The organism is Proteus sp. G2674 (genome assembly GCF_009915195.1).
Lineage (GTDB): Bacteria > Pseudomonadota > Gammaproteobacteria > Enterobacterales > Enterobacteriaceae > Proteus > Proteus mirabilis.
The window spans coordinates 1-57,671 of record NZ_JAABLS010000040.1 but is presented as its reverse complement, the minus strand read 5'-3'; the positions used below and the strand labels follow the sequence as shown (position 1 = coordinate 57,671).

Here is a 57,671-nt window from a genome sequence, read left to right as displayed (position 1 = left end):
TTTTAAAGTTCATATAGTCCACATGAACACCTGCTTTGACTTCTTGTTGCTCATCTTTGTAGAAGTTTGCATAAGAGCCAAGCCAAACTTTTACCTCTTCATTACTTTCAACACTTTTCCCTTGGTAGTTATAGTATCCCCCACCAATATAAGCACCGACTTTGCCATCATCCCATGCATATTGCGCTTTAGCACCATTACGCGTGACCTGTCCCCAGGTTTCTCCCGTTATAGGATCGGTACGTCCCATATAGGAAAGTAAGCTATCTTTAATCGCTCTACGCTCTGCGGTTAATGTTAACTGTCCATTTTGGCCAATTTTTGGTGAGTAAGTCAGTCCACCAACAATAGTGGAACTATCTTTATTCAAAGGTGTTGTTCCAACATCAAAACGTGTATTGTGATCAGATAAAACCAATCCTAATTCAACACCTGAAGCCCGCTGGCTTCCCGCATCATCTGCGTTTATTTTGTTCTTTTCATCATGATTATCACTGTTTTTCGCAAAACGTTCAGCATGCTGCAATTGCCCCGAGCCAAAGCGATTAGCGCGCTCTCCAGAAGCCGTACCGCTGGTGATTGAAACGGGATTAATATTAAATTGCCAGCGCCAATCTTCACCAGGAACACTTGAGATAGCAATCGGTGCCGATATTTCAGTCAAATTTGATAATCCCTTATCACCATTACGATGACGAGTAGCAATACCACCTTGTACCCAAGGAGATATCTGCTGCTCTAATTGACGAATGGAACGTTGAACAGCAACCATCTGTTTATCTTCATTTATAGAGCCAGTCATCACACTATTTTCACTCTCTAGTGCCATTAATTGCCCTGCTGCGGTATTCACCGTACCTGTTGTGTTATTTGTCGTTTGCCATTGCGCGCTACGCAATAACGCCAATGCCTGACGATTTTCACCGTTTAATTGCGCTACTTGTGCTGCTTGTAATAGATAAGCAGGCTGTGAAGATGTCGGTATTTGTTGTAACAGTGTTTTGGCTTTACGACCGTCTTTTTGCGCCAGAGCAACTTCAATTTGTGCTTGAAGTAATTTGCTATCTCTCCCTTGCTGTTTTTCAAGGTAAGAGAGAATTTTATTTGACTGCTCTGGCATAGATTGCGCTAAATACACACGACTTAATGCCATTAATAAGTCTGGATCATCAGGACTTACCTTTAATGAGGTGACGAGAGTTTGATAAGCGGCTTTGATTTCACCTTTTTCCCGTAAACTATCCGCTTGCGCAACATTTGTCAGTATAGCTAAACGTTGTTTCTCGGCTGCTGGCGTTTGTTGCTGTAATGCGGGATCATTAATCAAGCTCGAGGCTTGTGCATAACGTCCTAACGCATTAAACACATTGATATGCCCTGCATAATTTCCCACAGAGCCTTTAGTCCCTTTAGCCAGATCATTTTCAATCAATTGCAGTGCTTCATCTTGTGCACCACTATTTACCAGTTTTTCAGCTAATTCCCCTACATCATTTGGATAATCAGCCACTTGGTTGATTAAAGGGCGCAGCGTATTGCGCATCGCAACGAGATTGCCCGTTTTATAGTAACGCTCAGCTTGTGTCAGTTGACGATAAAAACGCGCTCTCTCTAATAACGCTTTTTCCGCCTCAGTTTGTTGAGGTTGACTGTTCAGTAGGCTAAAAACTTTATCCCACTGTTTTTGTTCAACATAAAAGAGCGCCGCAATATAATTGGCATCACGTGTTTGACGACGTTCAAGTTGTAAAATGAGCTGATCCGCTTGCGTTTTATCACCTTCGGCTATCATTAAACGGGCTAAATCAAGGTATACCCAATTATTTTGCGGGTTTTTACGTTGTGCCTGAGTTAATAATTGTCTTGCCTGAGTGCGATGACCATTTTCTAACGCCTTTTGCGCATCACGACGTAATCTTTCTGATGGATCAGTATTTGCCGTTAATTTTTGTCGTAAAGATGCGGGTTGTTTTGCTACTAACTGCTCAGCTTGGCTGTTTTTTCCTTGTTGAATAAGCAAGTAGTAATATGCGGAAATAACTTTTTCATTTTGACTATGCTGTTGATATAGTTCAGATAATAGCTGATAAGCAGCAGGTAAATTACCTTGTTTGCGCAATAAATCCGCTTGCAATAAATGTGCTGATAATCCTTTTTCACCCGATGAGTGAGTTAAAGGTAATAATTTATCCAGTGCTTGCTGAGTATTACCTTGCTTAGCTTGTCGTTGCACTTCTCGTAATTGAGAATAAAAACCCGCATCCTCTGCTTGTTGTTTCCATTTTTGCCCTTGTTCCCCCCCTGACTGAGAGGCTTGGTTTAATAACTTTTGTCCGGTTGCCAAATCACCTGAACGTAGAGCCACATAACCTAATCCTGCTAACGCTTGAGCATCTTGACTATCGACCGTTAATGCTTGTTTAAAGTAAGTTGTTGCTTGCTTTAGGTTACCTGTGTTTAACGCTTCATACCCCGCTTGTCGGGCATTACCTTGTATTGCTCCTTGGTAGTGCTGTGCAATGGCTTTATCGTTAGGATTAGTTTGTAGATAAGATTGATACAGCCCTTCATCATCAGGACGTACATTAAGCCATAGTAAGGCTTGTCTTAATCCATTTTTCGCCGTTTCATCACCAGAAATCTTACTTAAAATAGCAATCCCTTCACGGCGAGTTTCTTCGTTATAAGTTAATGTTAATCCTAATGCTTTTTGTGTTTCTTTATTATCTGGCATCCGCTGAGCACGTTGTTTTAACCCAGCAATCGCTTGTGGCAACATTGCCGGTATTCCAGCCATAGTTTGATAATATTCAAGTGATAGCGTATCAGGTGGTTCATGTGTGACAAATAAGCGCTGATAGGCTTTTATTGCCTCTTCATGTTGCCCTTTTTGGGCTAATTCTCTCGCGTAACCCAATTGTTGTTCACTAAATTGAGATGAGCGAATATTTTTTAATCCCGCAATACGCGGATCTTGAGGTGCAATCCGTGCCAGTTTTTCACGCCAATAGCTGGCTTGTTTTTCATTTCCTTGTTGCGCGGTAAAAAAAGCCATTAAATACAGCGCATCTTGATTGTTATTTTCCATGATCAGCACTTTTTGTAGCGCTTCAATAGCACGTTCATCATGCGCTTTTCCATGCCAGTAATTTGCTTGCTCTATTAACGAGCTGACAATATTCGCATCTGTTGCATTAGCAAGCGTGGAATGGGTAACGCCTAATAAGCAACTGGCATAAATCACTTTAACAATCATATTAAGTGTCTGTTTTTTCATTTTATTCCCCCTATTTATCAACATGACGCTTTGATATTTCACTCAGGCGACGCGTTGAGCGGCGTTGTAACCAGCAATAAATCACGCTCCCTGTTAGCGCACAAAAACCGACTGCCAACATGCCAAGCAAATAGACATGTCTGGTGCAATACCAAAGAAATTGCTGTAATAGAGGCAGGTCTCCCTGTGAAAAATGTTCTCCTAAATGGAAGCTCATCACCGTATCTTGACCACTAATTAAAGTCAGATCCCCTTTAATAGCGGCATTGACATTTGCATGGTTCAAATCACCAATGATGTTTTTAATTGAGTCATTACCTTTTGCAGTCACTAAAACAACCACACGATCTTTAGCCCAAGGAGAGATAAAACTCATCATTCCCCGCCAATCATTTAACGGAGCAAGATAATTTGCCGCATCACTACTTGGTGATAATGGATCACCGGCTAACCAACTTTTAGCTTTATCTATCAATGAGGGAGATTGGATCTCAAGTTGGTTATTTATAAAAGAGAAGGTTTTTTGTGAAAAAGCACTTGGCAAAAAGCCGTTACTACCTAACTCTCCAATCGCCAAGATATCTTTTTGTGCTAACTGATTTTTTTCTAAGGCTTGCGCACCAAGAAAAACAGAAATATAAGAAACAGGTGTACCGGTTGAATAGCCCGATCTCGCCATTAAATTAACTAAAGTATATAGCTCTTCAGTTGTGGGGTTTTCTGGCAATAATAATGTGGTTTGAGAAAAATCTGCCCGGCGACTAAATGGGAACGATGCACCTGAAAAATAGGCTAAATTAGGCATTCTGGAATAGTGCCACGTATTTTTAAATTGTAAGGTTGATTGCGGATCAATACGGCTAATCAATCCTTGGCCATCCGTTAAAATACAGGGGGCATCATCATACTCATGTAAATCAAAATAGAATTCTAATTGATTTTGACTGTAGATTTGTCGTGGATCTAAATAAAGCGTACTACTTTGCTGTGCACTCTCCATCCCTAACCACTGTCTTAATATTCCTAATGGCTCTGAACGAGAAGGATATAACGCACCAATAAATTGATGGTTTAAAGAGGCAATTAACGAAGAGCGACGGCTATTTATTTTATCTGAATGAGGAAAAACATATTGCAGATCTAAAGGTAGCGCATCTCCATCCCACCAAAAGAGATCGGGTGAGACACGAAACGAAAATTGATTAGGAGCATGATTTATTCCTTGCCGAGTAAAATCATCACGACCATGAGCTATCTCACCCAATGTTACGGGATGATTGGTATTTAACCAACGTGGGGCATCATAATCCTGACGTATCGGAATATGTTGAGCAGCAACCGTTAATTGGTCATTTGGTGGTAATTTGCCACTATTTAATGCCCATGCAGCTTGACGTAATGTTTTTTCATCATCACCGCTAATCAGTAATAATTTAAATACGGGATCAACAGGGTTATCGACTATCGTGAGCTGCCCATTTTTTCCTGATGGTAAGGTAATACCTGCAATAGTCTGTCCGGCATAACCAATTAAAACACCATCACTATCAGGTAGTTGATTCATTAATACAGGTAAATCTATTTGTTTAATATCATGACTAAAACTACCAAACCAAGAAGCAGCAATAGCGGCAGCTGTTACCTGCCCATTATCTGGTTTATCGGCTAAAACAATAGGTAACGAGGTCGCTGTCATTCTGTCAGGATCAAAGAACGGTAGGGGCAGTCGTTCCAAGCTATACCCGCCATTAATCCAACGACCTCGATAATTTAATGATGAATCGGGCGAAATCACCAAACTTAACTCATCAGCTAAAGGAGGCATACACTGCTTTTCATCTAAAGCATCGCGACTGGCAAGGCGAAAACTCAAGTTGTTTACATTGGTCAACATCATTTCAGGGATCTCTAACATATACTCATGTTCTTGCTCACCTTCTTCTAAAGGCAAAAATCCCATAGGTTGACCATTTAGCATCAAATGTAACGTTTGATCGGCTTGCACTAATCCCGATGAAGCTTTCACTTTCATGGTGAGTGTCGCACTATCGATAAACAGATCATTTGCCATACGAAATGTCACGCCGGATAATAAACGTCGACCGGATAATACTATTGGTGATGGACTCCCCATTTGAGCTAATGTTAACTGCTCTTCAATATTACGCGCCTCGGAGAGTGCAACATTATCAAATAGTTGCGTACTTACTGTGGGTTGTAGTGGCGGATGAGTATAAGATGTTGGCTCTGGTAATACTTCACCATCTAGCTCTAGCATTCCTGTTGTCGCATAGCAAAAATGAATACTCGCCATGGCAATAACCGTCAGACTTAGTATTGATGTCAGTTTCTTTTTCATACCTAGTCATCCCCATTAATAGATTGCACAGAGAGAGAGGTTTTTGTTCTTTTTACCGGTGCTTTTACTTTTTGACGACGACCAAAGAACAACTCAAAAATACAGCCAGTGATAGCACCTAACTCTTTTAATGGTTTGTCTTGATATTGTGTTTGATGAACCCAAGCATCTGCTCGACCAAAGATCACCCGTACTAACTTACGGCGTAGATTTAAATCCATTGGTAAAAAAGCGAGACGTAACTGGCTATTTTCTAAACTGACCATTTCCACAGGAAGCGTAACAACATCACGTTGCACCATTAACGTAATGCTATTAACGGTACGCTGGCGTAATTCAGCTATTTTATTAATCGCAATACGCACTCCCCCCATCGAAATATCTTCGGTGGTAGTTTGTAATTCAGCGCCATCATCAAAATGTAAAGTGATAGGAAGTGATGCCTTAATGCGGTTATTTTTACGAATTTGGCGTGTTTCTTTACCTACTGCGATCGATGCCAACACAATAAATAAACTATAAGTTGCCCAAACCAAATTCAATACAATGACTAAAGGGTCGATGCCTTGAAAATCATTTAATAAATAACGAATGATGACCCATGAAATACCCATAACTAGAAGCAGTGCAGTAATAATCAAAGGGCGTACCGTTAGATAATCCATATAGCTTTTATCAAGCAAATCGCCTTTATCAGTGACATTAAATTTACCTAATTTAGGCGAGACTAAACTGAGCAATGTAGGCAGTACTAAACTAAATGCCATCACTGTTTCATAGATTTCTCCCCAGAAAGAATAGCGATATTTACCAATATTTCGTGAGTTTACATACACCGACATAATTAAATGTGGTAATGCAAAGGCAAAAATCATACTGGCAGAAGAGGCGATAATATTGAGGTTGAATAACATAAACAGTAAAGGTGCGGTTAAAAAGATAATCCGAGGCAACCCATACTGAAAATGCATCATCGCATTGAGATAACATAACCGCTGAGGAAACGTTAAGCCACGGCCTAACATAGGGTTATCAACACGAAAGATTTGTGTCATTCCTCTAGCCCAACGAATACGTTGATTAACATGTAATGCTAAACGCTCTGTTGCTAGACCTGCAGCTAAAGGAATATCAATAAATGCCGAATTCCAACCTAAACGTTGTAATTTTAATGCCGTATGGGCATCTTCTGTGACTGTCTCAACCGCAATACCACCAATTTCTTCTAGGGCACTACGACGCATTACCGCACATGAACCACAGAAGAAGGTTGCATTCCAATTATCATTACCTCGTTGAACAGGTCCATAAAAAAGTGCACCTTCGTGAGGGCCGTTTTTGGCGGCACTTAAATTACGTTCAAAAGGATCGGGTGAATAGAAATAGTGTGGTGTTTGCACCAAAGCTAATTTTGGATCTTCAAGGAAATAACCCACCGTTGCCTGTAAAAATATACGGGTAGAGATATGGTCACAGTCAAAGACGCAAATAAGCTCACCATCAGTTAATGCCATTGCGTGATTTAGATTACCTGCCTTAGCGTGATCGTGCTCTTCACGCTCAATATAAGTCACACCAACATCATTGGCGAATTGCTTAAACTCTTCACGGCTACCATCATCCAAAAGATAAACTTTCATTTTATCTTTTGGATAATCAATACCTTGTGCAGCTAAAACCGTATCACGCACCACATCTAAACTTTCGTTATATGTGGGTACATAAATATCCACTGTTGGCCATAACGAGATATCTTTTGGTAATGGTGCTATTTTTCTATTTAATGGCCAAGCTGTTTGGAAATAACCTAATACTAAAATAATCCAAGAGTAGATCTCAGCCAAAAATAATCCTGTACCCAATATCCCTTCAATAGAGGTATTAAAATTAAGTGTGTGGGTTGCTCGCCAATACAGATAACGTGTAGACATTAACAATGATAAAAAAATCATTGTTAATAATCGTTTTTTGACTTTTTAGAGCCAATAATAAATAACAGCAGAATATTAATTATACCAAATATATATTGTTGTTTAGCACTCATTGGCATAACAATAAGCGAAAACATTGTTATTAATAAAAAAGCTGTTATTAATAGTTTAAATAATTTATTCATAACCCCGTACCTTGCCATTGCTATTATTTTCTTTTTTAAGAAAAAATTCATTCTTGGTACGATAGACCAATAAATTCTTTTAAAAAAAGAAAATACCAATAGCTATAAATTGACATAAGTCAATATTATTTATATATAAGAGCTTGTTTAATTAGCTGATGCAATAAATGAAAATATCTTTTGCAATGAGAGCTTTTCATTTACTTGGCACTTATCTGTGGTTTTTTTTTCAAATAACTGATTATCTAGCAAACACTTACTTCGCTTATTAACTCTATTTTTTTCTTTTACTTCCGAGGCTAAATCTTGTGAATAAGAAAGAGAAGTCGCTATATTAGCTGTTTGTTTTTGCCTATTTTTAACTTTAGATATATTCAAGAACTCTTCATTATCCCCTGATAGGGAGTCTTTATTATCCTGTTGATTTATAACACCATTACCAATATTACAGGCTATATTCCCTGTCGTTTGAGAAGAGAAATCTTGAAAAGTAAATCCCTCTTCCTGGAACTTATTTTTTAAATTATTTATATCATCATACATAATATGAACCCTTAAATAATCGCACCTAACACCTTGTCAAACAATTAAAAACCTCACCAAGATAAGGATACGAAAACAATTAAAATAAGCTTATTTAAAAGCTAACACCTAAGAGGTGAAGGACAACTTTCATTTATTTATACAAATCTAAATCATGCAGAGTAATTTTACTTGTAAAATATTTCATCTAATAAAAAAGACACTGTCTAATTGTAAGTAATGATTATTTAATTTGAATTGTATAATTATTTTAATAGGAAATACAACGTCTCCAAAATAGCTATTTTTTGCTCAGCTTGTATTTTATTTTATCTAACTGTGTATTTTTACTTAATACAATGTTAATGAAAAACACAAAAAGAAAGTCACTTTTTAACGTAAAAAAGCAGGTTAATTCCCCATATAATAACGTGATAAAACTAATAACAAATTGTATAAATTTTATAAAAATAAAATCCTGTAATTATTACCTTGTAATATAATTTATTCTAAGAAGAAAAAACATTGAGAAAAGTAATATGAAAAATTTCAGCTACTGATCTTTTTTAAATGTAAAGAATGGCTCACAAAGCAAAATGCGATGTTGTTTTTTGTGTTGATCATCATCAAAAAAAGACACGTTTTTATAAGTGAAAAGTGTATTTTTTTCATAGAGTAGCTAACACATTGTCATGCTATAAAAAGAAAATAACTTTATTTATTCAGACCTATTAAGACAATCTAAAAAAAATAACTTAAAAGTGATGATTTAATAACAATATTCTTTATTGTTTATTAATAGGAAAAACAACTATCATTAACCATAAAATCAGGATAATTAACCAAGATTATATTTTACGTATTAAATAATATTGTTAATAATACTTAATAAAAAGAATAAATATACTAGATACGAATACATTAATTAACTTTAACACTATAATAACAATAAATTTTTAACCAACTGATTTATAATAAATAATGTATACCTTGTAGATACTATTACTATATACACGTATTAATACGTATATTTTTGTTTTTTTATATCATTAAATAGCACTTAACTACGTTTTTATACTAATAAAAACACATCAAATAACAACCATCTATTTTAGATATAATGTTAACGATAACATTTTTACAGCCACTCTTTTTAAGAGTATTCCTATCATATTAATCCATATTTTCTTTATTAAAATCTAAAAACCAGTCATTTTATGATAGTTTTTTCTATTAAAAATGGGGTTAGAAAAAACGTTTCACCTCCTGACAAGATCACAAAATGCGCTTATCTACGATTGTTTCTATGCTATCTTTAATAAATAGTGATAAATCTTATAATCTGTGGAAGTAATAGACAGAGAAAAAACACATTAACTGAAGTGATGACCATTAAGCACCATAGCTTCTTCTCTATTTAATTAAGCTACGGATTACATTTACAGGATAACTAAGAGACTGATATGTATTATGGTTTTGATATGGGCGGCACAAAAATCGAGCTCGCCGTTTTTGATAAAGATCTGACTCAAGTATGGCAAAAACGTGTACCAACGCCAAAGAATGATTATCAAGCTCTATTAAATGTTTTTAAAACACTCACTTTAGAAGCTGATAATGATTTAGGCTGTAAAGGAAAAATAGGTATCGGTGTTCCTGGCATCGTCAACGCAAAAGAAGGAACTGTATTTACCACCAACGTGCCTGCTGCCAAATATAAACCGATGATCCACGATCTGGCTAATATTCTTGAACGCCCCGTCAAAGTTGAGAATGATGCTAACTGTTTTGCCTTATCAGAAGCATGGGATCCTGAATTTCGTCATTATCCTTCAGTACTGGGTTTAATATTAGGTACAGGTGTTGGCGGTGGTTTTGTCATTGATGGCAAAGTACTCTCTGGTAAAAATGGTATTGCCGGTGAAATAGGTCACATGAATCTGAATATAGATGCTGATAATGTGATTGGTGAAACCATGCCAAAAATATTGTGCGGTTGTGGTAGAAAAGCCTGCTTTGAGACTTATTTATCTGGTCGTGGTTTTGAACGTATGTATAAAGCCTTTAATGGCTCACCACAAAGAGCGGTGGATATCGTTGCACAATATTATCAAGGCGATGAACAGACCCAACAGCATGTTGACCGCTATATGAAAGTATTAGCAATTTACCTTAGTAATATTCTGACTGTACTTGACCCACATTTAATTGTTATTGGTGGCGGTTTATCACAATTTGACGCACTGTATACCTTATTACCGGATTATCTCTCACATTGTGTATACGGTAATACACAAATTCCAACAATAGAAAAAGCACGTTATGGTGATGCGGGTGGAGCAAGAGGAGCTGCCTGCTTAAATTTATTAGACTGAATATAATAGAAGAAGAGCCATCTAACAGAAAGGCTCTTCTCTTTACAGTAGATTCATAAATAAAGGTCATCACCTACAATAAAGGCTTATCGTTATGGATCGTCTCTGGCTAAAAAGAAGATTTTATATTCTCGGTGGTTTAACTATCCTTCTTTTCTTACTACAAATTATAGGGAGCCTCTTCCCTGTCCATCTTCTTCAATATGGTATTATTCCAAGAAGCAGCGAAGGTTTATTCGGTATCTTTATTTCACCTTTTATTCATGGATCATGGTCTCACCTTTTTAGTAATTTATTACCTTTTCTTATCCTTAGCTTTTTATTGATGACACAGTCATTACGAGAATATTGCTATTCAAGTATTTTTATCATTATCATCAGTGGATTATTAGTTTGGTTATTTGGGCGTAACGCTATTCATGTCGGTGCAAGTGGGTGGATCTTTGGATTATGGTCACTGCTAATTGCCCATGCTTTTACTCGCCATAAAATTATCGATATCGTCATCGCCTTATTTGTGCTGTTTTATTACGGCTCTATGGCTTATGGATTAATCCCCGGGCAATTAGGAGTTTCTACAGAATCACATATCGCAGGCGTTATCTCTGGGTTGCTTTATGCTTGGTGTGCAAGAAAAATCATTCGTCGGAAAAGCCGTGTAGTAGAAATAATAAAATGAAATAATTACACCATCATTTATCAATAACAAGTTGATAAAATTGATATATTAATACCAATATTTACTTTAATATGCATTTTTATAGGAAGAATTGAACTAGAATTAATCTATCTCTAAGTGAATGTTTAAACCAATAAGCGAGCCTGTTATGAAAAAAATACTAGTTTTATTAATTGGTAGTACATTGGCTTTTGCATCTCAAGCCAATTCAAACCAACAAAATAGTGGTGGTTTTGTTGCCCCACAAAGCGCTATCACCACCACAGAGCAAGGTGGATTTAAAGGCCCTTCAATTAGCGAAACCACCGTTGCTAAAGCAAAAACACTTTCAGATGATACTTGGGTTATCTTAACAGGCAAAATCAGCAAAAAAATTGGTGATGAGCTTTATGTTTTTGAAGACACAACAGGTGCTATTAATGTTGAAATAGACCAAAAAAGATGGCGTGGTCAAACCGTTACGCCTGAGAATACCGTAAAAATTGAAGGTAAGATCGATAAAGAGTGGACAAGTACTGAAATCGATGTAAAACAACTGAGCATTGTTAAATAACTATACTCTTTAAAAAGACACATAAAGATTAAAACATTATGTGTCTTTTTATTTATTCCCTTCTTTTATCCTTATCCATTGATGCTTCCTCCATCAATTTATCATTGAACTATGAACAATATAGCGCCACCGTTTTATTGTTATCTCCGCCACAAAAGCTTTTTTGATTGTTTTTATTTTAAGTAAGAAAAAATACTTAAATTACGTAATTATTAAATATTTTTTATAAAAAAAACAAAACGCATCAAAAAATGACGGCTATAATTTGATAAATTACTATACCGCCATAGGAGGATGTATGTTTAAAAAATATTTATTAGCAATTTCTTTATTAGCATTATCCAGCGGTACTACTTTAGCAGCTAACCCTATTGCTAAATTAAAAGTCACAGGAAGGATAAAACCTCCGACTTGTACTATCAATAATGAAGAACAAGAAGCCACAATCATCTACAACTTTGATATCACTCCAGGTCTTTTCCCTGAAAAGGGTGACTTAAAGTTAGCAGGTCAATCAAAAAACATTGTTATTTCTTGTGATTCAAGTACTTATTTAGCTTTTGTTGCAACAGATAATAGATTAGGAACACAGAGCCAAGAAAGTGAAGCCTTCTTTGGTTTAGGTCACTATCAATTTAAAAATAAAGATGATGGAAAAAATGCAGAAACAAAAGTGGGCTATTACACCATCAATATCAGCAATGCCACTGTCAAAAAAGAAGATGGTAGTAAGTTTGAAAAAGCTTATATCAAATCTAACAACGCCACGACATCAGTTCCTAATACATTAATTCATAAACAAAGTGAGTATGGTTGGGCTTTGCCTGGTAAGACATCTGTTGCAGGAAAATCTTTTGCTGCTGACTTTGAAGTCAAACCCGTCATTAATAGCCAAATGAAAAAAATCGAAGGTGAAGCTGAGTTAGATGGCTTAGCCACTTTGACATTTCAATTTGGTATTTAATATTAATAAAGCGTAAGGTATTTAACAAATACCGTACACTTTTTATTATATGCTTTTTTATTTATTATAATAAGACTCGTATTTAAATACTCAAACAAAGAAGGTAATTTATTAATTATCTTATTTTGATTTAAATAACAATCAATGATTATCTTATTAAGATTAAAATGTTTAATTCTTATCTTTTTTATACATTTAAAGTTTATTTAATTACAAATACTATTTTTTATTTTTTATCAGCGTATAATTATTTGTAAGGTATTCTTATTAAGATAATAATATAAATAAGCAACTTAAAAAGTTGAGAGCATTTTATTATTTCAGAAAAATAAAGTGCATTAAAAAGGTATATATATCGAATTAAGATATATATACTTCCACAGGAGGATGTATGTTTAAAAAAAGTTTATTAGCTGTTTCTTTACTTGCTCTAACAAGTAGTGTTGCCTTTGCTGCTGCACCTACTGCTAAATTAAAAGTTATCGGTACTATTCAACCCCCTACTTGTACAATTAATGGGGAAGCAAGTGAAACTACTGTTGAATATAATTTCGATGTTAGCCCTGGCGTTTTTCCAGCAAAAGGTAATCTAACATTAGAACCAATATCACACAACATTACTGTAACTTGTGATGCTAAAACCTATTTAGCTTTTGTTCCTACAGATGATAGAGCAGGCACAGAATTAGAAGAGAATGAGGCTAACTTTGGTTTAGGTACATACCAAACTAAAGATAAAGATGGAGAACCTGAAGAGACTAAAGTAGGTTTCTATGGTATTACCATGAAAAATGCGACAGTAAAATCAACTGCTGATGCTGAAGAAACTAAAGTTTCTGTATACTACAATGGTGCTGTAAACAATTCTCAAGACCTTAAAAAAGAAAAAGCGTTTGCGTGGGCTACAAGCGCTGATGATTTCTCTGCGGGTGAAATATTTGCAGCTGATTTTGAAGTCAAGCCAACTATCAATAGTGTACTAAAAAATAGTGATGGTGATGCTAAATTAGATGGTTTAGCAACTCTTGCTTTCCAATTTGGTATCTAATTAAATTAATTTAAAATAGAATGTAAGAAATTAAACAGATTTCTTACATTCTTATTTTTTCAAAATAATAACCTTTTCGATAATATCAAAAAAACTATCAAGAAAAAACAATCTATATCTTACAATTGAATATAGAACCCTATCAAATAAAGAGAGTCAGCTTTTGATAAATTATATTATATTTAATCTTTTGTTAAATTATTACTGTAAAAATATTATCCAAGAATGTTAATCATTTATATATTATTATAATATATAAATGCAATCTTATTTAGATTATTTTTATATACTTTTAGTCACTCTAAAAACTTGAGACTTTTATTATTTGAAATCAAATAACGTAAGAAATCATGTTGGTTTCTTACGTTTTTATTTAAATATTTTTATAAATTATCAGATATAGAAAGTCTTTTATTAATTATCTTATATAGACTATATTTTTTAGAGTAGCCGATTTGATATAGAATATAAAAAACCATTTTAAAATCACCAATTAAATTACAAGACTGTTTTTTATTTTCTATAAGCGTATAATTAATTAAAAATTATTATAAAGGTCGAATTAGTTAAATACATCAGAAAAAGAAACTACACTAGCTGGCTTTAGGTTATTATGAATATTATAAAATCTTTTTATTTTACCTTACCATTTTTAAGTATTTCATTAGTATCAACATCTGCTTTTGCAGATATTTATAACGATCTAACACCATCATTTAATGATGATTGTTTTGTGTCACAAAAAGATATAACCATAGAGTATCATAATCTTAACGCTTATATGTTTAAATCTAATGAAAATAATAAGTTAGATGATCGTTATACATTAATAAATATAAGCTGTCCTTCACCTGTATCACCTGTACTATTTTCAATAAAAGCAGATGAAAAAATGGGAACAACCACAGATAATGATCAAACTCATTTTGGCCTTGGCACTATAAATACAACAGGTAAGATTGGTTTTTTTCAGGTATCTGTTGAAAAAGCCACAGTAGATGGTATTGATGTTAATATTTATGAAACAGATAACGAAAATAATATTGGCATAATAAAAACAAGCCCACAATTAAAAATAGGCACTCTAAACGGATTTAGTCAAGATGGTGTAACACCTTCGAAAGGGAATAACTATCAATTAAAGTTAAAAATTTCACCAACAATTTATAGTTTAAAAGAAACAAATGGCCCTCTTGTCGATGGTGGAGAACTTTCAGGCTCTCTATTATTCGATTTTTCATTTGGATCTTAAAATTTAAAAACGCGACGTTTTACTATGGGGTTCATTATGCATTTTCGATATCGTAAAATGATATTTTTATTATTAGCTTATCTAATTAACAATAATTTAGCATTAGCTGATAATAAAAATATCGAGTTTGATATTGACTCACTTAAATCTCTTGGTTATGGCAGTGAAATCGCTGATTATTTTAAAGAAGGAAGTCATTTTCTTCCTGGTTATCATGATGTAACAATTATAGTAAATAGTAGCCTTAACTATTCTGATAATATTCTTATTAATGAATCAGGTAATCTTTGCTTAAATAATCAATTAGTAGATAAGCTGAAATTAAAAAAAAAGAGATAAATTCAGATTGTGCTGATTTTTTAGAGATATATCCTGAATCAGATATTACCTATCACCCAAATAACAACTCTATTGATATCACTATTAATGATGATTACTTCGATCAAAGTGCCTATGGTAATGAATTAACCTATGGTGGCTTAGGAGTATTCAACAACTATAGAATCTATGGTATGAAGTTAAATGGCTCTAATAATAGGAGTTTTTATCAAGGTGATTTTAAAACAGGTATAAATTTTTATAATTGGATTTTACGTAATAACAGTAGCTTTTCTTCAGGTGATGGGAAAACTTACTATAGATTTAATGAAACAACGCTTTCACGTACAATAGAGCGCATCAAAGCCATTTTACAATTAGGCCAAATTACATCTAATAGTGAGTTATTAGATAGTGCTGATGTGAATGGTTTTCAATTATATTCAGATAGTAGCTATCAAAACAGTAAGTTGACAGTTCCTATTACTGGGATGTCTGAAAAACCGGCTACCGTTGAAGTCACTCAAAATAATCGATTGTTATATAGAACGATAATACCTGCAGGCCCTTTCCAATTAAATAACATTAGTGGTGTATCATCAAGTCAACCATTACATGTCAAAGTTATTCAAGATGATGGTACTATTCAAGAATTTGATGTTATTACATCAAATAAAGACTTAAAAAATCCACAAAGTAGTACCAGCTTTAACTTTTTTATGGGGAAATATAGAAAAAATTCAAGTGATGAACGCATACATACTCCTTTTATTGCCGGTTTGGAAGGTGGCATTAATTATTTAAATCATAATTTTCTAGGGGGTATGGAAATATCATCAAAATATAAGTCCATTGTAGGTAGCGTAAATAGCATTTTTGGTGAACATCGCCCTTTATCTACTGGCTTTGGCATTAAATATGCATCTTCTAATAAAGGTGATGGCTTCCAAGCAAATGCTAATTTAAGTTTACCTGTATCAGTATTCTCACTAGGCTTATCAACTATATATCGTTCACGCAACTATTCCACACTCTATGAATCTCTACAAATAGATAATATAGAAGACAAATTAGATGATAATCTTGCTAATAATCAGACAAAAACATCAAGCTCATTATCTCTAAGTTTAGGAAATCAACGTTATGGATCACTGAGTTATATCCTTAGCTATAACCAATATTATGGTGATAAAAAAGACAATTATTCAAATACCATTTCTTATGGAAAAAGATTTCCATTTATGTCTTTTAATATTAGCTATCAAAAAAGTAGTAATTTTGAAGATCGTACATTTGTAAACATCAATGTACCTATTAATAATTCATCATCATTTAGTACTCAATACCAACATTATAAAACCTCATCTTTAACAACAAATTATAGTAATTATTATAATGATTTATTTAGATATTCTATCGGGGCTACTGCTGATAAAGATAGTAAAGATAAGAATATTAGCGGTAATATCAATGCAACAACCGCTTACAGCCAAATTAGTGCGACAGGCTCCTTTAGTAATAATAATCAAAAATCGGCGATGCTGACAGCATCTGGCGCTATTGCTTATAGTGACGGTTTATTTGCTACTTCTCCTGTGGAGTTAGGAGATACTTTCGGTATTTTACATGTTCCAGGACAATCTGGTATTTTAGTTAACTCTATGGGTGGTGGTACGACAATAACTAATCACTTTGGTACTGCCGTTATTCCTAACTTACCCGTAAATAAAAAAACAACTGTTCTATTAAATACTAAAAATTTACCACTCAATGTTATGTTAGGCACAACATCCTTTGATATTGCATTGGCAAAAGGTACTGTTTTTTCTCGTGAGATCCCCGTCAATACAATGAAGCAAGTTTTATTAGAAATAAAAAAACCAGATGGTAAACCTGTTAATACAGCAAATAGTGTTATTGATGATAAGGGAAATCTAATAGGTGTTATTATGGGGGATGGTAATGTTATAATAAGTAATGAGCAAATCGGTAAGCCACTAAAAGTAAAATCAGATAATGGTGACATCTGTTCTATTGATTATTCAGTTCCAGAAGAATTTAATCCAGACTTTTTATATGAAAAAGTTGATGCAATTTGTAAGTAATACAAAGAGGATAGTCTAATTATGAAAATACTAAAAGGAATGATTTTTCTCATTCTATTAATAAGCCATTTTTCTCATGCGAGTTTTCAATTGGAAACCATGACTGTTATTTTAGATTCAGAAGAGCCAAGAAAGATTTTTAATGTTAAAAATACGGGTAGTGAACCTATTTTATTATCAACAAAAGTCAGCGATTTAGATAACCAACACGAAATAGCAAAAAATATTATTATAACTCCACCTATTACAAGAATAGATCCAGATCAAAGTCAGAATATTAATTTCATTCTAAAAGACGGTATTGAATTTGATGATGAACAAATTTTAAAAGCCTCTTTTCAAGGTATTGGTGTTGCAAAGGCCAATTCAACAAAAATGCCTATCAGACAAGATATTGCGATGTTAATTATTCCAAAAGGGTTAACCATAGAGCGTGAACCTTGGAAAAATCTAGAAGTAAAACAAGTCAATAATCAATTAATATTAAAGAATAATGGTAAACAAGTTATTCGTATGGCTCCCGCTTTTAGCTCTTTACCAAGCAATAACGGTTATAGTATTGGTCAATTTTATATTCGTCCTCAAGAAGAAATTAAAGTTGATGTAAAAGAAAAGTTAACAGAAATAAAAATATCACCTTTAAGTCGTTATGGATTTAAATTAGCAGGTGATGCAAAAATAAAAGTTAATGGTTAAGTAATAATTATAAAAATACTTTTCCAAATAAAATATAAAAACCTCGAAATAGTCATTCGAGGTTTTTTATATTTTATTATAATAATTATTTTACTAACCTTGGTACAACAGGATTTTCTGGTGACGATTTTAAAAATGACATACAAAGAGCACCTAAAATAACCAAGAGCATAATCAAATCAAAACCATCAATAAAAGAGGCTACATGTGCTTCTCTTATTACTAATGCCATCGTTGTTTGATAATGTTCAGCAATATTCCCTGCTAATTTTTGCTCACCAGTTTGTATGTATCCTCTTAACAAATCATAATGAGTATCATATGAGATCCTCAAATAAGTATTGATAATAGCTCCTGCAAGGGCTGGCATTAATACTCTCGCTATCGAAATATATGCCCCTAAATGTAACGCTTCTTGTGGCTTGATATTAGTAACAAATGAGGCAATTAATCCGATAAGTAGCAAACATTCCCCCATTGCTTGCATAGATATGACAATAAAGAAATCATTAGCTCGCCACTGATAATCAATTTGATGACCGATTAAACATGCTCCTCCAATAATCATAATACCTATTAACATCATTAATCGTGGCTCTAAACGCCGTGCAAGAAAAATAGCTATTGGACTACATAATAGATAGACAAAGAAGGCAAGATTAGTAACTTGACCTATTTGTAGTGGTTTCAACCCACCAACAACACTCAAAAATGAAGGTATAAATAACGAATTAGGTAACATCAAAAAGCCATATAAACAGGCAATAATAAAGCAGAGCCGTAAATTACTATCTTTGATCCAATTTAAGTGGCCAAAGCTTTGTTTATAAATATAAGCTCTAATAATAAATGTCCCCATCAATATAGCGCTACCGATTAAGCAAGACACGACCAGCCCAGAATCCCACCAACCTAACAATTCACCTTGAACGACACCAATATATAATAGTGTTAATCCTAAGCATTTAAGCGCCATTCCCCCCCAATCACTTTGAGCGAGCAATGATTTATTAATAGGTGAGAGAGGCATTCCCCACCAGGTAAAAAATAGGATGACTAAGGTGAAAATAGCGGATAACCAATAAATCCAATGCCAATTCAATATGTCAACAAATTCTCCTGAGATCCCCACTCCCGCATCCATTCCTACAGAAACACGTAAGCTATAAGCCGCCATAACGATTAGCCAAACATTGGGATTTAAACTTTTTAAGGCTAATGAAATCGTCATCGGCAAATAAACTCCGATACAAAATCCAATCATAAAATGAGCAATAAAAAGTCCGCCAAAACCAATCTGTTGTCCTATTATGGGAACCGCTAATCCACAACAAAAAAGGATAAAACTCGCACTGATTAATATTTTTTCTGCGCCATAAACCACCATAAACCAAGGCACAAGAGTCATACTGATCAATTGAGCTATATTAAGAGCCACATTCAACCAAGATCCTTGGGCAACATCTAAACCAAACACGCCTCTTAAATCCGCTAACGAGATAGAAAACATACGTACAAAGAGTGTTGATAAAATAGCTCCGGTAAAAACAGCTATAACAACAAAAATAGGACGATGATTTTGTGCTGCTGATAATAATTTAATCACTGCGATCCCCCTCCTCTACAGGAAGGCTTTCTGTGTCAATTTTCACTTGCACAGACATACCCGCTCTTAATTTAGCTAAGTGTCGGTTATCACTATTGAGCGTGATATAAACCGGAATACGTTGTACTACTTTAGTAAAATTACCACTGGCATTATCCGCAGGAATAAGAGCTGACTCACCACTACTTTGTGCGCCGATATATCTCACTTTTCCTGAAAAAACATCGGTAGGAAAAGCATCAACTTTGATAGCAACAGATTGTTCTGGCTGTACTTTTTTTATTTGTGTCTCTTTTAAATTGGCAATAATGTATACATCGTTAATCGGTGTTAAAGTCACAATTTCGCTACCCGCAGTCACAAGTCTACCGATATTGACTTTTATTTTATTTAATTGCGCATCGAAAGGAGCCTTAATAGTCGCGTATGAAAGCTCCGTTTCAGCCTGCTGATACTGTGTTTGAGCGATATCTTTTTGTGCCAGACGTATTTTTTCTTGAGATTTTAGTAATACCAGTGCTTGTTTAGCCTGATCCCACTCATTTTTCGCAGCACTTTGTAATTTCATTAAACGTTGCAAATCAGATTGAGCATCTAAATAATTTTGTTGTGTGATAGCCCCACTATTAATTAAATCTTTACGCAACATTGGGCTGCGCTTGGCTTGGGTAACATCAATAACTGATGCTTGATAACGATTAGCTAATTTCTCAATATTTAATTGATATTCTTTAATTTCTTCAGTGAGATTATCTAAAGCTAATTGGGCTTTTTGATACTCTGCTAATGCCGCTTGCCGATTTAATATTTGTTCTTTCTTATTAATTTCAGCAATGACCTCACCACGTTTTACTACTTGGTAATCCTCTTTATTAATCTGAGAAATAAACCCAGTCATTCGTGATTTCAATATCGTTGAGTCCGCTTTTATGTAAGCGTTATCTGTTGTTTGATAACGAGCATCACTCCACCAGCGATCCCAATCTGCAGTCGCTATACCAATAAACGCAACAACACATATCACAGTGATCCAAGGTGTATAAACCATCACTAACTGCATGATTTTTTCTTTTTTTGATTGAATATTTTCCATCTTTCTACTCCTAAGCAAAGCTTAGTGATATTTAACTTTTGCTTTAATCTAACATTGTTAGGTTTGATAAATATGTTAAACTAACATTGTTAGATAGAAAAGAGGAAAATGAGAATTATTTATGAAAAGCCCTAAAATTGATCGATTAAATGTGTTGGATACGGCGCTTTCTTTGCTGGAAAAAGAAGGGATTGAAGGCTTAACAATGCGAAAACTGGCAGATGCATTACATATAAAAGCCGCCTCTCTCTACTGGCATTTTGATAATAAACAAACGCTTATTGAGGGAATGGCAGATCGTATAGTCAGTGAAGTCGCTGTTGATTTTCACTATAGCCAAGATTGGAAAGCGGATCTAAAACGTCTAGCAACAGAGCTAAGAGAAGCTTTTTTACAACATCGTGATGGTGCTAGAGTTTTTGCCGGAACCTATGTGATTTCTGAGAATGTGTTACGTATAAACAATACGCTTATTACTTTAATTATGCAGTCTGGTGCATCTGCTGAGTTAGCGAGCAATATGTCGATGACCTTACTCTATTTTATTTTAGGGTGTTGCATTGAACAGCAAGCTATCACGCTTATTGATAGTGAAATTTTAATGCAAAAACGACTCGCTTTTGAACAAATTGTACGTGATAAATACCCTCAAACTTGGCAAGTAAGAGAAATTCTTTTTGCTGATGATTTTGCTATGCGTTTTAATTTTGGCTTAGAGCAATTAGTCACAGGGTTTGAACACCAACTGATGACACCATGAGGTTGGTTTAAAAAGGCCGTTTGTAACTAAACAAACGGCACTTTATTTATACTTAATAACCTATTTATCGTTAATAATCCGTTAGTACGAAGCTACACTGGTCCATAACTTATTGCGGTAGCAATACCAATTGCAGCCATACCTATCACGACCCAAATCATTAAAATAGGGAATACAAATTTAACCCAACGCGTCCACGGCACTTTACCTACCGCCAGTACCGCCATAAGTACACCTGATGTTGGGGTAATAATATTGGTAAAGCCATCACCGAGTTTTAAAATAAGGACACCGGTTTGACGTGTAAGATCAAGAATATCGAGAATAGGCACCATAATAGGCATAACGATCGATGCTTGTCCCGTTCCTGATGTGACTAGCAAGTTAAATAGTAAATTAAAGAAATAAAGTAATTGAGCGCCCCAAAAGTGAGAGGTTTGCTGTAATGGCACTAATGTGGCTTGTACAATAGAATCAAGCACTCGTCCTTCATCTAAAATAACAATAACCGCTCTGGCGATCCCCACCACCAATGCCCCATACACTAAAGATTGAGCACCTTTCATAAAGGTTTTGATATAGTCATTAGGGGCAATTTTAAACATAGCCGCCACAACAATGCTCATCATAATAAAAATGGCTGATAGATGTTCAATCCCCCATTTATATTCAAAAGCGCCATATAAAAACAAACCTATAAACGCTATAAATACCACCAAACTCAATTTTTGCCTCAATGAGAAGGTACTATCTAATGATTGAGTGTGTGGCTGTTCATAATCAGGATCATCTTTAGCTATTCCATACATATAACTGGTCGTTGGATCATTCGCAATACGTCTGGCATACCAGACAATATAGGCAATAGTGACAACAATTAAGATAGCGAATAATACAACTCGAAAAATAACACCAGAAAAAAGAGGAACTTCAGCTAATGTTTGTGCAGTACCTAAAATAGTTGGATCTAATACACCAACCGCATTACCTGCATAATAGCCTAAATAAACAACTGCAACCCCCGTAATAGCATCAAGTTTCATTGATCGCGAAAGGGCTATTCCTATAGGGATAAACGCAATAACGGCATTGGCCGCAAGCCCAAGGGATGACAACATACCAAAAATAAAAGCAACCGTAATAATAAGAGATTGATAATTACCTTTGGTTTTAACAATAAGCGCATTAATACCTGAATCAATAGCACGGGTGCGATCATAAATGGCAATCGCGCCACCAATCATAAAGATCAAGAAAATAATACTGGCAGATTGTTTTAACCCTACAGGAATTGCATAAAACACATCCATCAATGAAGCTGGATTTTGTGCAACATAATTAAAGCTATTAGGGACAACGCGGTTTAATCCATTAACGGTTTCCCGCTGATAACTTCCCGCGGGGATCAAATAGGTGGCGATGGCCGCTAAAATAACGATGCCAAAAATAATAATAAAGGCATCAGGCATAGCCCATTTTATTTTTTTACTCTTTTCCATACATTCACCTTATTGAGACAGACGCTTAATAACATTTGCAAATAGCACTGTTCTTTCGGTCAATGACGGTAAATCGAGATATTCTTTATCACTATGTTGATAGCCACCAATAGGGCCTAAACCATCAACACTTGGCGTACCCACACCGGCAGTAAATGAAGCATCAGATCCTCCTCCGGTTGAAATATCTTCAATAGCTAAGCCAATTAAATCCGCTTGCTGTTTAATGATTTCTATTAAATTGGCACTTTCAGGTGTTTTCTCCATTGGAGGGCGATTAATGCCACCTTTTAGCGTTAATTTAACCCCCGCTAACACAGGTTGACTACAAACTTCTCTGACTTGCTTATCAATTTCAATACCCTGCTCATCCGTTGAAATACGCACATCGATTTCAGCTCGTGCATGGGGTGCAACCGTATTGACAGATGTACCACCAGAAATCAGTCCGACATTAACGGAAAGACCTTCAGCATGGCGAGAAAGCGCATGTAGGGCCTGAATTTTGTATGAGAGCTCTTGAATAGCACTAATTCCTGCTTCTGGTGCAATACCTGAGTGAGATGCTTTCCCTTCAATCAACAGCTCATAAGTTCCAACACCTCGACGAGCGCTAACAATGGCACCATTCGCACGAGCAGGCTCCATAATTAATGCATAAGCTTTATTTTTGGCATATTTTTCAATTAAATGACGCGATGTTTTTGACCCTATTTCTTCATCACAGTTAAGTAATATTTCAACATTTTGATAAGAGAGATCGCCACTTTGTTTGAGTGCATTAATCGCATAGTAAGTTAAAACATGGCTGGCTTTCATATCAATAACACCGGGGCCATAGGCACGGGAGCCATCGATACTAAATGGACGCTCTGCTACTGTTCCTTTAGGAAATACGGTATCTAAATGTGCAGCAATAAAAATTTGTGGGTTTGTGGCATCTTTATGAACTAAACGGTAGTTATTCCCTAGTTGTTCATTTTCAAATACTTCAACAACAAAACCTAATTTTTGGTAGCGTTGAATTAAAATATCGGCGACTGCATCAACCCCTTGTTTATCATAAGAGCCGCTATCGATATTCACTAACTCCTTTAGAAAATCAACCATTTCATCATATTGTGAATTAATTGTGTGTTGCATTTTATTTACCTCTTGTAATTATAATTTGTCTTTTTTAGCTAGATATTTAAATCAAGATGGCCTTTATCAACTGCAATAAAATGCTTGATAAAAAGCATTAGCCTTAAAATAAAATGTGGATTTATTTATCAATAACATCACATTAAACTTTACATATATTTAATATGATTGCATCTATTTTTTAAAACCATAATAACAATTAATTAAATAGAATAAGATCTGCTAGAAATCACATGATAGAAATAGATAAAATAATCTAAAGCTAATAAGAACATTGAAAAATAGAAAAGAAGTTTAAGATAAAATACTTTTTACTATTTTATCTTGTTTTTAGAGAGCATTATTTTAAATAGATTTATTTTGTTTTTTGATAAAACCTAAAAAAACAAAATAAAACAAAATTATTTTTTATCAAACAAACAATAAAACCAATAAAATAATTTTTTAACACACTGTATTAAGAAAAATCGCTCTATTATTAAAATAAAAACATTTATTTTCAATTTTATTTGATGAAAGAACAATACAATAAAACTCGGTAATAAATTTATCATACAATATAAAATATGTATGATAATAAAAGGTATTTTATCTTATCTAATAAAATTTATTGATTAATAAATAAAACCACTCTTTTTTTTATGCGTTAAATGATGATCTTAAAATCGTGTTTTATATTAGTTTTATTTACTTTTTTTAGTATCTAATGTTGAGAGCCAAGCTACTTTTGCGGTGGAATTTATTGTGATGACATACCTATGTCATAAATCCCCCTTAAAATTGACATCACAATAACCCATTTTTTTAATGGTAGGATGTTCTACATTCTTCCCATTCGCCGTTAATAATGATTTCACATAGTAGGTCTAAACATATGAATAAATCGGTTGAAGCAGTAATTTTAGATTGGGCTGGTACAGTAGTCGATTTTGGCTCTTTCGCCCCCACACAAATTTTTGTCGATGCCTTTGCTCAAGCCTTTAACTTTAAAATAAGTTTATCAGAAGCACGAGGGCCGATGGGGATGGGGAAAATCGATCATATTCGTGCTTTACTTAACGAGCCTAATATTCGCACTCGCTGGACAGCCCAATTTGGTCACCCACCAAGTGAAAAAGAGGCACAGCATATTTATCGCACCTTTATGCCGTTACAAATTGCACAAGTGGTACATTTTGCTAAACCGATTGAAGGAGCACTTGAGGCTATCACGACCATAAGAGCACAAGGAATTAAAATCGGCTCTTGCTCAGGTTATCCTAAAGCCGTAATGGATGTATTAGTACCGAAAGCCGCTGAATATGGTTATCAGCCTGATTGCGTGGTTGCTAGTGATGAAATTGTCGCCGGCTCTCGCCCAGGCCCTTGGATGGCGTTAAAGAATGTGATTGAACTGGGTGTAATGAGTGTAGCACGCTGTGTTAAAGTCGATGATGCAGTAACAGGTATTGCCGAAGGGTTAAATGCCGGTATGTGGACTGTCGGGTTATCTGTTTCAGGCAATGAGTTTGGTGCCACCTTTGAACAATATCAAACAATGGAACAGGCAGAAATAGAAAACCGTAAGCGCATTGCTGAAAATAAACTACGTACCGCTGGTGCTCATTATATTATTGATACCCTTGCCAATTTACCCGCGGTGATAGAAGATATTAATCAGAGGATCGCTAATAATCAAAAGCCGTAACTATTATCTAATACCAACGCCCAATAAAGCAGTAATGGGCGTAATTGGTCAATAGAGAATATAAAGATATATCTAGGTATTCTTTAATATGAAAATAATACTCCGCACTTTTATATTTCTATATTTTATTTTTTTATTAATATTGATTAATATTCTTTCCATATCTGACTATGAATGGATGATTGGTGAAGGTGATATTGATAATCTTTGTCAACTGCCACTCAATGGTAGATATGTTATTGAGCCTATATTGATATTAATACCTTGTATTTTATTACTTTTTTTAGAAAAAAATAAAAAGCTAAGATGGGGTTATGTTACAATCACTGTTATGTATATCATATGGTCATTTTATTTACGTTTTAATTTTTGCTGAAAACTGACCTTCCCTATCCCACAACGCCATCTTTCTCAATGGGAGAAATTTAGTTTTGATAAAAATAGAACCAGTAAAATTGATATTATCTTCTATTGCAATTCTATTTATAGCCATTTTTTCAATTTATATATCAACAAGTTACTACATAACCTATTTTCTAATGGAAGATAGGATCTTATTCTCATTTCAAACAGGGCTCTTAGTTTTTGCAACGCCTCTAATACTCTATTTCTCATATTATAGTTTTATTTTAGGATACCAAAAAAAGTTACAAAGAATGAATAATAAAGTAGCTGGTATATGCGCAGGAATAGCAATAGTTGGTATCGTTTTTAGCTTTTTCTTTTCAATTTATGTCGGTCTCGATTTAACCTCTAAAGGCTATTATCGTTGTTATAAATCATCTGCTTTTGCACCAAATGAATATGTTATTGCAAAAGAGATGTGTAAAAAATAGACATCTCTTAAATCTGATAATGTGTACTAATAGTTTTCATAGTCAGATATGCTACTGAGCCTATATTGATATTAATACCTTGTATTTTATTACTTTTTTAGAAAAAAAATAAAAAACTAAGATGGGGTTATGTTACAATCACTATTATATATATCATATGGTCATTTTATTTACGTTTTAATTTTTGCTAAAAACTGAAAAGTAGGGAAACTTTAGTCATGGTTAAAATAAACTCTCTAAAAATGTATTTAATTGCAATATTCCTTTTTTCTTTAGCTTTGTTTTGTTTCTATGACTCCATAATCTACTACAAAAACTATTTTATGATGAAAGATAGAATTCTATTCTCATTTCAAACAGGGTTGTTTTTTTTTGCAGCCCCTTTGATTATCTATTTTTCTTATCTAATTTTTATTTGTGGATACACAAAAAAACACAAAGAATGAATAATAAAGTAGCGGGTATATGCGCAGGAATAGCAATAATTGGTATCGTTTTTAGCTTTTTCTTTTCAATTTATGTCGCTCTCGATTTAACCTCTAAAGGCTATTATAGTTGTTATAAATCATCTGCTTTTGCACCAAATGAATATGTTATTGCAAAAGAGATGTGTAAAAAATAGACATCTCTTTTTTATTCTCTCTTCGTAACCTGACATTATAATTAAAAAATAACTTCACATCCCTAATGCAAGATTAATCAAATAGTTGACGAATATTCTGTTCACCTAAACCAGGCCCAACACTCATTCCTAAACCCGTTCGCATCAATACTGCAGTGACTTTTTCACTCGGCGTTAAAATTGAAATCGGCTCCTTTCCTTTTGCCCCATAAACCCCTTGCCAACGCTCTTTTACTTGAACCGAACAACCTAATGTGTGCTCAGCTAACTCTATCAGGAGGTTATCAACCTCTTCGCTGTTAAAAGGCTGTGCATCTAAGCTATATTCATGAGAATCACCAATAATAAGATCGCCATAAGGAGTCGGGGTAATTAATAAATGAATACCATACTGCTCAATCAACGGCGATTGCATTTTAATTTCTTTCGCTAAAGCCTGTGCCTCAGGTAAATCAGCAAATGCGCCATAGTGAGTGCAACTTAATCCCGTCATTAGCGCATGCGCCAATCCAATATTTTGCTCTGCTGTCACTCGCAACATCTGCAAGCGGCAAACTATAGGGTCAAGCTTTTTTATTTCGTCAGCCAGTAATGTTTGATAATCGTGCCCTGAGCAGACAATGATCTTTTCTGCACTAAATGTGCCATTACTGGTGATCAATGTCCCCGTATCTACATCAATATCCCGTACCAATGTGGAAAAATAACTCGTTACATTAGCTAAGCTGCCTAGATAAGCCGCTAACTGTGGGATCGCTTCTCGCGAAAATAGCACCTGATCTTCTTTGCCATGCAATGCCGCTCTATGGTGTTGCAATTGACCACCATAAACCGTAGCTAATTGTGTTTTAGAAAGTAATTCACAATCATAACCATAGGTTTTAGCTCGACCATCGACAAAAGCTTCAAGAATAGCTTGCTCAGATTGTGTACGTGCTAATAGATAAGTCCCTTTTTGACGCGTTAAAAATTTAGCCTGTTTGGCCATAGTTGCCCAAATTTCACGACTATTTTTTGCTAAATCTAGCATTTTTCCCGGCGCTTGACCCAAAATTAATCCGTGACCAAAATTACGTACAGAAGCGCCCACAGGCGTGTAACTGCGCTCAAAAATAGCAACACGTAAACCTCGCTGAGCCGCTGCATATGCATGAGATAAACCAATAATGCCCGCACCAATAACCGCAATATCAAATTTCATATGACACCCTAAACAAGATAGAGTGCATCGCACCCTATCTATTAATTAATAAAGTAAAAAATAATTATTTTGCACTCTTACCGTCATAGCGCTTACGCCATTCAGTTAAAATGGTGTCGCGCTTTTCAGCTGCCCAAATAAAATCATTTTTAATTAAACGTTGAGCATAATCGCGAGGTAATTCTGTTTGGCTTACGGGTACACTGGTATTAGCTAATACAGCAAAATTAGCACTATAAAGCTTCATCGCTTCCTTTGAGGCGGAAAAATCAGCTAATTTTTGCGCGGCATCTCGCTTATTAGTTCCTTTGATTATCGCCGTTGCTTCAATATCCCAACCCAATCCTTCTTGCGGTAATATGATGTCTAGTGGCGCCCCTTGTCGTTTCAATTGGATCGCCGGATATTCAAAGGATATGCCTATCGGGTATTCCCCCGATGCAGCCATTTTGCAGGGTTTGGAGCCAGAATGAACATATTGACCAATATTCTGATGCAACTTGTCCATATATGCCCACCCCTCTTGTTCACCAAATATTTGTAACCAAGCACTTACATCTAAAAACCCAGTGCCTGATGATGCCGGATTTGGCATAACGATTTTGCCTTTGTATTCAGGCTTAGTGAGATCTTGCCAAGAAGTGGGTTTAGATAACCCCAATTTTTGTGCTTCTATCGTGTTGTAGCAAATCGTTGCCGCCCAGACATCCATACCAACCCAAGTTGGCGGGTTGTTGCTATCACGAAATTTCACATCAATATCATCTAACTGCGCCGGAGCATAAGGCTCAAGCATATTTTGCGCTTTTAATATTGCTAAACTTGATGCAGCTAATCCCCACACAACATCGGCTTGAGGACGATCTTTTTCTGCTAATAATTTAGCGGTGATAATCCCCGTTGAATCTCTTACCCATTTTATTTTTATATCGGGATATTTAGCCTCAAATGCTTGTTTATAAGCTTGTAATTGTTCACTTTCTATTGCGGTGTATACCGTAATTTCAGTCGCTGCAAAGACCGTTCCCGCAGAGAATAATAAGCTGGTGGCAAGTATCAGTTTTTTTAACATCATGCGATTTTCCTAGTATTGCTATGTGAGAGAATTAAACCTTTAAATTTATTGCTTAGCTTCACGCTGATGCCACGCTTGTGTACGGCGAATAACACCTTGCGAAGCAATAGATAACAATATCGAAACCCCTGCCGAGGTGGTTAAAATCAATGTCGACATAGCCGCCGCGCCACCAATATTGCCCGCATCATCCATATTCAATACCGCAACCGCGGCTAAAATAGTGTCTGGGCTATAAAGGAAGATCGCCGCGGAAACCGTTGTCATAGCAGAAACAAATAGATAACGATAAATATCTAATAATGCCGGCAAACAAAGAGGAATAGTGATACGCCAAAAGTGACGATATAAAGGCGCTTTTAAGGATAATGAAGCAGCCTCGAATTCTTTATCTAACTGGCGCAGTGCCGTGCTCGCAGTCATATAGGCAGTAGTGAAAAAGTGTGCAATGGAGCACAGCACTAATAACACCATACTGCCGTATAAAAAGTTCAGTGGATTGTTCGGTAAGTTAAAGAAAAATACATACCCTAATCCCAACACTAACCCCGGAACGGCCATCGGTACAAAACTTAGCATACGTAGCAGATTGTTAAGCCAAGAGTGAGAAGCCGTTTTCTCTATTAAGTAAGCGCCCATAAAGATCAGAAAGCAGCCGATAGTGGCAGTGTAAAATGCCAAAATAATACTGTTGGTATAGGCGAGCCAGCCCCCGGGCAATCCTTCAAAATTATAATGACGTAACGAAAACGATAAGTTATAAGGCCAGAACTGAATAAAAGAGGAGTAAACTGCCGTACCAAATACCAATAAAAACAGCACGCAAATAAGCATCACAAATATTAGATAAAGCGTGTCACGCTGAAAATTAGCTTTTGGCAAATAGAATTGGGCACGCGAGCTCATTGCATCACGTTGACGTTTACGTAACCAAACATCGACACCGAAGGTCAACAATGCAGGTAGCAATAACAACATACCGATTAAAGCACCGCGGCCAAATTGTTGCTGACCAAGCACGGCTTTATAGGCTTCTAACGCCAGTACTTGATAATCTCCGCCGACGACAACCGGAATACCAAAGTCAGTAATAGTTAACGTAAATACCAAGCACAATGCTGCGAAAATCCCATGTCGGCTCGATGACCAAGTGACACTACGAAAAGTGCGCCAAGAAGAGGCCCCTAAGCTAGATGCAGCATCAAATAAACGAGCATCAGACATAGATAATGCGGAGAGTAAAATCATTAGCGCATGAGGAAAAGTGTAGATCACCTCACCAAGCACTAATCCCCAATAACCATAAATACTCTCTGTGAGTAAGCTACGCAATAGCCCTTGGTTACCAAATAGATAAACCAATGCTATACCCGGTAGCATAGAAGGAGCGAGTAAGGGTAATAGTGATATTCCACGCCACAAGGATTTAAAAGGGATCAAGGTGCGATGTAGAGCATAAGCAAACAGGTAAGCCAGTGGCACCGTAATAACAGCAACGCTTAACGAAACACTAATACTGTTACCCACCAACCACAGAAAATTAGCACTGGTGAACAAATCAATGGCAGCCTGAAAACCACCACCTTGTGATATATCAGGCGTAAAACCTCGCCAGAAAATAGCCAATAAAGGCAATAAAACCCCAAGAGTAAGTAAGCAAATAATAAATAACTTACCACCAGCAACAAACAAACTATCTAAACGATTAATAGATTTGGTAGGTACTATCACTGACATTATCTCGCTACCTTACGCAAATATGTGTAGTTCATTAGCCGGTAAAGTCACTTTAACTTTACCGTTTTGAATACTATGTAGCTCAGCAGCAGAGATCTCGGCTTGTAATAAATGTCCCGGTAAATGGTCTAATTCAAACTTCATAATGCAACGACTTCCCAAAAACACCACATTTTGTATATTGGCATCGTATTGATTATGTTTGTTTTTTATTGGGTTAATTTTGATTGATTCAGGTCGACAAAAGAGACGCCCTTGATTATGAGGTATTGCAGTATGTTTTAATTGGACTTCTCGTGAGCCAATCATCGCCTCACCGTGCTGATTTCTATTGAAAGGTAACCAGTTACCTTTTCCTACAAACTCTGCAACAAATGGTGTTTGTGGATGGTTGTAAATCTCTTCACTACTGCCGTACTGCTCAACCTTGCCGTTATTCATTACAGCTATCCTATCGGCCATCAGCATGGCTTCATCTTGATTATGAGTGACCATTAGCGTAGTGATATTTAGGCTTTGCTGTAAATTACGTAGCTCCACACACAAATGTTCACGCACTTGTGCATCTAATGCCGACATTGGCTCATCCAGTAATAGTAAAGAAGGGGCAGGAGCCAAAGCACGAGCCAATGCCACGCGCTGTTGTTGACCGCCAGATAATTCTCCTGGATATTTTTTCTTTCGGTCTTGTAAACCAACTAACTCCAGCATTTCATTAACGCGATCTTTAATCACATTACGAGGCTGACCGGCTAAACCATACGCAATATTCTGCTGTACCGTCAGGTTAGGAAATAATGCATAGGACTGAAATAAGATCCCATAGTCACGGGCTTGAGGGGGAAGGTGTGAGATGTTGTTATCGTAATTAAAGATACTACCGTGATCTTGTGTTTCTAATCCGGCAATACAACGTAATAATGTGGTTTTTCCACATCCAGAAGGCCCTAATAGGCAGACTAACTCGCCTTGTTTAATCTCTAAAGAAACACCATCTAAAGCAATAAATTGATTAAATCTCTTTTGAATATTCTCTACACGAATATGTGGCATTGAGCCATTTTGTGAGTTTATATTGAACTGTAACATATCGCTTACCACGCCAATTTATGATGATTGACTAGAGATTAAGCGACAATGATTAAAGTTTTATGAAAATTTAAAACTGATTTATATTTTTTTTAAATGGCTAGTCACTAGACTATTATTACAAAGATAAAATATAGATTTTAAATTTATATTGTAGAAAGATTATTAATAACATCTCTATTATTTTTAGGCGTTACATTAAAAAGACACCTTATTGATTTTATTTTAATTTTCATCGATATATTTATAGTAATAATATATTTATCTGATAAAAAATAAAAACCTTATGCAATTTTTAATCTATTCACTTTTTACACTCGTATTTATCTTTGTAATGTTTTTTAATAACAAAGAACTTAAAAATAATAGTGAGTTAAAAATGCCCCGCACCTAAAATTAAGATACGGGGCAAAATTGGCAATAAACTATTAAATAATATTACTCAACAGTCACTGATTTAGCCAAGTTACGAGGCTGATCGACATCAGTCCCTTTAATTAACGCCACATGATAAGAAAGTAACTGTAATGGTACAGTATAGAAAATTGGCGCAATTAACTCTTCAACATGAGGCAGAGAAATCAGTTTCATTGTTTCACTTTCTTCAAAGCCAGCATCTTGATCGGCAAACACATACAGTAAACCACCACGAGCGCGCACCTCTTCAATATTAGATTTTAATTTCTCTAATAATTCATTATTTGGCGCTACGATGATAACGGGCATATCAGCATCAATTAAAGCAAGAGGTCCATGTTTTAATTCACCAGCCGCATAAGCTTCTGCATGAATATAAGAGATCTCTTTTAACTTTAATGCGCCTTCTACCGCTATTGGATATTGATCACCACGGCCTAAGAAGAGTGCATGACTTTTTTCTGAGAAGTCTTCTGCTAAAGCTTCAATCACTTTATCTTTCGACAACATACTTTCAATACGGCTAGGTAGTGCATGAAGCGCCATTGCAACTTGTTGTTCAAGGGCTTCAACACCTTTAATGCGTCCCATATAGGCCACTAGCATTAATAAAACAGCCAGTTGCGTTGTAAAGGCTTTGGTTGAAGCAACCCCAATTTCAGCCCCTGCTTTAGTCATTAACACAAATTCAGATTCGCGTACTAAAGAAGAGCCAGCCACATTACAAATTGCCAGCGATGATAAATAACCTAACTCTTTTGATAAGCGTAATGCTGCTAGAGTATCTGCCGTTTCACCTGATTGAGATAAGGTTATCAGTAAACTATTGCGACGAGTCGCTGGTTTGCGATAGCGATATTCTGATGCAATTTCCACATCACAGGGTATCCCCGCTAAAGATTCAAACCAATAACGCGATACCATACCTGCATTATAAGATGTACCACAGGCAACGATTTGAATATGTTCCACTTGAGATAAGATCTCTGGTGCTTTAGATCCTAACTCACTAAGATCAATACTTTCTGCTTTTAAACGCCCTTCAAGGGTGTTTTTAATGGCTAAAGGCTGTTCGTAGATCTCTTTTTGCATATAGTGACGATAAATACCTTTGTCACCCGCATCATATTGCACATTCGATTCGATAATATCACGATTAACTTCTTCGCCATTAACATCATAAATATGCACATGGCGACGAGTAATTTCGACAATATCGCCTTCTTCAAGGTAGATAAAGCGGCGAGTAACAGGCAATAAAGCCAGTTGGTCAGAAGCAAGGAAGTTTTCACCAACACCAAGACCTACGACCAGTGGGCTTCCTGAGCGTGCTGCCACTAATAGCTCTGGTGTACGACTATCCATAATGACAGTACCGTAAGCACCACGTAATTGAGGGATCACACGCTGTACGACTTCACGTAATGTGCCACCTTGGCGCTGTTCCCAATTGACTAAGTGAGCAATAACTTCAGTATCAGTTTGAGAGGCAAACTGATAGCCCCGGTTAATTAACTCAGCTTTTAGCTCTTGGTAGTTTTCAATAATCCCATTATGTACCACGGCAATAGTGCCTGAGACATGAGGATGAGCATTATCTTGACAAGGTTCACCATGGGTTGCCCAACGGGTATGAGCAATACCTGTACCACCAATAACTTGTGTTTTTTCTGCTTCTTCTGCCAGCATCTGTACTTTGCCAACTTCACGCAGACGTGTCATATGACAATCATTATCTACAACAGCTAACCCCGCTGAATCATAACCGCGGTATTCTAAACGACGTAAACCTTCAATTAAGATTTCTGCGATATCGCGTTGTGCAACTGCACCTACTATTCCACACATTGTGTTATTCCTAAAACTGTGCGTTTTTCGCACTTGATGTCTTTATACCTGATTATTTTGTTCCCCAAGCCATGGTAGAAAACGGGGATATTTTTGTTTTTAGAATAATAGCGTACAAGAAAAGGGCGATAATGAAATATACGCCCTTATCTTAAAATTATTGTTTTTTCTTCACCGGACGTTTCCAGCCAGAGATATGTGTTTGCTTCACTCGGCTAATGACTAATTCGTTTTCGTTGACATCTTTTGTCAATGTTGTACCTGCACCAATTGTTGCGCCATTGGCCACGCAAACGGGGGCAACAAGTTGAGTATCAGAGCCGATAAACACATCATCACCAATGATAGTTTTAAATTTATTTGCACCGTCATAGTTACAAGTGATAGTGCCAGCGCCAATATTCACATTAGCACCCACTTCTGTATCACCTAAATAAGTAAGATGGCCCGCTTTAGAGCCAACGCCTAAACTGGCTTTTTTCATCTCAACAAAGTTACCAACATGAGCTTTGTCTGCCAGCTGTGCGCCGGGGCGAAGACGAGCAAAAGGCCCAACAGTACACTCTTGCGCTAAATTTGCATCCTCGATCACCGTATAAGGGCTGATAATCGAACCATCACCGATCACACAGTTTTTCAGTACACAACCCGTACCAATTTCAACGTTATTACCTAAAGTGACTTCACCTTCAATAATAACGTTAGTATCAATCACCACGTCTTTTCCGTGAGTTAGCGTACCACGTAAATCAAAACGAGCCGGATCAAGTAACATTACCCCTTCAAGTAATAAGCGTTCAGCTTGTTCTGTTTGATAAATACGCTCTAATGCGGCAAGTTGTAAGCGGTTATTAACCCCTTCCATTTCGCTATGACGAGTAGGGTGAGCGGTTTCGATTTTACGACCTTCTTGGTGTGCAAGCGCAATAATATCAGTAATGTAGTACTCTTTCTGAGCATTGTTATTATCAAGCTTCGCTAACCAGCGTTTTAAATCGCCCCCATTAGCAACCAATATACCTGTATTGATCTCTTTAATTTTTAATTGTTCTTCAGAGGCGTCTTTTTGCTCTACGATACCAACAACATCGCCATTTTCGCGAACAATACGGCCATACCCCATAGGGTTATCTAAAATAACGGTTAATAAACCAATGCCACCAGCAGGTTTTACCGCAATTAAACGCTCTAAGGTTTCTTTAGTGATAAGTGGTACATCACCATAAAGCATTAGGATATCTTCATCATCAGCAAAGAAAGGTGCGGCTTGTTGCATAGCATGACCGGTACCTAATTGCTCAGCTTGTAGCACCCAATTGACAGGTTGTGAACCTAATGTTTCTTTCATAAGTTCACCACCGTGCCCATAAACAAGGTGGGTTTGTTGAGCACCAAGGGATTTTGCGGTATCAATGACATGTTGCACCATGGATTTGCCCGCAAGTTTATGAAGAACCTTAGGTAACTGTGAATACATACGGGTACCTTTTCCCGCAGCAAGAATAACAACACTTTTAGCTGAATTAGACATAATTAACCTGATAACTCCCGTAAAGAATGGCAAGTAAACCTGTTTATGCCAAATAATACTACATATTTCGTTACACAAAATATTTCTGAAAGCAAAAAAGCCAGTTAGCTATAACTAACTGGCTTTTTATTCATGGACTGCCTATTTACATTAGCGTCTAGTCAATTCGATTACACGTAGTTTTGCAATCGCTTTGGCTAATTCTGCTGATGCTTGAGCATAATCAACATCACCATGAGAGGATTGAATGTGTTCTTCAGCTTTACGCTTAGATTCCAACGCTTTCGCTTCATCCAAATCACGACCACGGATAGCTGTATCTGCCAGTACAATGACGCCTGTAGGCTGAACTTCGAGAATACCACCTGAAAGGTAGATAAACTCTTCTTCACCCGATGTTTTTACGACACGTACCATGCCCGGTTTTATGGCAGTTAATAACGGGGTATGCTGCGGATAAATACCGAGCTCACCTTCGCTACCAGTTACCTGAATATGTTTGACTTCGCCGTCATATAAATGCTTTTCAGCGCTGACAACTTTCAGGTGGAACGATGTATCGGCCATATCAACCTCCCGTCAGCCGTATTAAAGCTTCTTAGCTTTTTCTACTGCTTCTTCGATAGTACCAACCATGTAGAACGCCTGCTCTGGCAGGTGGTCATAATCACCGTTCAGAATACCTTTAAAGCCACGGATTGTGTCTTTTAGGGAAACGAACTTACCTGGTGAACCGGTAAATACTTCAGCAACGAAGAATGGCTGAGATAGGAAGCGCTGGATCTTACGCGCACGCGCAACAACCAGTTTATCTTCTTCTGACAGTTCATCCATACCTAAGATAGCGATGATGTCTTTCAGTTCCTGATAACGTTGCAGGATAGACTGAACACCACGAGCAACATCATAGTGCTCTTGGCCAACTACCAGTGGGTCTAACTGACGACTGGTTGAATCCAGTGGGTCAACCGCAGGGTAGATACCTAACGAAGCAATTTGACGGCTCAGTACCACTGTCGCATCTAAGTGAGCAAAGGTGGTTGCTGGGGATGGGTCAGTTAAGTCATCCGCAGGTACGTATACCGCCTGAACAGAGGTGATAGAACCTGTTTTGGTTGAAGTGATACGCTCTTGCAGAACACCCATCTCTTCAGCCAATGTTGGTTGGTAACCTACCGCTGATGGCATACGACCTAACAGTGCTGATACTTCTGTACCGGCTAAGGTGTAACGATAGATGTTATCGACGAATAACAGTACGTCACGGCCTTCATCACGGAATTTCTCAGCCATAGTCAGACCAGTCAGTGCAACACGCAGACGGTTTCCTGGTGGCTCATTCATCTGACCGTAAACTAACGATACTTTGTCAAGAACGTTAGAATCTGTCATTTCATGATAGAAGTCGTTACCCTCACGAGTACGCTCACCAACACCAGCAAATACAGAATAACCTGAGTGCTCGATCGCGATATTACGGATCAATTCCATCATGTTAACTGTTTTACCAACACCCGCACCACCGAACAGACCGACTTTACCACCTTTAGCAAATGGACAGATTAAGTCCATAACTTTGATACCGGTTTCAAGCAGTTCTTGAGAGTTTGATAACTCTTCGTAAGTTGGTGCTTCACGGTGGATTGACCAACGCTCTTCGGTTTCAATCTCACCTTTCATATCAATAGGTGTACCCAGAACGTTCATGATACGTCCTAAAGTCGCTTTACCTACTGGTACTTCAATTGGGTGGCCTAAATCTTCAACCTTTAAGCCACGGCTTAAACCGTCTGATGTACCCATTGCGATACAACGAACGATACCACCGCCTAACTGTTGCTGAACTTCCAGCACCAGTTTTTCTTTACCATTCATAACCTCAAGAGCGTCGTATACTTTAGGGACGCTATCCTGAGGGAACTCGGCGTCCACTACGGCGCCGATTACCTGGACAATCTTTCCAGTAGCCATCTTGAATCCTCTACGTAATTCGTAAACCTAGCTGTTATACCGCGGCTGCACCAGATACAATTTCTGTCAGTTCCTGAGTAATGCTTGCTTGGCGTGCTTTGTTGTACACCAATTGCAGTTCTTTAATCAGATTACCACCGTTATCTGTAGCGGCTTTCATCGCGACCATTCGTGCTGCCTGCTCACTCGCTAAGTTCTCTACGACGCTCTGATAAACCTGCGATTCAATATAACGACGCAGTAAAGTATCCAGTAACGTCTTAGGATCAGGTTCGTACAGATAATCCCAAGATTTTTCTTTCAGTTCTTCATCATCACCTGGTGGTAATGGTAAAACTTGCAGAATTTTAGGCTCTTGGGCCATGGTATTGATGAACTTATTTGCCACCACATACAGTTTATCTAAACGACCTTCGTCATAAGCCTGTAACATGATATTGACTGGGCCGATAAGGTCAGATAGTTGCGGATCATCACCCATACCGGTTACTTGACCGACAACATTCCCACCTACAGAGGCAAAGAATGAAACGGCTTTAGAACCAACAAGGGCTAAATCTACTTCTACACCTTTATCAGACCACTCTTTCATGTCTGCCAGCAGTTTTTTGAACAAGTTAATGTTCAAACCACCACACAAACCACGGTCGGTCGAAACAACCAGGTACCCGACACGTTTAACTTCACGCTCTTCGAGGTATGGATGTTTATATTCCAGATTCCCTAACGCAAGGTGACCAATCACACTGCGCATGGTTTCTGCATAAGGACGGCTGGCTGCCATGCGTTCCTGCGTTTTACGCATTTTCGACGCGGCGACCATCTCCATCGCTTTAGTGATCTTCTGTGTGTTTTGCACACTGGCGATCTTCGAACGTATCTCTTTTGCGCCGGCCATTTCTGCTTCTCCTCATGAACCAGACGGCCTAATGATCATTATTAGGCCGAATAGTTATTACCAGGACTGAGTCGCTTTGAAGTTGTCTAGCACGCCTTTCAGCTTCGCTTCGATTTCTTCGTTATAAGTACCGGTCTGGTTGATTTCTTTCAGTAAATCAGCATGTTCACGAGAAGCATAAGCTAATAAAGCCGCTTCAAATGGCACAACTTTTGAAATTTCAACATCTTCCAGATAACCACGTTCTGCAGCAAACAGAGATAAAGACTGTTGTGCGACAGACATTGGTTCGTACTGTTTCTGTTTCAGCAATTCAGTCACTTTCTGACCGTGGTTCAATTGTTTACGGGTAGCATCATCCAGATCTGAAGCGAACTGAGAGAATGCTGCCAGCTCACGATACTGCGCAAGTGCAGTACGGATACCACCAGAAAGTTTCTTCATAATCTTAGTCTGAGCTGCACCACCTACACGAGATACGGAGATCCCCGGGTTAACAGCTGGACGGATACCTGCGTTAAACAGGTTAGATTCTAAGAAGATCTGACCATCGGTAATAGAGATTACGTTCGTAGGAACGAATGCAGAAACGTCCCCTGCTTGCGTTTCGATAATAGGTAACGCAGTCAGTGAGCCGGTTTTACCTTTAACTTCACCGTTAGTAAAGTTTTCTACATACTCAGCGCTAACGCGCGCTGCGCGCTCCAATAAACGGGAGTGCAGATAGAAAACGTCACCAGGGTAAGCTTCACGTCCAGGTGGACGACGAAGTAACAGTGAAATTTGACGGTATGCGACAGCCTGTTTAGACAGGTCATCATAAATAATCAGAGCATCTTCACCACGGTCACGGAAGTATTCACCCATTGCACAACCCGCATAAGGAGCAAGGTATTGCAACGCTGCTGATTCTGATGCAGAAGCAACAACAACAATGGTGTTTTCTAACGCGCCATGCTCTTCTAATTTACGAACAACGTTCGAAATAGTCGATGCTTTCTGACCGATAGCGACATAAATACATTTAATGCCAGAGTCACGCTGATTAATAATCGCATCGACAGCCAGAGCAGTTTTACCTGTTTGGCGGTCACCGATGATCAATTCACGCTGACCACGACCAATTGGGATCATGGCGTCAACGGATTTATAACCCGTCTGTACAGGTTGGTCGACTGATTGACGGTCGATAACACCTGGAGCAATCATCTCAACAGGTGAGAAGCCATCATGCTCTACAGCACCTTTACCATCAATAGGTTCACCCAGTGTGTTAACTACACGACCAAGTAGACCACGGCCAACTGGAACTTCCAGAATACGACCTGTACATTTAACTTTCATGCCTTCTGCTAAGTCAGCATAAGGACCCATCACAACCGCACCAACAGAGTCGCGCTCTAAGTTTAATGCGATAGCGAAACGGTTACCCGGCAGTGCGATCATCTCACCCTGCATAACTTCGGCTAAACCGTGGATACGAATGATACCGTCACTAACGGAAACAATCGTACCTTCATTGTGAGCTTCACTCACTACATTGAACTGAGCAATGCGCTGCTTGATCAGTTCGCTGATTTCAGTGGAATTCAGTTGCATATGCTCCAGTCCCCTTAAGACTGCAAGACGTCAGTTAATCGCTCTAAACGGCCACGAACACTACCGTCGATGACAAGGTCACCGGCGCGTATAATCATGCCTGCGATAACGGACTTATCAATTTTGCAATTCAGCTTCACTTTGCGTGATAGACGTTTTTCCATCGCTGCAGAAATGTTAGCTAGCTGCTGTTTAGTTAGCTCAATGGCAGAAGTGACTTCAACATCAACCGTTGACTCGAGTACTGCGCGCAATTGAATAAATTGGCTCAATACTTCCGGCAATGTTGATAAACGGTCATTCTCAGCCATAACACGAATTAAGTTCTGAGCATGTTCATCAATTTGATCGCCACAAAGGTCGATAAAGATGTCAGCCAGTTTTTCTGATGCTAAAGAACCAGAAAGTAATTCGGTTACCTGCTCATTGCGTGCAACTTCAGCGGTGAATGCCAGCATAACCTGCCATTTATCGACAGCCTGGTTTTCCACAGCAAAGTCAAAAGCTGCTTTGGCGTAGGGGCGAGCTACCGTTGCTATTTCAGACATGCCCCTCCCTCCTTACAGTTCAGCGACCAGTTTATCAACGATGTCGCTATTAGCAGCTTCATCCACGGAACGTTCAATAATTTTCTCGGCACCAGCGATAGCCAGCATAGCGACTTGTTTACGAAGTTCTTCACGAGCACGTTTACGCTCTGCTTCCAATTCGGATTGAGCTTGTGCAACGATCTTACTACGTTCTTGCTCTGCTTCAGCTTTAGCTTCTTCAATCATTTGAGTGCGTTGTTTATTCGCAGACTCAATGATTGCTTGTGCTTCAGCTTTTGCTTTCGCTAACTGTTCGCCTGCATCGGCTTTCGCTAAATCTAAGTCCTTTTTCGCACGTTCTGCAGAAGATAAACCGTCAGCAATTTCTTTTTGACGTTTTTCAATGGCCGCCATAATTGGTGGCCATACATATTTCATGCAGAACAAAACAAACAGGACAAATGCGATGGCCTGGCCGAGGATTGTTGCATTTAAATTCACAGCACAATACCTCTTTCTTGGTTATTAACTAACTTGATGTTTTTACTGCTCATCACCATCATTAGGCGACAGCAAACATCACGTAAAGGCCCAGACCCACAGCAATCATTGGGATGGCGTCAACCAGACCCATAACGATAAAGAACTGTGTACGCAGAAGAGGGATCAGATCAGGCTGACGAGCAGCACCTTCTAAAAATTTGCCTCCGAGGATTCCGATACCGATTGCAGCACCGATTGCAGCTAAACCCATCATAATAGCGGCAGCCATGTACAGCAGATCCATACTCAGGTTTTCCATGACAGTCTCCAGTTTGTTTCAGTTATTTCTTTAAAGAGTTAATAATTAATGTTCTTCAGATGCCATCGACAGATAAACAATCGTTAGAACCATGAAAATAAAGGCTTGTAACGTAATAATCAGTATGTGGAATATCGCCCAAGGTAGGCTTAATAACCACTGTGACCACCACGGTAACAGACCAGCAATAAGAATAAAGATCAGTTCACCCGCATACATGTTACCAAACAGTCGAAGACCGAGTGAAACAGGTTTTGATAGCAGGCTTACCCCTTCCAGAATTAAGTTGATTGGAATAAATACAGGGTGATTAAAAGGCTGTAACGTCAGCTCTTTAGTAAACCCTTTTACGCCCTTCATCTTAATGCTGTAGAAGAGAATCAGGATAAATACACCAATTGCCATCGAAAGAGTGATACTCACGTCAGCAGTCGGAACGATGCGTAACGCTGGTAACCCTAAGATGTGTTCACCGATATACGGGATAAAATCAATTGGTAATAAATCCAGGGCATTCATTAACAGCACCCAAACGAACACAGTCAATGCCAAAGGTGCAATGACTTTGCTCTTCCCGTGATACATATCACGAACGCTGCTATCAACGAAACCAATGACCATTTCTACTGCAGTCTGGAATTTTCCCGGTACGCCACTGGTTGCTTTTACTGCTACTTTTCTAAATATCCATAGGAACAAAAGCCCCATGAGTACAGAGAAGAAAAGTGAGTCAATATTTAACACCCAGAATGATGGCGTATTTTCAGCATGGGGATTGACCAACTCGAAAGTACGTAGGTCCAACTGAAGGTTATTCAGATGTCCACCTATGTAGTCTCTAGTGGTTAATGCTTCTCCTGATGCAGACATGATGCCAATTACCCTTTTGTTGTTAAAAACGCTAACCGTTTATGACGGCTGGTGCAACGACCTGCATAACAAGCACCGCTAAGTAGGTCATGACCAGTGGTGCAAATGCCGCTTTAAACACTCCTAAAGCAACTATCAGCAAGGCTATTGATAATATAACCTTCAACCCTTCACTGAAAGCAAAAAGCCAGTTTATGCGAACTGAAGCTTCATTTTCATCTACTTTTTGTAAGCGTAGTAATAATAAAAATGCAATATTGGGTAACCAACATGCAATTCCGCCTAAAAAAGCAGAAAAGCTCCAGTCTGTACTCTTAAAGTAGAAACCCGCACTGAGAATAACAAAAGTCATAAACTGCAAAAATAACAGTTTCAGTGCAACTTTCCCGCTGTAGAGGGAGACAGACATGACGTTTGTATTCTCCAGACTCGCTATCGTAAAAGGTATTACTGAATAATGTATCAAACTGTCTTTGCTATAAAGTGTCAAGTGACAAAAACGAGCAAATTATACGGGGCGTGGCAATGAATTCAATCAATAAGTAGCGAAAAAGTGAAGAATAATTTAAATTTTTTATGAAGGTTCCATTTATGGAAAATGATTAGCAACAAAAAGCGCAAAAATAATCAGCATAAACAGAAAAAATAATGTGATCTATAACACATAAATTAGTATATAAATAAATTTTATTTCATAAAAATTATAATAGAGTTAACAAATAACTGCCTTTTTCTGAACAAAAACAGCCAAAAAGAAAAATAATTAATGATTTTTCAATTAAATAAATTAAATATTTTTGAGAATGCATAAATTTATTAATTTATTTTAGAAAGAAAAATAAAAAAATGAGGGGAATACAGGCAATTAAATAAAAAGATAATTATTTGTTACTTAATTGTAAAATACGGGTAAATATGGAATGACGCTATTTTATCCCTTAAAGTAAATAGCGATAACATTGTAAATGTTATCGCTAAAGCACAAAAAATGAAAAAAGAAGCCGATGAATAGCCGTCTATAGTTTAAAAAACAACCAAATGACGCTGTTCATTCAATTCGGGGATCGCTAAATTAATCACCTTTTCAGGCATCTTTAAACCATTTTCAGAAAGCTCATCAAGTTCTTCTTGATGAATTTGCCCTTTTAATGCATAAAAACGCCCGTGTTCTTCAGTGACTAAATGTGAACACCAAGAAAGCATATCTTTCATCGACGCAAAAGCACGACTAATCACACCATCAAATGGTTTTTCTACTTGATACTCTTCAACTCGATATTGCACAGGTTCGATATTATGCAGAGCTAATTCATGCTGAACTTGCTTCATAAAACGAACGCGTTTACCTAAGCTATCAAGTAACACAAAGTGGTGATCGGGACGCATTATTGCTAAAGGAATACCGGGCAATCCTGGCCCGGTACCAACATCTATGAAGTTGTTTCCTTCAAGGTATTGACTCACAACTATGCTGTCTAAAATATGACGAATAAGCATCTGTTGAGGATCTCTGACAGAGGTCAAATTATATGCTTTATTCCATTTATCGAGCATAGCAACATAAGCGGTTAATTTTTGAGCTTGAACATCAGTTAACTCAATATTGGCTTGCTTTGCCAGCTTTTTTAACCGATTAAGTAAGTCACTCATGATGCACTCCGGCGTAATAAACCTTGTTTTTTTAACCAAACAAGTAAAATTGAGATAGCTGCAGGTGTCACACCGGAGATCCGCGATGCCTGACCTATTGAAGTTGGCTTGTGATCGTTTAGTTTGGCAATGACTTCATTTGATAATCCACTCACCTGTTTGTAGTCGATATCAATAGGCAATGCAGCACTTTCATTACGCAGTTGTTTTTCAATCTCTTCTTGTTGACGATTGATATAACCTTCGTATTTTACTTGGATCTCAACTTGCTCTGCCGCTTGTGGTCTCGAATCATCAATACCAGGAGCAAAACGAGGGATCTTTTTCAAAATCTCATAGGTCATTTCAGGACGACGTAATAAGTCTTCCCCATTCGCCTCTTTAGACAGTGGCGTTTTAAGTAATTGATTGATTTCTTCTAGGTTATCCGCTTTTGGATGAACCCAAATATCTCTTAAACGTTGACGCTCTTTTTCAACTAATTCGACTTTTTCACTAAATTGCGCCCAACGGTTGTCATCAACCATACCAAGTTCACGACCAATTTCAGTTAAACGTAAATCAGCATTGTCTTCACGTAACATCAAGCGATATTCAGCGCGTGAAGTAAACATTCGGTATGGCTCTTTCGTACCTAAGGTACAAAGATCATCAACTAATACACCAATGTAGGCTTGATCACGACGAGGGAACCAACCTTCTTGATTAAAAGCATAACGTGCCGCATTAAGACCTGCTAATAGACCTTGCGCTGCTGCTTCTTCATAACCGGTAGTGCCATTAATTTGGCCGGCAAAGAATAGTCCATTGATAAACTTACTTTCGAGTGTTTGTTTAAGATCACGGGGATCAAAAAAGTCATACTCTATCGCATAACCAGGTCGGATGATCTTGGCATTTTCCATACCTTTCATGGAATTTACTATTTGCATTTGAACATCAAAAGGTAAGCTTGTTGAAATACCATTAGGGTAAATTTCATTGCTTGTTAAGCCTTCAGGCTCTAAAAAGATTTGGTGTGAATTGCGATCAGCAAATCGCATCACTTTATCTTCAATTGATGGACAATAACGAGGGCCGATACCTTCAATAACCCCTGCATACATAGGGCTGCGATCGAGGTTGTTACGAATTATTTCATGTGTTTGCTCATTAGTATGAGTAATATGGCAAGGCATCTGTTCAGGATGTTGATCCACATTACCTAAAAATGAGAAAACAGGCATTGGATTATCGCCTAACTGTGGCGCTAATTGACTAAAATCGATAGTTCTTGCATCAATACGAGGTGGTGTACCTGTTTTTAAGCGACCTACACGTAAAGGTAATTCTCTTAATCGATGTGATAAAGAGACTGATGGTGGATCACCTGCTCGGCCACCACTGTAATTTTCTAAACCAATGTGGATTTTTCCATCAAGAAAAGTTCCTACGGTTAAAACTACCGCTTTAGCACGGAATTTTAATCCCATACGAGTGACTGCACCCGTTACTTGGTCATTTTCAACAATGAGATCTTCAACGGGTTGTTGGAAGATCATTAAATTAGGCTGATTTTCAAGTGTTGTGCGAATAGCTTGGCGATAAAGTACGCGATCGGCTTGTGCTCTTGTGGCTCTTACTGCTGGCCCTTTACTTGCATTAAGGGTTCTAAATTGAATACCAGCATGGTCGATGGCTGTGGCCATTAATCCACCCATGGCATCGATCTCTTTTACCAGATGCCCTTTACCAATCCCACCAATAGCTGGGTTACAAGACATTTGGCCCAAAGTATCAATATTGTGGGTCAGTAATAGGGTTTGACGCCCCATACGAGCTGCAGCCATAGCGGCTTCTGTACCGGCGTGACCACCACCGATGACAATGACGTCAAAATGTTCTGGATAAAACATGTGTGAACCTTAAATGTTACGAAATGCTGAATGTGTTGCATTGGGAAAACGAATTCTACTCAACTTTTTGACAGATACAAGTGAGCATGATCCGCAGGTAATTATTTAAAGATCTTTTTATTTAAAGATCTCTTTATTAGATCTTTTATTAAGGAAGCGATCCTCTGTGGATAAGTGGATTTTCTATTTAAAGATCATAAAAGTGTAAAGGATCATATACTGTGAATGATCCGTGATCTAGATGCTGATAAGCTGGGATCAAAACAGCGAGTTATACACAGGTCATTTCTGGATATAGGCTTATACAATGGATAACTACGGGTTAACCCCTGCTTTTAAGCATAGTTATCCACATCTGACTGCTGTTTTTTTGTTCGATTTAAAGTAAATTTTTCCAAGTTGTAAGCCATTCCTCTGCTGGATCTTCCGGAATGTCGTGTTCTTGTATATCTATTTCTAGGCGATCACCTAATCGAACAGCCCCTTTTTCTATTAGTTTTTGATCTAATGTTCTGATCGCACCACAGAAAGTGTCATATTCACTACTTCCTATACCTACAGCACCGAAAGAAACTTTACTTAGATCAATGCCGTCTGCTGAGATTTCGTCAGCAAATGGCTGGAGGTTATCTGGGATCTCACCTGCACCGTGTGTGGAAGTGATCACCAACCAGATCCCTTCTTGCGGAAGATCATTAAGAGAAGGCCCATGGTGTAGATCTGTCTCAAATCCCTCTTTAGATAAGATCTCTTCGAGGTGTTCGGCGACATATTCAGCACTACCCATGGTGCTGCCACTAATTAGCGTGACTTTTTTCATTCATGATCTCCTTATGTTCAAGACGCGCTATTGTACGCTGTGAATCACTTGGGATCTACCTGTGGATAATGTGGTTATAAAAAAAAATAGTTTTTTTTCGTTATGGCTTGATTGTCCTTGTTATCGGGTTTTGCAAAGAGATCAAGGTTTCTGTCGATTGGATTTCATCAATAGTCTGAATTTTGTTGATAAGTACGTCTTGAAGCGCTTCGATGCTTTTACACATTACCTTAATAAAGATACTGTATTGACCTGTTGTATAATAAACCTCAACCACTTCATCTAACTTATCTAGCTTATCTAATGCGGTATGGTAGTCTTTGGCACTTTTTAAAATGATGCCAATAAAGCAGCAAACATCAAACCCTAGTTGTTTTTCACTTATATCTACGCGTGTCCCCGTAATAATTCCTGCTTGCTTCATTTTTTCAACACGAACATGAATTGTGCCCGGACTTACTGCAAATTTTTTAGCTAATTCAGCATAAGGTGTTCGAGCATTCGCCATTAAAGCGTGAAGTATGTCACGATCGAGATTATCGATCTGATAAATATTGTCCATAAAATCCCCCTGTTTTTAATGATAATGCATTTTTATAGTATTTTTTTTAACGATTTTAAATAGGCAAGGCTATTTTTAATGAAGTATATTGAATTTACCCCCACTTTTGTTGCTTAATCTATCTCAGCAAAACACAACATCGCCACTAGGGATATAAAAAATGGAAAAATCATTCATTCAGACTCAACAACAAATTAGCTTTGTTAAATCATATTTTTCACGTTTATTAGAAAAAGAATTAGGCCTGATTGAAGTTCAAGGACCGATCTTAAGTCGCCTTGGTGATGGAACTCAAGATAACTTATCTGGTCATGAGAAGGCCGTACAGGTTAAAGTGAAATCTTTACCTGATTCTACCTTTGAAGTTGTCCATTCATTAGCAAAATGGAAACGTAAAACATTAGGTCGTTTTGGATTTAGTTCTGGTCAAGGTCTTTATACACATATGAAAGCCTTGAGACCAGATGAAGATCGCTTAACGCCAATCCATTCTGTCTATGTTGATCAGTGGGATTGGGAAAAAGTGATGGAAGGTGAGGAGCGTACACTACCTTATCTTAAGCAGACAGTGGGTAAAATCTATCAGGCTATAAAAGAAACTGAAAAAGCCGTCAGCGATGAATTTGGTCTGACACCGTTCCTGCCAGATCAAATTCAATTTATTCATACTGAAGAACTGTTACGTCGCTACCCTGATCTTGATGCTAAAGGTCGTGAAAAAGCGATAGCTAAAGAATATGGTGCTGTTTTCTTAATCGGTATTGGTGGAAAACTATCAAGTGGCGAAGCTCATGATGTAAGAGCGCCAGATTATGATGACTGGACAACACCTAACGAAGATGGCTTTGCAGGGTTGAACGGCGATATTTTAGTTTGGAACCCAGTATTGCAAGATGCTTTTGAAGTGTCGTCAATGGGTATCCGCGTTGATCCAGAGACATTAATGCGTCAGCTAACTTTAACTGATGATACTCAACGTCTTGAGTTAGATTGGCACAAAGCATTAATGCATGGAGATATGCCACAAACAATTGGTGGCGGTATAGGTCAATCACGTTTAGTCATGCTACTTTTGCAAAAAGAGCATATTGGACAAGTACAATGTGGCGTTTGGCAACAAGACACCCGTTTAGCTTTTGCGGATATGCTGTAATTATTGACGCCAACGTCGTAGTAATCGACTTTTTAACCCAGTATCAAAACGCCATATGTGGTCGAAAATTTTCATAATACTGGGTTTACCATAATTGGATAGGGTAACCGCATGGAAGCGATTATGCTGTTGCTGTTGGACTTTTTTGATTTTATTGATTAGGTTTTCGGGTAACCTTTGGGCAACAAAGTCAGAAATAACAACAGCATCAGCGTCTTTCCATGTGGGGGTATTAAGCTTATCTGCTACCTCATTTAAACAAGATGCTAAATCAGTTCCACCTCTAAATGTTTGATTCAAAAATTTAACAAGTTCTTGTAATCCATCAGAAGAAGATAATTGGTAATGGATCATTTCTGTTGAAAACAGCATGACATGACAGGCACGGTTATCCGCTAGTGCTATTTTCATTAGTGCTAAACCAAAGGCTTTAGCACATTGCTCATTAAATCCCCCCATAGAGCCAGAAGTGTCGATACAAATGATAAAAGGGCCTCTTGGCCGTTCTTCATCAAGGTGATGAGTGACTGGGCGTAATACTGTGCGTTCCTGCCAACTATCACCTTGTAAACGATAAGTATTGAGCTGTTTTTCAATGAGTTTACGATAAAACTCATACTCAACTTCATTTATGCCTAATAAAGCTAGTTCAGCAGGTAATAAACGTAAAATATCATCACTTAAGCCTATACCATTTACTTGCTCTGGCGTGGTATCCGGTGCTTTTTCAACGACTGTTATTGATTCAAAAATCACACTCTCTTCAGGAAGCGATTTCGCCGTTTTACTTCGCCCCAGTAAGCTGGCCAATTTATGTAATTCAGGTTGTTGATTTAGAAAATCACTATAACGTTGAATAATTTTCTCATCATAGGGGGTTTTGGTAATAACGCCTTTGCTCATATCCCATAAACGGCCTGCAGCCCGTTCATTTTCAGAAAATGTATTACTTAAACTGCCACTTAATGCTAAGCGTTCTTGTAGTTCTGCAAGTAACTGCTCTTGCTCTTGTTCAAACAGTGCTTTATGTAATGTCGTGACTTGAAATATTAAACTAATGCGCCAGCGTTGAATAAATAGAGCTTGTTGAGCTGGGGAAAAAGGTTTATTTGTTTTTATTAGTTGTGTTGCTTCTATAACAAATGAAGAATCAAGCTGATTTAGTTCTGTAAGAATATTGTCCACTTGCTGATTAAAAACAGCATTACATAATGATTGCGTTTGCTGATAAAGTGCAAATTCATCTGCGATGATGGTCGGCACCAGTGTTTCTTTCACTTTTTCTTGTAAGCTTTTTTTCCATTGATAAATGTCTTTTAGTAATGCTTTTTTTAATCTTGGGTGTTTTTCAAAAAAAACAGCTAATTGAGGAGAAGCTAATAAAGTGATAATCACTTCTTCTATAAGCTGTCCTTCGTTTATCGCTAAAAGCATATCGATGGTAGAAAGTGTTAGCATGGCATGGTCACTTTATTTGACTTCTTAATTGAGATAATTTTTCATTCAATTGCAAAAAGCTTTGTTCTATAGAAATGAGCCAATCATTATCAATAAAGATATTGGGTTGATGATGATTAAAATTTTCTTGTTCAGAATAAATCTCTTGGGTGAGATCTTTTAATTTATCTAACCATTGTTGATTATCTTCAATAGGCTCTGTTTTGATGCTTTCTGACTGTTGGTATAACGACGTTGTTCGGCGACTAACATCCAACACCTCTAAGACACCATCTTGACGAATTTGTGCATTAATAGATTGTGGGAAACCAATACCATTTAATCTGGCAGAGAGTTCATCACCTTTATCTAAGAAAGTTTCTAATGCTTTTTTTTCAACAGTTATAAAGTTAACTTGAATACTATGTATATGCAGTGGAATATGTAAAAACAGCGTAAATTTATCAGACTGCATTTTTTCTGATAATTTGAAATGTATATTTCTACCAAACATACTACTTTGTTTTTCAAAGCGAAATGCTTGTTGATCTTGTTTGCTTCTTGTCGATTGCATCCATTCAGCCCACAGATTTTCTATTTTCTGTAAAAGTGTTAGCTGGTGGTATGCTTGTTCTGTTAATAGTGTTTTTAATAAGTCATTTAGCAGCGCAAAAGAAGCTTGATCATGCCAAAGGCAATCTTTTAACAGAATAAGATCTAAAGGTGATATCGCACTACGACCATTAAAAAAAGCACTGGCCTGTAATAGACGAACCGCTTTTTTCCAACGTCTGTCTGAAACATAAGGTGCTGCATCACTTCTATCGAGTGAGTCGCGAAGTTGATAAATTAATTCGAATAAGTGGTCATTCAAAGTAATTTTTTCTAACTCTGTTTGCCAAAGTAAAAATTCGTCTGTTGTAATTTGTAGTTGTTCAGGAATACGAAAAGCGCTGACCTCTTTATTAACTAATAACGCCCGGAAGTTTTTTTTATCTTGTACTTTTGATAACCAAATTCTAATCAGCATTCGATCATAAAGCGCTTCAAGACTGCTGTCTGAATCAGGTAGTTCATTAGAAGCCGAAACTAACAAACGCATGGGAATACTTACTTCGTTTTCGCCATTGCGAAATTTACGTTCATTAATTGCCGTTAATAAGGTATTCAAAATAGCGGGACCGGCTTTCCATATTTCATCAAGAAAAACAATTTCGGCATCAGGTAAATAACCTTCGGTTAAACGTTGGTATTTTCCTTCATCTTTTAATGCTTGAATGGATAGTGGACCAAAAATTTCTTCAGGTGTTGAAAAACGGGTCATTAAATATTCAAATGCTTTAGCGTGTTTAAATGCCTCTTTCATTCTTCTCGCAATTAAGCTTTTAGCAATACCTGGAGGACCTAGCAAAAAAACGCTCTCTCCACTTAGAGCCGCGAGTAAGCAAAGCCGTATCGCTGATTGACGTTCATAAAGCCCAGTTTCAAGGTATTGGCTAAGTTGTGAGATCCGTTCTGCAAGTTGCATAAAGGCTCCTAATTAGGGTACTTATTTTCGTTATAGAGATGAAACTATCAAAAAATGAGTAATGACATATAGTCAATTATTCAATTAGTACACAATTCGTTTATAACAAAAATCGATTCAGCTTCCTACTGCTTCTTTTGGTTCTTTTTTGTTTTGCTGGCGAAACGTTTCGATGGTGATCACGTTTTTTCATTAATGTTGCTGAGATGATCGATTTAAAATACGACATGTCATCAATTAATGGCATTAAAACATTATCACTTGATAGTAAGGAAATATCATGGAAGCGAAGAAATTAGTGATTTTAGGTAGTGTTAATGTCGATCATATTCTTAATGTTGCTCATTTTCCGCATCCTGGTGAAACTATTTCCGGTAATCAGTATCAGATGGTTTTTGGGGGTAAAGGTGCAAATCAAGCCGTCGCTGCAGGGCGTTGTGGTGCTAATATTACCTTTTTAGCTTGTCTTGGAAATGACGATATTGGTCAAAGTGCTAAAGCTCAGCTGATCACAGATAAAATAGATACAGATTGTATTGAATTAATTGATGATGAAGCCACGGGTGTTGCGTTGATTTTTGTTAATCAGCAAGGTGAAAACGTTATTGGTATACACGCTGGAGCCAATGGAAGGTTAAACAGAGAATATGTTGAACGTTATAACTCGGTGATTAAAAAAGCAGATGCTTTACTTATGCAATTAGAATCACCTCTAGATTCTGTATTAAAAGCGGCTCAAGTCGCTAAACAAGAAAGTGTGCAAGTTATATTAAACCCAGCACCAGCACAGGCTTTACCGGATGAATTATTATCTCTCGTTGATATCATTACACCTAATGAAACAGAAACTGAATACCTCACAGGGGTAAAAGTTATTGATGATGAAAGTGCTCAACGTGCATCTAATATATTACATGATAAAGGGATAGAAACCGTTTTAATTACTTTGGGTAGCCGTGGTGTTTGGGTTAGTCAAAATAATCAAGGAACGATGGTTCCGGCATTTAAAGTGACCGCAATAGATACTATTGCTGCAGGAGATACATTTAATGGCGCTTTTATAACGGCTTTATTAGAAGGTTTACCAATGATGAAGGCGATTAAATTTGCGCATGCAGCCGCCGCTATCGCTGTTACTCGTGCAGGAGCACAACCGTCAGTACCTTGGCGCCATGAAATTGAAGCTTTTTTGTCGCAGCATGACTAGCGTAAAAATAAGATTATCGCTATTTAGAGTGGCGTATAAAAGAGAGCTATAGGCTCTCTTTTATTTTTATATCTCAACTAATTAGTTTTCATTTTTCTTCTTATTAGTAAGATTATCACCATCATGCTTATTAAGTAATAAGAAGACAAATGAAGAGAGTAGTGTAATAGCGCCGACAGTAATAAAAGTATAATGGAAGTTATCTACCGTAGAGCCAGCATTTTCTGCATCAAAATAATTTAAGATAGAAGCACTTACTGCAATACCAAAACTAATCGCTAGTTGTTGAGTGACGGCTAAAACACTATTGCCTGAACTGGCATTATTGTCAGTTAAGTCAGCGAGTGAAATAGTATTCATCGAAGTAAATTGAATTGACATGACAGCACCTAATAAAAAGAGTGGTAATACTAGGTAATAAATAGACATATCAGGTGATTGTAAGGAAAACTGTGCAATCATCAGACCTATAATAATGGTTATTCCAAATAGTGTCCGGCGATAGCTAAATGTCACTAAGACTTTTGTCACAAAGGATTTGGCGAGTATAGAGCCCAAAGCCATTGGTGCCATCATCATACCTGAGATAATAGCAGGATAGCCAAAACCTACTTGTAACATCAGTGGCATTAAGAAAGGAATACATCCTGTTCCTAAGCGCGTTGCGATATTACCCGCAATACCGACAGAGAAAGTCCGTGTTTTGAATATATTTAATGGTATTAAGGGGTGCTGGTGGCGTTTAGCGTGATTGATATAGAGACCGAGTAAAAAGAAGCCACCTAAAATCACCGCAAGAGGGATATATCGAGAGATGTTTTTATCGCCAAAAAGATCGAGGCTGACGGATAACATGACTAAACCAAAACCAAAGAAAATAAAGCCGAGTAAGTCAAATTTACGTTTTGGCATCGTAAAATTAGGCATATGTTTTATGGCGTAAAAAATACCAAGTAAGCCAATAGGAATATTAATAATAAATATCCAATGCCAAGAAGCATAGGTGACAAGGATCCCTCCCAATAATGGACCCGCAATTGGCCCCACAAGCCCCGGCATGGTGACAAAGTTAAGAATGGGAAGGAGTTCGCTACGAGGATAAGCTCTTAATAAAGCAAGACGAGCAACCGGCATCATCATTGCACCACCTATTCCTTGTATAACCCGCGAAATTACCAAAAAAGCAAGGTTAGGAGAAAGTGCGCATAATAATGAACCGCCAGAAAAGAGTGAAACGGCGATAATGAAAATCTTGCGAGTCCCAAATCTATCAGCTAACCATCCACTTACAGGAATTAATAAAGCTACCGTTAAAGTATAGCTAATTACGGCTGATTGCATGGCGAGAGGGGAGTGATTAAGACTTTTAGCTATATCAGGGAGTGCCGTATTTAATATAGTCGCATCTAATGACTGCATAAAAAAAGCCATTGCAGCGATCCAGGGCAACCCTGACATATTTTTGGCGGATTTTAACATGTAACAGATACCGTCTTTCTTTTATATTTAGCTTATTAGCCAGTATAAACAAAAAGACAATAAAATCGTATTAAAAATACTCAGTCATTTATTAATAGTATTAAACAAAGATCACGGGCTCTATTTCCATCTCCTTCTATAATCGCTTGTACAATTTGATTATGAGTTTCAGGCTGTACTGTTTCATTGCCAACAATTAAATCAAAATATTTTTTGTAGGCAGATAGAAAAAGAGAACCAAAAGAGGCAAAAAATGGATTGCCACTGGCTTGATAGATTAGATAGTGAAATTGTGTATCAATATCTAACCAATGCTGACGGTTAAAGTTATCTTTGAGTAGTTGCATTTCTGTAGCTAGAAATAATAGCGACTCTTTTTGTGTCTCTGAAGCATGTAATGCAGCTAAATAACAGGCTTGAGGTTCTATTGCTAAACGAACATGATGGAAATAATGACTCACCTTATTAAACTCACCGCTATCTATCCACCAATTAAGTAAATCATTATCTAATAGATTCCAATTTTGCATTGGCGTAACTCGAGTACCTATTCTTGGGCGAGGTAGTAACATACCTTTTCCAGCAAGCATTTTTATTGCTTCACGAATAACAGTTCGACTGACTGAAAGTAGTTCAGCGAGTTCTATCTCACCAGGTAATAAAGATTCAGGTTCGTAGTATCCAGAAAGTATTTGTTTACCTAGCTTTTCAGCAACAATATAAGAAAGATTTTTTTGGGATGCTGAGCGTTGTTCGCTTAGTTGCATAATAATAGTTACCTTTACCATAATTTGCTTTCTATATTACGTGAGTAATAGCAATAAAGCTGTTTGGATTTTAATCTATCAGTGTAAAATTAGAGCATTTTCATTCGTTTTGTTGAAAAATAGAGCGAACAGAAAAAAAATTGAAATAAATACTTGCGCTAATCTGAGAAGCCCCTATAATGCGCACCCACTGACCGACGATGAGCTGACAACAGCAACGACGGAAAGGGAAGAGAAAAGAAAAAAGTTTGAAAAAACTCTTGACTCTTCAGAGGAATAGCGTAATATACGCCTCCTCGCAACAACGCGGAAGACCGGAAACGGCAGCAACAGTTGCACTGCTCTTTAACAAATTATCAGACAATCTGTGTGGGCACTCGCAGAGACGATATCTTCTAAAAAATTAGATGTATCAAGTCTTGAAGAGTGACTAACAAGTTAATTCATATAATGAATAAGCTAAGTTTTCGATTTCTTTGAGCATCAAACACTTTTAATTGAAGAGTTTGATCATGGCTCAGATTGAACGCTGGCGGCAGGCCTAACACATGCAAGTCGAGCGGTAACAGGAGAAAGCTTGCTTTCTTGCTGACGAGCGGCGGACGGGTGAGTAATGTATGGGGATCTGCCCGATAGAGGGGGATAACTACTGGAAACGGTGGCTAATACCGCATAATGTCTACGGACCAAAGCAGGGGCTCTTCGGACCTTGCACTATCGGATGAACCCATATGGGATTAGCTAGTAGGTGGGGTAAAGGCTCACCTAGGCGACGATCTCTAGCTGGTCTGAGAGGATGATCAGCCACACTGGGACTGAGACACGGCCCAGACTCCTACGGGAGGCAGCAGTGGGGAATATTGCACAATGGGCGCAAGCCTGATGCAGCCATGCCGCGTGTATGAAGAAGGCCTTAGGGTTGTAAAGTACTTTCAGCGGGGAGGAAGGTGATAAGGTTAATACCCTTGTCAATTGACGTTACCCGCAGAAGAAGCACCGGCTAACTCCGTGCCAGCAGCCGCGGTAATACGGAGGGTGCAAGCGTTAATCGGAATTACTGGGCGTAAAGCGCACGCAGGCGGTCAATTAAGTCAGATGTGAAAGCCCCGAGCTTAACTTGGGAATTGCATCTGAAACTGGTTGGCTAGAGTCTTGTAGAGGGGGGTAGAATTCCATGTGTAGCGGTGAAATGCGTAGAGATGTGGAGGAATACCGGTGGCGAAGGCGGCCCCCTGGACAAAGACTGACGCTCAGGTGCGAAAGCGTGGGGAGCAAACAGGATTAGATACCCTGGTAGTCCACGCTGTAAACGATGTCGATTTAGAGGTTGTGGTCTTGAACCGTGGCTTCTGGAGCTAACGCGTTAAATCGACCGCCTGGGGAGTACGGCCGCAAGGTTAAAACTCAAATGAATTGACGGGGGCCCGCACAAGCGGTGGAGCATGTGGTTTAATTCGATGCAACGCGAAGAACCTTACCTACTCTTGACATCCAGCGAATCCTTTAGAGATAGAGGAGTGCCTTCGGGAACGCTGAGACAGGTGCTGCATGGCTGTCGTCAGCTCGTGTTGTGAAATGTTGGGTTAAGTCCCGCAACGAGCGCAACCCTTATCCTTTGTTGCCAGCACGTGATGGTGGGAACTCAAAGGAGACTGCCGGTGATAAACCGGAGGAAGGTGGGGATGACGTCAAGTCATCATGGCCCTTACGAGTAGGGCTACACACGTGCTACAATGGCAGATACAAAGAGAAGCGACCTCGCGAGAGCAAGCGGAACTCATAAAGTCTGTCGTAGTCCGGATTGGAGTCTGCAACTCGACTCCATGAAGTCGGAATCGCTAGTAATCGTAGATCAGAATGCTACGGTGAATACGTTCCCGGGCCTTGTACACACCGCCCGTCACACCATGGGAGTGGGTTGCAAAAGAAGTAGGTAGCTTAACCTTCGGGAGGGCGCTTACCACTTTGTGATTCATGACTGGGGTGAAGTCGTAACAAGGTAACCGTAGGGGAACCTGCGGTTGGATCACCTCCTTACCTAAGAGATACGTGTTATGTGCAGTGCTCACACAGATTGTCTGATGAAGAACGAGCA

Annotated in this window: 46 protein-coding genes, 1 rRNA gene and 1 pseudogene (1 of these 48 running past the window's edge); 17 read left to right on the top strand and 31 right to left on the bottom strand. The window is 37.6% G+C overall.

From position 1 onward, the window contains the following. The 4 genes and pseudogenes from GWI58_RS16000 to GWI58_RS15985 all read right to left on the bottom strand — a co-directional run. Positions 1–3,277, bottom strand: the 5' portion of a protein-coding gene (locus tag GWI58_RS16000) for a cellulose biosynthesis protein BcsC (RefSeq protein ID WP_110229634.1). 410 nt of this gene lie to the left of the window's left edge; 3,277 of the gene's 3,687 nt are visible here — the first part of the coding sequence; its start codon is at positions 3,275–3,277; the stop codon falls past the left edge of the window. Between the two features lie 10 nt (positions 3,278–3,287). Further along, positions 3,288–5,636, bottom strand: a complete 2,349-nt coding sequence (bcsB, locus tag GWI58_RS15995) for a cellulose biosynthesis cyclic di-GMP-binding regulatory protein BcsB (protein ID WP_161769364.1) — start codon at positions 5,634–5,636, stop codon at positions 3,288–3,290. Positions 5,637–5,638: 2 nt separating this feature from the next. After that, positions 5,639–7,752: pseudogene (gene bcsA, locus GWI58_RS15990) on the bottom strand (UDP-forming cellulose synthase catalytic subunit). Between the two features lie 147 nt (positions 7,753–7,899). Next, positions 7,900–8,295: a hypothetical protein gene (locus GWI58_RS15985; RefSeq protein WP_094960145.1), complete on the bottom strand. Its 396-nt coding sequence runs from the start codon at positions 8,293–8,295 to the stop codon at positions 7,900–7,902. A 1,442-nt stretch (positions 8,296–9,737) separates the two neighbouring features. Here GWI58_RS15985 and nagK point away from each other — a divergent pair. The 9 genes from nagK (at position 9,738) to GWI58_RS15940 (ending at position 18,264) form a co-directional block, all read left to right on the top strand. Then, entirely contained in the window at positions 9,738–10,649 is a 912-nt protein-coding gene (gene nagK / locus GWI58_RS15980) for an N-acetylglucosamine kinase (RefSeq protein ID WP_094960146.1), read from the top strand. Positions 10,650–10,743: 94 nt separating this feature from the next. Beyond that, positions 10,744–11,328 (top strand): rhomboid family intramembrane serine protease, encoded by a 585-nt coding sequence (locus GWI58_RS15975; RefSeq protein ID WP_060555969.1) that lies wholly within the window; start codon positions 10,744–10,746, stop codon positions 11,326–11,328. Positions 11,329–11,476: 148 nt separating this feature from the next. After that, on the top strand, positions 11,477–11,881 hold the full coding sequence (locus GWI58_RS15970) for a YgiW/YdeI family stress tolerance OB fold protein (RefSeq protein WP_094960153.1): 405 nt from the start codon (positions 11,477–11,479) through the stop codon (positions 11,879–11,881). A gap of 298 nt (positions 11,882–12,179) precedes the next feature. Beyond that, complete coding sequence (locus tag GWI58_RS15965) at positions 12,180–12,845, top strand: DUF1120 domain-containing protein (protein ID WP_012368617.1); 666 nt, start codon at positions 12,180–12,182, stop codon at positions 12,843–12,845. A 391-nt stretch (positions 12,846–13,236) separates the two neighbouring features. Continuing rightward, a complete protein-coding gene (locus GWI58_RS15960) occupies positions 13,237–13,893 on the top strand; it encodes a fimbrial protein (protein ID WP_161769363.1) in 657 nt (218 codons plus the stop codon). Positions 13,894–14,506: 613 nt separating this feature from the next. Beyond that, the gene (locus tag GWI58_RS15955) at positions 14,507–15,145 is read left to right on the top strand and encodes a fimbrial protein (RefSeq protein WP_161769362.1); all 639 of its coding nucleotides are present in this window, start codon (positions 14,507–14,509) and stop codon (positions 15,143–15,145) included. A gap of 36 nt (positions 15,146–15,181) precedes the next feature. Next, positions 15,182–15,484, top strand: coding sequence for a hypothetical protein (locus GWI58_RS15950; RefSeq protein WP_229107584.1), 303 nt, complete (start codon positions 15,182–15,184; stop codon positions 15,482–15,484). A gap of 173 nt (positions 15,485–15,657) precedes the next feature. After that, positions 15,658–17,568, top strand: a complete 1,911-nt coding sequence (locus GWI58_RS15945) for a fimbria/pilus outer membrane usher protein (protein WP_161769361.1) — start codon at positions 15,658–15,660, stop codon at positions 17,566–17,568. A 21-nt stretch (positions 17,569–17,589) separates the two neighbouring features. After that, complete coding sequence (locus GWI58_RS15940; protein WP_094960150.1) at positions 17,590–18,264, top strand: fimbria/pilus chaperone family protein; 675 nt, start codon at positions 17,590–17,592, stop codon at positions 18,262–18,264. 85 nt (positions 18,265–18,349) lie between these two features. Here the strand turns inward: GWI58_RS15940 and GWI58_RS15935 are convergent, their stop codons facing one another. Together GWI58_RS15935 and GWI58_RS15930 are read right to left on the bottom strand one after the other, a co-directional pair. Then, positions 18,350–19,870: an MFS transporter gene (locus GWI58_RS15935; RefSeq protein ID WP_094960151.1), complete on the bottom strand. Its 1,521-nt coding sequence runs from the start codon at positions 19,868–19,870 to the stop codon at positions 18,350–18,352. Beyond that, on the bottom strand, positions 19,863–20,963 hold the full coding sequence (locus tag GWI58_RS15930; protein WP_161769360.1) for an HlyD family secretion protein: 1,101 nt from the start codon (positions 20,961–20,963) through the stop codon (positions 19,863–19,865). Before GWI58_RS15930 ends, GWI58_RS15935 begins: the two co-directional genes overlap by 8 nt. Before the next feature lie 121 nt (positions 20,964–21,084). Between GWI58_RS15930 and GWI58_RS15925 the strand changes: the two genes are divergently transcribed. Beyond that, positions 21,085–21,723, top strand: coding sequence for a TetR/AcrR family transcriptional regulator C-terminal domain-containing protein (locus GWI58_RS15925; protein ID WP_004246569.1), 639 nt, complete (start codon positions 21,085–21,087; stop codon positions 21,721–21,723). 92 nt (positions 21,724–21,815) lie between these two features. On the opposite strand, the gene GWI58_RS15920 is transcribed toward GWI58_RS15925, so the two are convergent. Together GWI58_RS15920 and GWI58_RS15915 are read right to left on the bottom strand one after the other, a co-directional pair. Then, positions 21,816–23,222: a YfcC family protein gene (locus GWI58_RS15920; protein ID WP_161769359.1), complete on the bottom strand. Its 1,407-nt coding sequence runs from the start codon at positions 23,220–23,222 to the stop codon at positions 21,816–21,818. A gap of 9 nt (positions 23,223–23,231) precedes the next feature. Beyond that, a complete protein-coding gene (locus GWI58_RS15915) occupies positions 23,232–24,365 on the bottom strand; it encodes a M20 family metallopeptidase (protein ID WP_161769358.1) in 1,134 nt (377 codons plus the stop codon). Between the two features lie 874 nt (positions 24,366–25,239). Between GWI58_RS15915 and phnX the strand changes: the two genes are divergently transcribed. The 4 genes from phnX to GWI58_RS18025 all read left to right on the top strand — a co-directional run bounded on the left by phnX (position 25,240) and on the right by GWI58_RS18025 (position 27,510). Beyond that, entirely contained in the window at positions 25,240–26,052 is an 813-nt protein-coding gene (phnX, locus tag GWI58_RS15910; protein WP_161769357.1) for a phosphonoacetaldehyde hydrolase, read from the top strand. 88 nt (positions 26,053–26,140) lie between these two features. Next, a complete protein-coding gene (locus GWI58_RS15905; protein ID WP_017628742.1) occupies positions 26,141–26,428 on the top strand; it encodes a DUF2645 family protein in 288 nt (95 codons plus the stop codon). A 163-nt stretch (positions 26,429–26,591) separates the two neighbouring features. Continuing rightward, positions 26,592–26,888 carry a DUF1240 domain-containing protein gene (locus GWI58_RS15900; RefSeq protein WP_237611718.1) on the top strand — a complete coding sequence of 99 codons (297 nt, stop codon included), beginning with the start codon at positions 26,592–26,594 and terminating at the stop codon, positions 26,886–26,888. A 343-nt stretch (positions 26,889–27,231) separates the two neighbouring features. Continuing rightward, positions 27,232–27,510, top strand: coding sequence for a DUF1240 domain-containing protein (locus GWI58_RS18025; RefSeq protein WP_442958947.1), 279 nt, complete (start codon positions 27,232–27,234; stop codon positions 27,508–27,510). Positions 27,511–27,583: 73 nt separating this feature from the next. On the opposite strand, the gene GWI58_RS15885 is transcribed toward GWI58_RS18025, so the two are convergent. The 19 genes from GWI58_RS15885 to asnC form a co-directional block, all read right to left on the bottom strand. Continuing rightward, positions 27,584–28,711, bottom strand: coding sequence for a TIGR03364 family FAD-dependent oxidoreductase (locus GWI58_RS15885; RefSeq protein ID WP_161769355.1), 1,128 nt, complete (start codon positions 28,709–28,711; stop codon positions 27,584–27,586). Positions 28,712–28,775: 64 nt separating this feature from the next. Further along, positions 28,776–29,786, bottom strand: a complete 1,011-nt coding sequence (locus tag GWI58_RS15880) for a putative 2-aminoethylphosphonate ABC transporter substrate-binding protein (RefSeq protein ID WP_004246580.1) — start codon at positions 29,784–29,786, stop codon at positions 28,776–28,778. Positions 29,787–29,831: 45 nt separating this feature from the next. Next, complete coding sequence (locus GWI58_RS15875; protein ID WP_049196601.1) at positions 29,832–31,523, bottom strand: putative 2-aminoethylphosphonate ABC transporter permease subunit; 1,692 nt, start codon at positions 31,521–31,523, stop codon at positions 29,832–29,834. Positions 31,524–31,535: 12 nt separating this feature from the next. Next, complete coding sequence (locus GWI58_RS15870) at positions 31,536–32,612, bottom strand: putative 2-aminoethylphosphonate ABC transporter ATP-binding protein (protein ID WP_161769354.1); 1,077 nt, start codon at positions 32,610–32,612, stop codon at positions 31,536–31,538. Between the two features lie 438 nt (positions 32,613–33,050). Beyond that, positions 33,051–34,877, bottom strand: coding sequence for a glutamine--fructose-6-phosphate transaminase (isomerizing) (gene glmS, locus GWI58_RS15865; protein WP_004246586.1), 1,827 nt, complete (start codon positions 34,875–34,877; stop codon positions 33,051–33,053). Positions 34,878–35,034: 157 nt separating this feature from the next. Beyond that, the gene (gene glmU, locus GWI58_RS15860) at positions 35,035–36,408 is read right to left on the bottom strand and encodes a bifunctional UDP-N-acetylglucosamine diphosphorylase/glucosamine-1-phosphate N-acetyltransferase GlmU (RefSeq protein ID WP_004246587.1); all 1,374 of its coding nucleotides are present in this window, start codon (positions 36,406–36,408) and stop codon (positions 35,035–35,037) included. 150 nt (positions 36,409–36,558) lie between these two features. Beyond that, positions 36,559–36,975 carry a F0F1 ATP synthase subunit epsilon gene (locus tag GWI58_RS15855; protein WP_004246588.1) on the bottom strand — a complete coding sequence of 139 codons (417 nt, stop codon included), beginning with the start codon at positions 36,973–36,975 and terminating at the stop codon, positions 36,559–36,561. 21 nt (positions 36,976–36,996) lie between these two features. Then, positions 36,997–38,379: a F0F1 ATP synthase subunit beta gene (gene atpD / locus GWI58_RS15850; RefSeq protein WP_004246589.1), complete on the bottom strand. Its 1,383-nt coding sequence runs from the start codon at positions 38,377–38,379 to the stop codon at positions 36,997–36,999. Between the two features lie 34 nt (positions 38,380–38,413). Beyond that, the gene (gene atpG / locus GWI58_RS15845; protein ID WP_004246591.1) at positions 38,414–39,277 is read right to left on the bottom strand and encodes a F0F1 ATP synthase subunit gamma; all 864 of its coding nucleotides are present in this window, start codon (positions 39,275–39,277) and stop codon (positions 38,414–38,416) included. 57 nt (positions 39,278–39,334) lie between these two features. Continuing rightward, positions 39,335–40,876 carry a F0F1 ATP synthase subunit alpha gene (gene atpA / locus GWI58_RS15840; protein WP_004246592.1) on the bottom strand — a complete coding sequence of 514 codons (1,542 nt, stop codon included), beginning with the start codon at positions 40,874–40,876 and terminating at the stop codon, positions 39,335–39,337. A 14-nt stretch (positions 40,877–40,890) separates the two neighbouring features. Continuing rightward, positions 40,891–41,424: a F0F1 ATP synthase subunit delta gene (atpH, locus tag GWI58_RS15835; protein ID WP_004246594.1), complete on the bottom strand. Its 534-nt coding sequence runs from the start codon at positions 41,422–41,424 to the stop codon at positions 40,891–40,893. Positions 41,425–41,436: 12 nt separating this feature from the next. Beyond that, positions 41,437–41,907, bottom strand: a complete 471-nt coding sequence (gene atpF, locus GWI58_RS15830; RefSeq protein WP_004246595.1) for a F0F1 ATP synthase subunit B — start codon at positions 41,905–41,907, stop codon at positions 41,437–41,439. A gap of 61 nt (positions 41,908–41,968) precedes the next feature. After that, positions 41,969–42,208 (bottom strand): F0F1 ATP synthase subunit C, encoded by a 240-nt coding sequence (gene atpE / locus GWI58_RS15825; RefSeq protein ID WP_004246596.1) that lies wholly within the window; start codon positions 42,206–42,208, stop codon positions 41,969–41,971. A gap of 45 nt (positions 42,209–42,253) precedes the next feature. After that, the gene (gene atpB / locus GWI58_RS15820) at positions 42,254–43,078 is read right to left on the bottom strand and encodes a F0F1 ATP synthase subunit A (RefSeq protein ID WP_004246597.1); all 825 of its coding nucleotides are present in this window, start codon (positions 43,076–43,078) and stop codon (positions 42,254–42,256) included. A 31-nt stretch (positions 43,079–43,109) separates the two neighbouring features. Further along, positions 43,110–43,487, bottom strand: a complete 378-nt coding sequence (atpI, locus tag GWI58_RS15815; protein ID WP_004246598.1) for a F0F1 ATP synthase subunit I — start codon at positions 43,485–43,487, stop codon at positions 43,110–43,112. Between the two features lie 614 nt (positions 43,488–44,101). Then, positions 44,102–44,728: a 16S rRNA (guanine(527)-N(7))-methyltransferase RsmG gene (rsmG, locus tag GWI58_RS15810; RefSeq protein ID WP_046335305.1), complete on the bottom strand. Its 627-nt coding sequence runs from the start codon at positions 44,726–44,728 to the stop codon at positions 44,102–44,104. Then, positions 44,725–46,623, bottom strand: coding sequence for a tRNA uridine-5-carboxymethylaminomethyl(34) synthesis enzyme MnmG (gene mnmG, locus GWI58_RS15805; RefSeq protein WP_161769353.1), 1,899 nt, complete (start codon positions 46,621–46,623; stop codon positions 44,725–44,727). The genes rsmG and mnmG overlap by 4 nt, the downstream gene beginning before the upstream one ends. A gap of 379 nt (positions 46,624–47,002) precedes the next feature. Then, entirely contained in the window at positions 47,003–47,443 is a 441-nt protein-coding gene (gene mioC / locus GWI58_RS15800) for an FMN-binding protein MioC (RefSeq protein ID WP_004249871.1), read from the bottom strand. A 100-nt stretch (positions 47,444–47,543) separates the two neighbouring features. After that, on the bottom strand, positions 47,544–48,005 hold the full coding sequence (gene asnC, locus GWI58_RS15795; RefSeq protein ID WP_004246603.1) for a transcriptional regulator AsnC: 462 nt from the start codon (positions 48,003–48,005) through the stop codon (positions 47,544–47,546). Positions 48,006–48,165: 160 nt separating this feature from the next. Between asnC and asnA the strand changes: the two genes are divergently transcribed. Next, on the top strand, positions 48,166–49,158 hold the full coding sequence (gene asnA / locus GWI58_RS15790; RefSeq protein WP_004246604.1) for an aspartate--ammonia ligase: 993 nt from the start codon (positions 48,166–48,168) through the stop codon (positions 49,156–49,158). Here asnA and viaA read toward each other — a convergent pair whose 3' ends face one another. Together viaA and ravA are read right to left on the bottom strand one after the other, a co-directional pair. Then, on the bottom strand, positions 49,159–50,616 hold the full coding sequence (gene viaA, locus GWI58_RS15785) for an ATPase RavA stimulator ViaA (RefSeq protein WP_110229623.1): 1,458 nt from the start codon (positions 50,614–50,616) through the stop codon (positions 49,159–49,161). 7 nt (positions 50,617–50,623) lie between these two features. Then, positions 50,624–52,123 carry an ATPase RavA gene (ravA, locus tag GWI58_RS15780; protein WP_094960204.1) on the bottom strand — a complete coding sequence of 500 codons (1,500 nt, stop codon included), beginning with the start codon at positions 52,121–52,123 and terminating at the stop codon, positions 50,624–50,626. A gap of 280 nt (positions 52,124–52,403) precedes the next feature. On the opposite strand from ravA, the gene rbsK reads away from it, so the two are divergent. Then, positions 52,404–53,330, top strand: coding sequence for a ribokinase (gene rbsK / locus GWI58_RS15775; RefSeq protein ID WP_004246607.1), 927 nt, complete (start codon positions 52,404–52,406; stop codon positions 53,328–53,330). Between the two features lie 81 nt (positions 53,331–53,411). Here the strand turns inward: rbsK and mdtD are convergent, their stop codons facing one another. After that, complete coding sequence (gene mdtD, locus GWI58_RS15770; RefSeq protein ID WP_161769352.1) at positions 53,412–54,809, bottom strand: multidrug transporter subunit MdtD; 1,398 nt, start codon at positions 54,807–54,809, stop codon at positions 53,412–53,414. Between the two features lie 80 nt (positions 54,810–54,889). After that, the gene (locus GWI58_RS15765) at positions 54,890–55,576 is read right to left on the bottom strand and encodes a FadR/GntR family transcriptional regulator (protein WP_004249867.1); all 687 of its coding nucleotides are present in this window, start codon (positions 55,574–55,576) and stop codon (positions 54,890–54,892) included. Positions 55,577–56,070: 494 nt separating this feature from the next. On the opposite strand from GWI58_RS15765, the gene GWI58_RS15760 reads away from it, so the two are divergent. Next, positions 56,071–57,613, top strand: a 16S ribosomal RNA gene (locus tag GWI58_RS15760). Positions 57,614–57,671 lie beyond the last annotated feature (58 nt).

Bases quoted from the DNA above. Each gene is read 5' to 3' on its own strand.
- bcsB (WP_161769364.1), bottom strand. From the start codon at position 5,636: ATGAAAAAGAAACTGACATCAATACTAAGTCTGACGGTTATTGCCATG.
- GWI58_RS15985 (WP_094960145.1), bottom strand. From the start codon at position 8,295: ATGTATGATGATATAAATAATTTAAAAAATAAGTTCCAGGAAGAGGGA.
- nagK (WP_094960146.1), top strand. From the start codon at position 9,738: ATGTATTATGGTTTTGATATGGGCGGCACAAAAATCGAGCTCGCCGTT.
- GWI58_RS15975 (WP_060555969.1), top strand. From the start codon at position 10,744: ATGGATCGTCTCTGGCTAAAAAGAAGATTTTATATTCTCGGTGGTTTA.
- GWI58_RS15970 (WP_094960153.1), top strand. From the start codon at position 11,477: ATGAAAAAAATACTAGTTTTATTAATTGGTAGTACATTGGCTTTTGCA.
- GWI58_RS15965 (WP_012368617.1), top strand. From the start codon at position 12,180: ATGTTTAAAAAATATTTATTAGCAATTTCTTTATTAGCATTATCCAGC.
- GWI58_RS15960 (WP_161769363.1), top strand. From the start codon at position 13,237: ATGTTTAAAAAAAGTTTATTAGCTGTTTCTTTACTTGCTCTAACAAGT.
- GWI58_RS15955 (WP_161769362.1), top strand. From the start codon at position 14,507: ATGAATATTATAAAATCTTTTTATTTTACCTTACCATTTTTAAGTATT.
- GWI58_RS15950 (WP_229107584.1), top strand. From the start codon at position 15,182: ATGCATTTTCGATATCGTAAAATGATATTTTTATTATTAGCTTATCTA.
- GWI58_RS15945 (WP_161769361.1), top strand. From the start codon at position 15,658: ATGAAGTTAAATGGCTCTAATAATAGGAGTTTTTATCAAGGTGATTTT.
- GWI58_RS15940 (WP_094960150.1), top strand. From the start codon at position 17,590: ATGAAAATACTAAAAGGAATGATTTTTCTCATTCTATTAATAAGCCAT.
- GWI58_RS15930 (WP_161769360.1), bottom strand. From the start codon at position 20,963: ATGGAAAATATTCAATCAAAAAAAGAAAAAATCATGCAGTTAGTGATG.
- GWI58_RS15925 (WP_004246569.1), top strand. From the start codon at position 21,085: ATGAAAAGCCCTAAAATTGATCGATTAAATGTGTTGGATACGGCGCTT.
- GWI58_RS15920 (WP_161769359.1), bottom strand. From the start codon at position 23,222: ATGGAAAAGAGTAAAAAAATAAAATGGGCTATGCCTGATGCCTTTATT.
- GWI58_RS15915 (WP_161769358.1), bottom strand. From the start codon at position 24,365: ATGCAACACACAATTAATTCACAATATGATGAAATGGTTGATTTTCTA.
- phnX (WP_161769357.1), top strand. From the start codon at position 25,240: ATGAATAAATCGGTTGAAGCAGTAATTTTAGATTGGGCTGGTACAGTA.
- GWI58_RS15905 (WP_017628742.1), top strand. From the start codon at position 26,141: ATGAAAATAATACTCCGCACTTTTATATTTCTATATTTTATTTTTTTA.
- GWI58_RS15900 (WP_237611718.1), top strand. From the start codon at position 26,592: ATGGAAGATAGGATCTTATTCTCATTTCAAACAGGGCTCTTAGTTTTT.
- GWI58_RS15885 (WP_161769355.1), bottom strand. From the start codon at position 28,711: ATGAAATTTGATATTGCGGTTATTGGTGCGGGCATTATTGGTTTATCT.
- GWI58_RS15880 (WP_004246580.1), bottom strand. From the start codon at position 29,786: ATGATGTTAAAAAAACTGATACTTGCCACCAGCTTATTATTCTCTGCG.
- GWI58_RS15875 (WP_049196601.1), bottom strand. From the start codon at position 31,523: ATGTCAGTGATAGTACCTACCAAATCTATTAATCGTTTAGATAGTTTG.
- GWI58_RS15870 (WP_161769354.1), bottom strand. From the start codon at position 32,612: ATGTTACAGTTCAATATAAACTCACAAAATGGCTCAATGCCACATATT.
- glmS (WP_004246586.1), bottom strand. From the start codon at position 34,877: ATGTGTGGAATAGTAGGTGCAGTTGCACAACGCGATATCGCAGAAATC.
- glmU (WP_004246587.1), bottom strand. From the start codon at position 36,408: ATGTCTAATTCAGCTAAAAGTGTTGTTATTCTTGCTGCGGGAAAAGGT.
- GWI58_RS15855 (WP_004246588.1), bottom strand. From the start codon at position 36,975: ATGGCCGATACATCGTTCCACCTGAAAGTTGTCAGCGCTGAAAAGCAT.
- atpD (WP_004246589.1), bottom strand. From the start codon at position 38,379: ATGGCTACTGGAAAGATTGTCCAGGTAATCGGCGCCGTAGTGGACGCC.
- atpG (WP_004246591.1), bottom strand. From the start codon at position 39,277: ATGGCCGGCGCAAAAGAGATACGTTCGAAGATCGCCAGTGTGCAAAAC.
- atpA (WP_004246592.1), bottom strand. From the start codon at position 40,876: ATGCAACTGAATTCCACTGAAATCAGCGAACTGATCAAGCAGCGCATT.
- atpH (WP_004246594.1), bottom strand. From the start codon at position 41,424: ATGTCTGAAATAGCAACGGTAGCTCGCCCCTACGCCAAAGCAGCTTTT.
- atpE (WP_004246596.1), bottom strand. From the start codon at position 42,208: ATGGAAAACCTGAGTATGGATCTGCTGTACATGGCTGCCGCTATTATG.
- atpB (WP_004246597.1), bottom strand. From the start codon at position 43,078: ATGTCTGCATCAGGAGAAGCATTAACCACTAGAGACTACATAGGTGGA.
- atpI (WP_004246598.1), bottom strand. From the start codon at position 43,487: ATGTCTGTCTCCCTCTACAGCGGGAAAGTTGCACTGAAACTGTTATTT.
- rsmG (WP_046335305.1), bottom strand. From the start codon at position 44,728: ATGAGTGACTTACTTAATCGGTTAAAAAAGCTGGCAAAGCAAGCCAAT.
- mnmG (WP_161769353.1), bottom strand. From the start codon at position 46,623: ATGTTTTATCCAGAACATTTTGACGTCATTGTCATCGGTGGTGGTCAC.
- mioC (WP_004249871.1), bottom strand. From the start codon at position 47,443: ATGAAAAAAGTCACGCTAATTAGTGGCAGCACCATGGGTAGTGCTGAA.
- asnC (WP_004246603.1), bottom strand. From the start codon at position 48,005: ATGGACAATATTTATCAGATCGATAATCTCGATCGTGACATACTTCAC.
- asnA (WP_004246604.1), top strand. From the start codon at position 48,166: ATGGAAAAATCATTCATTCAGACTCAACAACAAATTAGCTTTGTTAAA.
- viaA (WP_110229623.1), bottom strand. From the start codon at position 50,616: ATGCTAACACTTTCTACCATCGATATGCTTTTAGCGATAAACGAAGGA.
- ravA (WP_094960204.1), bottom strand. From the start codon at position 52,123: ATGCAACTTGCAGAACGGATCTCACAACTTAGCCAATACCTTGAAACT.
- rbsK (WP_004246607.1), top strand. From the start codon at position 52,404: ATGGAAGCGAAGAAATTAGTGATTTTAGGTAGTGTTAATGTCGATCAT.
- mdtD (WP_161769352.1), bottom strand. From the start codon at position 54,809: ATGTTAAAATCCGCCAAAAATATGTCAGGGTTGCCCTGGATCGCTGCA.
- GWI58_RS15765 (WP_004249867.1), bottom strand. From the start codon at position 55,576: ATGCAACTAAGCGAACAACGCTCAGCATCCCAAAAAAATCTTTCTTAT.